The following is a 56,609-nucleotide window of genomic DNA, read 5'->3' as shown; positions in this document are numbered from 1 at the left end:
AGTGCGCGGTGCGCCGAAGCGGCTTCGGCCATCGGGACGACCTGGCCGACGATCGGCTTCACCGAACCCTGCTCCACCAACGGCCACAGCCGCTCGCGGACGTCGGCGACGATCGCCGCCTTCTGCTCCAGCGGCCGCGAGCGGAGCCCGGCGGCGTACACGCTCACGCGTTTGCCCAGCAGCTTGCCGATGTTCAGCTCGCCCTTGACCCCGCCCTGCATGCCGATGATCACCAGCCTGCCGTCCGCTTTCAGCGCGTCGATGTTGCGGTCGAGGTACTTGGCGCCCATGTTGTCGAGGATGACGTCCGCGCCGCCGGTCTCGGCGCGCAGGACCTCGACGAAGTCCTGCTCCTTGTAGTTGATCGCGATGTCGGCGCCGAGCTGGCGGCAGCTCTCCAGCCGTTCTTCCGAACCCGCCGTCACCGCGACCGTCGCGCCGAGCGCCTTCGCGACCTGGATCGCGTGCGTGCCGATGCCGCCCGCACCGCCGTGGACGAGCAGGACCTCGCCTTCGGACAGCTTGGCGTGCATCACCACATTCGCCCACACCGTGCACGCGACTTCGGGCAGTCCGGCGGCCGCGAGCAATTCGACTTCGGCGGGAAGCGGAAGCAGTTGTCCTGCCGGGACAGCGACCTTTTCCCCATAGCCGCCACCGGCGAGCAAAGCACAAACTTCATCACCGATTCGCCATCCCTCGACGCCTTCGCCGATTTCGGTGATCGTGCCCGAACATTCAAGTCCGAGAATTTCGCTCGCGCCCGGCGGGGGAGGGTAGTTGCCCTGGCGTTGCAGCAGGTCAGCGCGGTTGACGGCGCTCGCTGCGACTTCGATGACGACTTCGCCTTCGCCTGCCACGGGATCGGGGACCTCGGTCCATTCGAGAACATCGGGATCGCCGGGCTCACGGATGGTGATCGCGTACATACAAACGACCTTATCCCGGTGTCGTAAAGTCCGCCGAACGTCGGTTGACCTGTGGCGCGAACCACACAAAGGTGACGCCCATGTCATATTCGCGAAGAAGCATTGTTCCCTCGATCGTGGTGGCGGCCACCGCCGCGCTCACGGTCGGGATGGCTCCAGCTGCGACAGCCACCACGGGGATCGAAGGTCCCGCGCTGGCGAAGCAGCTCGTCAACAAGGTCAACGTGAACAACGTCAACCGGCACCTGGTCGCGTTCCAGCGGATCTCGGACGCGACCGGTGGCCGCCGCGCCGCCAGCACCGAGGGCCACAAGCGGTCCGCGGAGTACATCGCCACGAAGCTGGAACAGGCGGGCTTCGCGGTCACGCGGCAGGAGTTCCCCTTCACCTACGCGGAAACCCTCGCGGAGCGGCTGACGGTCGCGGGCACCGACGTCCCGGTGATCATCATGTCCTACAGCCCGTCGACGCCCGCGGGTGGAATCACCGCGCCGCTCGCGGTGGTCCCGGTCGACGACACCAGCGGCTGCGAAGCGGCCGACTACGCCGGTGGGGTCGCGGGCAAGATCGCGCTGATCCAGCGCGGTGGCTGCTCCTTCGCGCAGAAGCAGGCGACGGCCGCCGAGGCGGGCGCGCTCGGCGCGATCGTCTACAACAACGTCCCGGGCCCGGTCAACGGCACCCTGGGCGACCCGGCCGCGGGCAAGATCCCGACCGGTGGCATCACCCAGGCCGACGGCCAGGCGCTCGCCACCAAGGCAGGCGCTTCAGTCACCCTCGACCTGCGTGCCTTCCAGGAGGCGCGGACCAGCTACAACGTCCTCGCCGAGACCAAGACCGGTCGCAAGGACAACGTCGTGATGCTCGGCGCCCACCTCGACAGCGTCACCGAGGGCCCCGGCATCAACGACAACGGCACCGGTTCCGCCGCGCTGCTGGAGACCGCGCTGCAGCTGGGCAGCAAGCCGAAGGCCAACAACGCCGTCCGCTTCGGCTGGTGGAGTGCCGAGGAATTCGGGCTCGTTGGCTCGACGCACTACGTCAACTCGCTGAGCTTCGAGCAGCAGCTCGACATCGCGCTCTACTACAACTACGACATGATCGGTTCGCCGAACGCGGCGTACTTCGCGTACGACGGTGACAACTCCGACGGTGTCGGCGAGGGTGCGGGCCCGTACGGCTCGGCCCAGCTGGAGAAGACCCTGGTCGACTACCTGCAGCTCGGCAAGGGTGTCCCGGTCGAGGGCACGGACTTCACCGGTCGCTCGGACTACCAGGGCTTCATCCGCGCCGGCATCCCGGCCGGTGGGCTGTTCACCGGTGCCGAAGGCGTGAAGACCGCCGCACAGGCCGCCAAGTGGGGCGGTAGCGCCAACGTTCCTTACGACAAGTGCTACCACCAGGCCTGCGACAACCTCGGCAACGTCGACCGCGTCGCGCTCGACCGCAACTCCGACGCCGTCGCCTGGGCGCTGGGCGTGTACGCGATCAGCACCGAGAACATCAACGGTGTCTCGGGTGCCAAGGCCGCGAAGGCGCGGGAACTGCGCGCGGCCGAGCGGTCGCAGCAGCGGAGCCTGACGGCTTCGGTCCACGCTGACGACCACCACGTCGCCGCCTGATCCGAGTACCTGAAGCCCCCTTCCCCGCGTCTGGCGCGAGGAAGGGGGCTTCGGCGATGCTGTGGGCGTGGAGTACGTGTCCAGAGTGCCGCGGCCGCCGCTGGACGGGCTGATCGACGACCTCTACCACCTGGCCGGGGAGCCGCCGTACGCCCGGCTGACGTTGCCGCCGATGCCCGGGGCGTTCCTCATCGTCAACCTCGGACCGCCGTTCCGCATCCGCGCCGGCGGCGACATCGAGGCGGCCGAGTACACCGACGGCTGCGTGGTCACCACGCCCACTCGCGCGCTGGAGTTCGGCTACCCACCCGGAACCCGGTCCGTCGGCGTGCATTTCAAGCCATGGGGACCGTCGTCGTTCCTGCCGATGCCCGCGGCCGAACTGTGCGACCTGCCGGTGACCCTGGAGCAGGTTTGGGGCAGGCCCGCCGTCGCCGGACTGCGAGACCGGCTGGCCATGGCGGACGGACCGCACGAGATGCTGACGCTCCTCGAGGAGGAGTTGCTACGGCGGCTTCGCGAGACCGACGGCCTGGGGCTGGTCCGCCATACGAGCGGCGTTCTCGCGGCGACCCGCGGGGCGGCGGCGATCGGCGGCCTGAGCGTGGCGGCCGGGGTCAGCACCACTCATCTGGCGAAGCGGTTCAAAGAGCTCGTCGGTGTCACGCCGAAGCGGCTGGCCCGCGCCTACCGCCTCACCGCCACCGTGTTCGCGATCGACCCCGCCGGGCCGGTCGATTGGGGTGCCCTCGCCGGCGGGGCCGGTTACTTCGACCAGGCCCACTTCGGCCACGAGTTCCGGGAGTTCACCGGACTCACGCCGACCCGGTATCTCGAAGTCCGGCGGCGCTTCCTGCGCGAACATCCCGGCCACGCGCTGGACGGCTGGCCGCTGCCCGCCGATTGATTTCTTACAAGAGCGACGGCTCTCGACCCGCTACTTTCGGGGCATCCCAAGCAGAGGAGAGTCCGTGGGCAAGGTGGTCATGTACGGCTCGGTGTCGGTGGACGGGTTCATCGCGGACGACGGCGACCAGCCCGGACCGCTGTTCGACTGGCTGACCGGTGGTGACGTCCCCTTGGACGACAGCGGGGCGCTCAAGGTGTCACAGGCGTCCTACGACCACACCCGGCCGTACTGGGACGAGATCGGGGTGACGATCGCCGGCCGTCACGTCTTCGACCTGACCGACGGCTGGGACGGGAAGCCGCCGAGCGGGATCGACCACGTGGTCGTCGTGACGCACCGGCCCGCGCCCGAGGGCTGGGACCCGGAGGCGCCGTTCCACTTCGTCGACGGCGTCGAGGCGGCCGTCGCCAAGGCACAGGAACTCGCGGGTGACCGAGTGGTCGAGGTCGCCGCCGGCGACGTCGGCGGCCAGGCGCTGGCCGCTGGCCTGGTCGACGAGGTGCGCATGGACGTCGTACCCGTGGTGTTCGGGTCCGGCAAACGCTACTTCGGGTCGGTCCGGGCGCAGCACCTGCTGGAGGATCCCGACGTGGTGCTCCAGGGCGACCGGGTGCTTCACCTGCGTTGCCGGGTGCGCCGTTGAGGCCTCAGCCCAGGCTCTTGGCCGCGAAGGTGTCGCACCGGGCGGGCTCGCCGGTCTGGAAGCCGGTGGTGAACCACTTCTTCCGCTGCGCCGAAGTGCCGTGGCTGAACTGCGATTCGTCGACCCGGCCACCGCCGAGCTTCGACTGGATGTAGTCGTCACCGATTCGCGAAGCGGTGTCCAGCGCGGAGTCGATGTCCCCCTGGGTGACCTCGGTGATCAGCGGCCGCCCGGATTCGGTCGGGGTGGTCGTGGCGTGGTTCGCCCAGACGCCGGCATAGCAGTCGGCCTGCAGTTCCAGCCGCACGGAACCGGACGTCGGCCCGCTCCCGGTGCCCTTTTTGGACACTCCGGTGAGGTTCTGCACGTGGTGCCCGTATTCGTGGGCCAGCACGTACGCCTCCGCGAACGGCCCGCCCTGCGCGCCGAACCGGGTGCGGAGTTCGTTGAAGAAGGCCAGGTCGATGTAGACCTCGGAGTCGCCGGGGCAGTAGAACGGCCCGACGTCCGAAGTCGCGCTGCCGCAGGCGGTGTTCACACCGCCGTTGAAGAAGTTGGTGACGGCCTTGCGATAGGTCGACCCGGACCGCTGGAACTCCTGCCCCCAGTAGTCCTGGATCGAGTTGATGAAGCCGACGATCGCGCAGTCGTGGTTCCGGTTCGCGTCCGCGCCGGTCTTGCACTCCTGCGACAGCGACGTGTTGTCCATCTGCTGTCCGGTGCCCACACCGCCGAGGCTGCCCGAAGACGGGTTCAGGCTCACGCCACCGAACTGGGAGAACAGGAAGTAGATGACGAGGCCGACCACGCTGAGCCCGCCACCGCCGAGTGCCACCCGGCCGCCGATACCGCCACCACCGCCGCCGCGCAGGTCCTCGACCTCGGAGGTGTCCAGGCCCGCGCCTTCGTCGAATCGCACGGGGGAAAGCGTAGCCGGAAGACCCCGGATATGCCCGGGTGCGGCCACCCGGAGCGGCCGCACCCAGAACTACCGAGGTTGTCTTGTTCCGATCGCCGGTTGGCCGCGATCACCGGGCCGGCGCCGGGCACTGCCGAGGCGGTCGAAGAGGCCGCGAACCCGAAACAGGCCGGAGTGACGCCGAATGCGCGAGAATTGTCGAGCGCATCTTGAGATGCCCGCGCTCATCGCTGTTCACAGTCGCGACCGACCCGGTCCTTTCCGTTCCGGTCGCGGGGACACAGCAGGCGGTCAACCGCGAGAATCACCCGCCATACCACCACCTGACCCTTCCCGGCTGGGGAGCAGGTCGGCGACCCTTCGAGGAGATCGCCCGTTACTTGCCCGACCATCCGCTGACAAGCAGAATGCGCCTTTTCGCGCCGAGTCTCAACCTTTTCGTAACCCTCCTTCGGGCGAATGTTCCGCCGGGTTTTTCACGGGCCGAAAAGTGACCGGCGGGTATGCGCCTTGTGCGATCAACGCTCTACGCTGCGTGGATGGCGGTGGAGCAGAAGGAAGTGCGCTGGCTGTCCGAGTCCGAGATGGTGGCCTGGCGCTCGTACATCGTCGCCACCATGCGGCTGCGGCAGCGTCTGCATCGCGAACTCTCCGAGCGCCACGAAGTCACCCTCGCCGATTACGAGGTCCTGGTCTGCCTTTCGCTCCAGCCCGACCGGCGGATGCGGATGACGGAGCTGGCGAGCATGCTCGGCTCGACCAAGAGCAGGCTTTCGCACCAGATGGTCCGGCTGGAGGCCGACGGTCTCATCCGCCGCACACGTGACCCGGCCGACAAACGCGGTGTCGTCGCGGAGATGACCGGGCGCGGCGCGGAACTGCTGGAGGGGGCCGCGCCGACGCACGTCGAGGGGGTCCGGGAGCATCTGATCGACCTGCTGAGCCCCGAAGAACAGCAGGTGCTGGGGCAGGCCTTCGGGCGGGTGCTGGATCACCTGTCGGAGATCGACGGCCTTCCGCGCCTGCCGCCGATCACTTCTTGAGGGCGTTGAGCCGCGCGGCCTGACGGGTCAGGTGCGCGCGCTCGGCCAGGTTGACCGCCTTGGCGGCGGCCTCGCCGTACAGCCGCGCCGCCGTCGTCAGGTCGCCGTCGCGCTCGTGGAGGTACGCCGCCACCGCCGCGTACCGGGGCAGCGAGCCGTCCAGTTCCGCGAGCGCGGCCAGGCCCGCGCGCGGTCCGTCCGCCTCGCCGACGGCCACCGCGCGGTTGAGCCGGACGACCGGGCTGCGGGTCAGCCGCACGAGTTCGTCGTACCACTCGACGATCTGCGTCCAGTCGGTCTCCTCGGCGGTGGGCGCGTCGGCATGGAGTGCCGCGATGGCGGCCTGTGCCTGGAACTCGCCGAGCCGGTCGCGGGCCAGCGCCGCCTGCAGGATCTCGACGCCCTCGGCGATCAGGCGCGTGTCCCAGTTGCCGCGGTCCTGTTCGGCGAGTGGCACCAGTTCGCCGCCGGGAGCCGTCCGCGCGGCGCGCCGGGCGTGGTGGAGCAGCATGAGGGCCAGCAGCCCCGCGACCTCGGGATGGTCGATCAAGGCAGAGAGGCGGCGGGTGAGCCGGATGGCTTCGGCGGCGAGGTCGACGTCGCCGGAGTAGCCCTCGTTGAACACCAGGTAGAGCACGCGGAGCACGGTGGCGACGTCACCGGCCTGGTCGAAACGCACGTCGGAGACGGTGCGCTTGGCCCGGCTGATGCGCTGCGCCATGGTCGCTTCGGGGACCAGGTACGCCTCGGCGATCTGGCGGGTGGTGAGCCCGCCGACGGCGCGAAGGGTGAGCGCGACCGCCGAAGACGGCGTCAGCGACGGGTGGGCGCACAGGAAGTACAGCTGCAGCGTGTCGTCCACCGCGGGGACGGGCCCGGGGGCGGGCTCCTCGTCGACGAGGTCTTCGCGACGGCGACGGGCGGCGTCCGACCGGGCCATGTCGAGGAACTTGCGCCACGCGACGGTGACGAGCCAGCCTTTCGGATCCTTCGGCCGGTCGCCGGGCCAGACGCGGACGGCTTCGATCAGCGCTTCCTGCACGGCGTCCTCGGCGGCCGCGAAGTCGGCGCCTCGGCGGACGAGGATTCCGAGGACGTTCGGTGTGAGGCTCCGGAGCAGGGCCTCGTCCGGTTCGGCGCTCACTCCGTGATGACGAGCTGCTCGCTCAGGACCGGGCGCACTTCGAGCCACTCGTGGATCGGCTTTCCGCCCGCTCCCGGTGCGGCCGACAGCTCGGCCGCCAGTTCGAGTGCCCGCTCGTAGCCGTCGACGTCGATCACCATGAAGCCGGCGATGAGGTCCTTGGTCTCGGCGAAGGGGCCATCGGTGACCGGCGGCTTGCCCTCGCCGTCATACCGGACGAAGGTGCCTTCGGGGGCGAGAGCCTGCTCCTGGACGAACTCGCCGGTCTCCACGAGCCGGGCGGCGAAGTCCTTCATGTAGTTCATATGCGCGGTGATCTCGTCCGGGGCCCAGTGGTCCATCGGCACGTCGTTGACCGCCGCCGGAGCGCCGCGGTAGTGCTTGAGCAGCAGGTACTTGGGCATGCCGGAAGGGTAACGGCAGTCTGCCGGTCTTTCTGCCTGGTGGTCTATACCTCCGACCTCTAGCGTTCCTATCGCGTTCCTCTCTCGCGAAAGGAAGAGCCCTTGTTCCAGGCGAAACGGCTGCTGGTCATAGTCGGTCTCCTTGGTGGTTTGCTCGTCGGGGAGGCCGCGGCCTCCGACAAATTCGCGGTTTCCGTCGCCAAGGACCACAGTCATCCACTGCCACCCGGCGCCACCCCCGTGGCGCCGCTCGCTCCAGCCGTCGCTCAGGCGCAGGTCGCCGCCAATCCGGTGGTCTGCGAGGGCGACGGGGTATCCGGCAAACGCGTCGAGCTGGTCTACGTCCGTGAGGCCGGTCAGCCCGACCGGTACACGACCGTCGTGCCGTCCCTGCGCGCCTACGCGTCCGGGATCGACGACGCGTTCAACGACAGCGCCGCGGCGACAGGCGCCAGCAGGCATCTTCGGTACGTGACGACCGCGGGCGCGGGCTGTCAGGTCGCCGTCGCGAACCTCGTGGTGCCCGACGGCACGTATCTGTCCGGCGCCATCCGTGACCGCGCCATCCAGGCCGGTTTCTTCAACGCCGACCGCGACTACATGCTGTTCTCCGACAACCCGCACACCTGTGCCGGCACGTGGGGCGACAGCGACGATCAGCCCGGTCCCGCCAACGCCTTCAACAACGGCAGGCACTACACGGAGATCGCCGTCCCCTGCTGGGGTGTCAACGCCGCCGCCCACGAACTCGGCCACATGCTCGGCGCCGTCCTGCCGGGCGCTCCGCACTACCAGGGCGGCGGCCACTGCTCCCAGGAATGGGACCTGATGTGTTACGGCGACACCCAGTCCTTCGACTGCACGGAACGCGATTTCGATCGGCTGCTGGACTGCGGCAACGACGACTACTTCAGCACGAACCCGACCCCCGGCAGCTGGCTCGCCACCCATTGGAACGTCGCCAACAGCGCCTTCCTGATCAAGAAGGACACTCCCGACAACGACGACGGCCACGCGCGAGGCGGCAAGACCTACGTCATCACCGGCGCGAACGGCGACGCCATCGACGTCGTGGGTTCGTCGACCGGCGGCCTCGTCAACCTCAGCCACCGGCCGCGCGACGACTCCATGAGCCAGAAGTGGATCCTCGGGTACAACACGGGATTGCAGCTCGTCAACGCCAACAGCCAGCTGTGCGCCGACAGCGCGCAGAGCGGAACGGCGCCGGGTACGCAGATCCTCCAGTACAACTGCAACGGCCAGAACGGCATGCGGTGGGCGTTCCAGCCGCTCGGCAACGGCAAGGTGGCGATCTTCAACTACCTGACCGGCTACGCGATCACCGACGGCGGCGCGTATCCGGCCCCGTTGGTCCAGCAGCCCTACACCGGGGCGGCCAACCAGCAGTGGACGCTGAACCCCGTCGCCGACCCCGGCCCGAAGGTGGGCACGAAGTACTACCTGACGGTCGCCACCAACGGCAACAGCGCGGCGGTCGTCGACGGTTCGTCGTCGGCGGGCGCGAAGATCACCCACGTCGCGCGGCAGAACGACAACGGCCAGAAGTGGCGGCTCACCGACGCGGGCGGCGGGTACTGGAAGATCTCCAACGAGCGCAGCGGTCAGTGCCTGCGGCCGGTCTCCGGCAGTACCGCGGAGGGCGCGTTCCTGGAACAGACGCACTGCGGTTCGGCCACCAACCAGCAATGGAAGCTGCTCCGGAGCGCCGACATGCGCTACGGGCTGGTGAACCGGGCCAGCCAGCTGGCGGTGCGGCAGGTCAACAACGGGACGGCCTCGATCCTGGAGCAGCGGCCCTTCCACGGCGGCCGCAGCGATGAGACCGTCTGGGCTCTCGTGCCCGCGTGAACGCGAAGCTCCCCAGGTCCGCGGGCCTGGGGAGCTTCGGTTTCAAGACTGGCGGTAGCGGTGGGATTCGAACCCACGGAGGACAGAGCCCTCGCATGTTTTCAAGACATGTTCCTTCGGCCGCTCGGACACGCTACCGCTGTCGAGGGTATCCGACGGGGGAGTGCCGACATGCTTCGGATCTAGTCGAAGCGCAGCTTTCCGTTGAGGGTGGTGGCGGGGGCATGGATGGACTAGTCGAAGTCCCAGTCGGTCAGGATCCCCACGAAGATGAAGCCCGCCAAGAGCAGGACGATGATGGCGACGCCGATGTAGCCGATGATGATCGCCGCGAGCGCCATCCCCTGACCGCCCGCTTCGCCGCGTTTGGCCTTGGAATGCGCGATATGCCCCATGATGACGCCCGCGATCGACGGCAGGCCGCTGCAGGCGACCAGGCTGGCGATCGACACGACCAGCGCCGCGATCGCCAGGCCCTGCTCCTGCGGCGGTTGCGGCGGGCCGTACCCATAGCCCGGTTGCTGGTACGGCTGCCCGTACGGAGGTTGCTGGCCGTAGGGCTGCTGGTGACCGTAGGGGTCTTGCGGGTATGTCACCCGCTCACCGTAACCGCCCGAGTTCAGGAAGCCTGGGTCTTCGCGGCCTTCGCCGCGATTCGCGCCTGGACCTCGGGACGGCGCAACGGTGGCACCGTCGCCGGCGGCTGACGGCGTGCGGGCAGTTCGGTCAGCAGCCGCCGGGTGATCTCGGTGATCTCGGCGACGGCGGCCTCGAAGGGCTCGCGGGTGGCGTCGGACAGGCTCTGCACCCCGGACACCTTGCGGACGTACTGGCGGGCGGCGGCCTCGATCTCGTCCGGCGTCGCCGCCGGCTCAAGCCCTCGAAGCGTCGTGATGTTCCGGCACATGGCCCGATGGTACGTCCGCCCACCGACGTTTCCGAGTGCTTCGATCACACAGTCGGTTAGAAGCTGCCTTGGTTCGTTGACGCCGAAAAACGCGGTTGGGCACCCTCGGCGGAGTGCCCCTCAGACCCCGTTCTCTTCGCCGCGCGCCCGTCGAGCCGATCCCCGAACCGGCCGAACCCTCCCCGATCCCGGAACAGGTCTGGCAGCGCGTCCCGATCGACGCCCTGATCGACCTGGTCACCGAGATCTTCACCGCGCACGACCTGCCGTGGTCGCGCGCCAGGATGGCCGCCGAGGCGTTGTGCCACGGCGATCTCACCGGAACGCCGGAGTCCGGTGTCGCCGAACTGACCCGGCTGCATCTGCCGATGCTGGTCGACGGCACGGTGCGGCCGAGGGCCGAACCGCTGATGATCGCCGACCGCGGCGCCGCGGCCCTGATCGACTACCGCCGCGCGCCCGGGCTGTGGGCCGTCGGCGACGCGATGGACCGGGCGGTGTCCCGGGCGGGCCGGTACGGCGTCGGGCTCATGTCGGTCCGCGGTGTCGGTCCGTTCGGCCGTGCCGGGCATCATGCGGCGAGGGCGTTGCCGCACACCATGATCGGGCTCGTCATGGCGGCGGGCGGTGAGCTCGGGAAGGCCGCGAACCCGCTCGGCATGGCCGCCCCCGCGGGCGCGTACCCGGAGTTCGTCCTCGACCTGGACACCCTCGCGGATGTCGACAGCGCCGCCGTCGCCGGCTTCGCGCTGTTGGTGGAGATCTTCGCCGGGGTGCTGTCGGGCGTCGGCGACCACGATCACGACACCGGCCTGATGGTGATGGCCATCGCGCCGACGACGCTCCGCAGCGCCGACGGGTTCTACAAGGCGGCCAGCGCGCTGTTCGGCAGCCTGCTCGGCTGGGAGGGCGGCACCCCGGTCCGCTATCCGGGCTGGCGAGAGGCGCAGTACCTCGAACAGTGCCAGGCGCTCGGGGTCCCGTTGAACGAGCCGGTGCACCGCGAACTCGAAGAACTCGCGAGGGCGTTGCGCCTGGCGCCGTTGCAAGGCCGCTAGTTTCGCGTGCTCAGACGGCCGTGTCGTCCGTTCAATCACGCGTGTCGTCCGTCTGAGCACGCGAGTTGGCCGTTCGATCACGCGAGGCACGGGGCGCTAGGCCAGGACGACGCGGCCGCCTTCGCCGCCGACCTCCACGACGTCACCGTTCGTCAGCTGACGGCCGCGCCGGACCTCCACCTCGCCGTTGACCGTGACCTCTTCGGCGTCGAGGAGGTCTTTGGCGTGCGAACCGTCTTCGGCCAGGTTGGCCAGTTTGAGGAACTGGCCGAGGCGGATCGGCTCGCCGGTGATCGGGACGTCGCGGATGCTCATGGGGAGATCATCCCCGGGCGTCCATCTTCCGGTACAAGGTGGCGACGTCGGTGTCGAAGTAGCTGCTGTAGGACGTGTCCGGATCGTCCCCGCCATACAGATAGCCACCGATCACGCCGACGACGGTGCCGAGTTCGGTCTCGGGGTCGGCGCCGACCACCCACGGGCCGCCGCTGGTGCCGGTCGTGAAGCCGGGGCACGCGACGCGCATCTGGTAGGTGTCGGCCTGGGCGCTGGAGCCGTGGCAGACGACCGGCGCCTCCTGTTCGTCGGGATAGCCGGTCAGGGTGATGGTATGGGCGAATCCGCCGCCGGTCAGCAGGGTGTTGGCGCCGGTGACGCTTTCGAGGGTCTTCGTGGTGCCCGCCTGACGGGCGGTCGCGAAGCCGACGTCGAGGTCCGGATCGGAGGACTCGGCCCAGCCGTCGGGAACCTGCGGATCCGAGACGTCCCAATAGCCGTAGGGCGCGACGCCGTCGTGATAGCCGGGCGCGAACGTGATCCCCGTCGCGTATTCGCCGCCTTCGCCGTCGTGGAGGCAATGCGCCGCCGTGAGCAGAAGGTCTCCGGGGGCGCTGTGGACGACGCTGGCCGTGCAGAAATGCGTTCCGTCGAGGAAGAGCGCGCCGATCGCCGGATTGGTCCGAGGCGCGCCGGGGGTGGCCGCCACGGTCGCGCCGCCCGCGGTCGCGGCGGGATCCGGCGCGGCGGAACAACCGGACAGAACGACACAGAACACGAGCAACAGGGCGCGGCGCATCGCCTTCCTTTCGCTTGTCCACGGCTGTCGGAGTTCCAGATCACCATAAGTGGTACGCGAACACAGCCCGAATCGATCAACGCACAGCAAGCTCACAGCCGTAGTATGTGTTACCTCCGGTAACAGTCGAGCGGGTTGGAGCGGGTATGAAGTCGTTCACGGACAAGGTCGTGGTGATCACGGGCGCGGGCTCGGGGATCGGCAAGGCGCTCGCGATCGAACTGGCGGGGCGGGGCGCCAGGCTGGCGCTGTCCGATGTCGATGCCGTCCGTGCGGCGGGCACCGTGGCGGAGTGCGAGAAGGCGGGTGCGACCGCGAAGGCGTACGCGCTCGACGTCGCCGACCGTGACGCCGTCCTCGCGCACGCCGAGGAGGTCGCCGTGGATTTCGGCGGCGCCAACGTCGTGGTGAACAACGCCGGGGTGGCGCTCGGGGCCACGGTCGAGGAAATGACCTGGGACGACTACGACTGGTTGATGGGGATCAATCTCGGCGGCGTGGTCAACGGCACGAAAGCGTTTCTGCCGCAGGTGATCGCTTCGGGTGACGGGCATATCGTCAACCTTTCGAGTGTGTTCGGCTTCATCGGCGTGCCCACGCAGAGTGCTTACAACGCGGCGAAATTCGGGGTGCGGGGGTTCACCGAGGCGCTGCGGCAGGAAATGCTGATCGCCCGGCATCCGGTCAAGGTCAGCTGCGTGCATCCCGGCGGCATCAAGACGAATATCGCCCGTGACGCGCGGGGCGGCGTCGAGCGGGACATCGACAAAGCGGCCGAAGGATTCGAAAAGATCGCGAGGACGACGCCGGAGAAGGCCGCGCAGACCATCGTGCGCGGTATCGAACGGGGGACGGCGCGCATCCTGATCGGCCCGGACGCGTATGCCATCGACGCGATTCCCCGCGTGCTCGGCTCTTTTTACCAGCGGCCGCTCGCCCTGCTGGGGCGCATGGGAATGAAGCGGCTCTGAACGGAGTAACTCTCCGTGCTCCGGACGGCTCGGGATAACTCGATCGGGGTGCGTTACTTACGGCGGCGTCGGAAATGCACCACAATGCTCAAGTTCGTGATTCCGCTTCCGGAGGTCCCCATGCCGCGCGCCGCCCAGCGCCGTCCGTCGACTGACGCGTTCTCCGCGCCTGTCGAGACCGTCGAACTCCTGGACCGGACGGGGATCATCGCGGCGAGCCTGCCGAAGCGGCGGCGCAGCCCGGAGAACGAACCCGAGCCCGAGCCGATGCCGGTGCGCTCCCCGGTCTGCGAACCGGTGGTGGACAAGGACCTGCGGCCCAAGGCCGTCGTCATCCACCGTCGCGCCCGCTCCTGGCTCGTCGGCGGGGCCGGGGTGGCGCTGCTCGCCATCGGCTGGTTCGCCGGCACCTTCGCCGTCGAGCCGGTCGACGACACCGCCCTGCCCGAGCAGCCGCTGCCCGCCGTGGCGACCCAGCAGGCGGCGCCGCCCGCGCAGCCCGCGCCGCAGGCCGCCCCGGTGACCGTCTACGTCCCGGTCACCGTGAAACAGCAAGCGCCCGCGACGAAGAAGAAGCCCGTCAAGGAGCAGGTCGTCGCCCTGCCGCCCGCCGAGACCAAACCGCCGGAGCAGCCGCGTTCCGACACCGGATCGCGGGACAAGCCCGCCGACGGCCTCCGGAGCCTGATGGATCCCGTCGTGGCGAGTTCGCTGGCGATGGAGATGGCGCAGGGAATGATGAGTTACGGCCGCTGACCGGTCAGCGCGGCGGCCAGCGCGGAGCCCTCGCCGGGGTCGCCGTGCACGAGTTCGGTGCGGTGCACCACGCGCGGCGAGGACAGGGAAAGCGTGCTCGTCCCGGTGAGCACGTCCGCCGGGAGCAGTGCCAGTCCCTGACCGGCGGCGACCAGGCCGAGCAGGCCGCGGACGTCGGTCCCGGTGTAGCGCAGGCGACCTCGGAACCCGTCGGTCGAGGCGGCTTTCCTCAAGCGCTCCAACGGAATCGCGGTGTCCGGTGCGTCGATCCAGCCCGCGTCGGCGAGTTCGGCCAGCCGGACGGACCGTCCCGTCATCGGATGGCCCGCGGGGATCGCGACCGCGAGCGGGCGTTCGCCGACGACGGTGGTGGTGAGCGGACCGACGTCGGGCAGTGGCAGAGGATCGCTCGGCGCGGTCATCCCATCGACGAGACCGAGGTCGAGTGTGCCCGCCGCGACCTCCGTCAGGACGGCTTCGCGGCCCAGGACGCGTAATTCGGTGCCGCGCGGCACGGCGGCGGCGACCTCGGCGGTGAGTGACAGCGGGGTCAGCCCGAGCACGACCCGGCCGGTGGGCGCCGCGGTGAGCCTGGCGAGATCCGCGCGAGCGGCGTCGAGCCGGGTCAGCAGCGGACCGGCGTGTTCGAGGAGACGTTCCCCGGCCCGGGTCGGTGCGACGGGCCGCCGGGTCAGCAGCGTGGTGCCGAGATCCTGTTCGAGCGTGGCGATGTGCTGGGAAATCGCGGACTGCGTGTAGCCGAGGTCGCGGGCCGCCCGCGAGAACGAGCCGCCGCGTGCCACCGCCACGAAGGTGCGGAGCAGATGGGTCTCCATGGTCATCAGTATCGCTTATCGAACCAGCACGGATCATCGTTGGCGCTGAAGTCGGTTCGCGGGTCAGGATGGCCGCATGACACAGAAAGCCCGGGTCGCCCTGGTCGGCGACCGTTCGGACGGCGTCCGCTCCCATGTCCGGATCCCGACGCTCTTCGCGCGTCTCGCCGAGCGTGACGGCCTCGAAATCGACGCCTACTGGATCCCGACCGACGCCGCCGGCGACCTCACCGGTTTCGACGGCGTCTGGCTGGTGCCCGGCAGCCCGTACCGGTCCGAAGCCGGCGCGGTGGAGACCGTGCGCGCCGCCCGCGAGAACGGCATCCCGTTCCTCGGCACCTGCGCCGGTTTCCAGCACGCGCTGCTGGAATTCGCACGGAACGTCTGCGGCCTCGACGGGATCGGGCACGCGGAGAACGCGCCGGAATCGGACGACCGGCTGATCATCCCGCTGGCTTGTTCGCTCGTCGGGCACGAGGGCGCCGTCCACGTCACGCCGGATACCCTCGCGGCACGGGTCCTCGGGGTGGAACGTTCCGTTGAGCGGTACCACTGTTCGTACGGTCTCGACTCCCGGCATCTGGACACCTTGGCGGCGAACGGGGTCGTCTTCAGTGGATTCGACGACGAGGGCGACGCGCGGATCGCGGAACTGCCGGAGCACCCGTTCTTCCTGGCGACGCTGTTCCAGCCGGAACTCGCCGGCGACGGGACCCGGCCGCATCCGCTCGTCCAGGCCTTCGCCCGTGCCGCCGCGGAGCACGCGAAATTGTCCGTCCACAGTGGACTCTGAGGGGTGTGGTGGTCCGGATGGGCGCTGACACTGCGGAAGTGATCGACTACCGTGAGCCAAGGGGAGGGGCTCATGGAGAAGGGGGATTCCGCTCGGAGCACCACGTTCAAGGCCGCTTTCGCGGTCGGCGAGTTCCGGGCGTTGTGGGCGGCGGAGGCGCTTTCACAGGCCGGTGACCAGCTGGCCAGAGTCGCGTTGTCGGTGCTGGTCTGGGAAAGAACCGCGTCGGCGGGGCTGACCGGGCTCACCTACGGCCTGACGTACCTGCCGACGCTGATCGGGGGCACCCTGTTCGCCGGTCTGGCGGACCGGTATCCGCGGCGGACGGTGATGATCGTCTGCGACCTGCTGCGCGCGGCGCTCGCGGCGCTGATGGCCGTGCCGGGAATGCCGCTCGCGGTACTGGCCGGGCTGCTGGTGCTCCTGACGATGGCGGGCGGCCCGTTCCGGGCGGCCCAGCTCGCGTTGCTCCCGGACGTCCTCGAAGGCGACCGGTACATCGCCGGGCTCGCGGTCCGCACGATCACCATCCAAACGGCACAGCTCGCCGGATTCGGCGGTGGCGGGCTGGTGATCGGCTTCGTGACGCCCTACTGGGGGCTGGTGATCGACGCGGTGACCTTTGTGGTCTCGGCACTGCTGGTGTCCACAGGGGTTCGTCGCCGGACGCCCGTCGCCACGGAATCTTCGGTGAAAAGCCGGGTGGCACGGGCTTTCAGTGGTGAAGGCGCCAGAGAACTGTGGCAGGGCAAGGGAATCCGGGTGCTCTTCGGGCTGAAGATGCTCGCCGGGTTCGCCATCGCGCCGGAGGGGCTCGCGGCACCGCTCGCCGTCGGTCTCGGGGCGGGGACTTTCGCGGTCGGGCTTATTCTCGCGGCGGATCCGGTGGGTTCGGTAATAGGATCGTGGATCTTCACGAAATGGGTTCCGGCGCGACGGAAAACGCGAATGGTCGGCATTCTCGCCATCGCATCCGTCGTTCCTTTGGTCTTTCTCTTCTTTAGCCCGCCGCTGCCGGTGTGCCTGCTGTTGATCGGGCTCAGCGGGGCCTTCGCGGCGCCGTACCACCTGCAGGCCGTCGCGTTGATGGCCCGCGCGGTGCCCGACGGCGTCCGGGCACAGGTGATGGGCCTGACCTCGACGAGTTTGGTGACCGTGCAAGGAATCGGGATCATGCTCGCGGGCGGTCTTGCCCAGTTGACCGGTCCGTTCGTGGCCGTCGGGGTGGCCGCGACGGTGGCCGTGGCCTCGGCGGGGCCGATGGCGATGGCCTGGAAACGCACCATCGCCACCGGCCCCGATGTATGGCTCCCGGCCGGCAGCCGGGCCGGCTGAATTGATGGGATCAGTCCTCGCGACCGTTCATGATGATCCTCCCTCCACTGCTCCATCTGTGTGTTCCGGAATTGACTCGAGCCACCCTCAGTACTACCTCGGATACATTGAAATGTGTACGGAAGGGGGACCGGTGACGATGATTATGGGGGATACGGAACTCGCCGGAGAAGGGACAGGTACACGTCTGAGAGCCTGGGTCCGGCACTGGGAGTTATGGTCCGGACCACGTGGGGTTCCGGCGGTTTTCCTTGTGGTGGAAGGACTTGCGGCGGCAGTCGCCGTAATCGCCCTGCTCCGATCGAACTACGAGACTACGGAATTCGTCCGATTTGGATCACTGCTCGGCCTCGCCGTCCTGCAGGCCGAGCTTTCGCGTTCGGTGGAACGGCTACGGCGCACGCTGTGTGACCGGCCGCATATCAACATGACTTCGGTGTGGACGTTCGCGGGGGTGCTCGTCCTGCCGCAGGGGTTCGCGCTGGCCCTCGGACTGCTCATCTACCTGCATCTTTGGCTGCGGGTGTGGCGGGGGATGAGCCACCGCCCGGCGTACCGCGTGGTGTACTGCGCGGCGGCGATCGTGATCTCCTGCCTGGCGTCGGGGGCCATCGTCTCCGGGTGGAACGGCCTGCCCGTCGGGTTCGCCGGCTCGCTGAAGATCGTCGAGGCGGCGGCCGTGTTCACCGTGGTCAACGCGTTCGTCGTGGCGCTCTCGGTGTACCTGCACACCGGGGCAAAAGCACCGCGTGCGCTGTTCGGCACCGGCGACGACAACCTGCTCGAGATCACCACGCTGGTACTCGGGACCTCGACCGCGCTGGGCATCGTCCACGCGCCGGCGCTCGTCCCGTTCGTCCTGCTGCCGGTGCTGGTGCTGCACCGCAGTGTGCTGGTGCGGCAGCTGGAGATCGCGGCGAACATCGACGGCAAGACCGGCGTCCTGAACGCGCACGCGTGGCACGCGCTGAGCGAGCGGGAGCTCATGTCGGCGGCCAGGGCGAAGAGCAAACTCGGCGTGCTGATGCTCGATCTCGACCATTTCAAGCAGGTCAACGACGTCTACGGGCATCTCGCCGGCGACGTCGTGCTCAAGGCGGTCGCGGAGGCGATCTCCGAGCACGTACGCGATTACGACTCCGTCGGCCGCTTCGGTGGCGAGGAGTTCGTCGTGCTGCTTCCCGGCGCGACGGAGACCGACGTGCTTCCCGTGGCCGAGCGAGTGCGGCGGGCGGTGATGGCGCTCGAGGTCGAGGTCGCGACCGCTTCGGGGCCGCGCGTCGTGCAGGGTCTTTCGGTGTCGATCGGCGCCGCGGTCTACCCGTCCGGCGGAACCGTGCTGGAACGGCTGCTGCACGTCGCCGACTCCGCGCTCTACCAGGCGAAGAACAGCGGGCGGAACCGCGTCGTCGCCCTCGCCGCCGCCTGATCCCCCCTGCCGCAATTAGTCACCTACTTGCCTGAATGCCTGCCGGCGCCCGGCCGCGCTCCGGGGCAAGTAGGTGACTAATTGCGGAGGGGTCAGTCGACGTCCATCGCGTCCGGGTCCTTCTTGCCGTAATCCAGGTCGCCCCAGCCGCCCTCGCCGGTCTGGTACTTCGCCCGGTCGGCCGCGCTCGGCTCCGGGTAGTTGTCGTGGATCCGATCGACTTCCTGCTCGTAGGTCTCGCGGTTCTGCCGCTTCATCTCCTCGGGCCAGTCACCGTCCCGGATGGTGTCCCGGGTCATGTGCAGTTCCTTGACGTCGTGGCTGGACAGCGGCGGGGTGGTCGCGGTCGTACCGGGGCCGGTCGAGTAGGTGAGGCCCTTTCCGCTGGCGTGCGCGTCGTCGATCATCTTGTGGTACGAGTCGTCGGCGATCTTGCCGTCGAGGGTGCCGTCGGTGTTCTTGAACCCGTCCCGGAACGCGTAGTCGAGCTGGTTGAGCTGGATCGCGGTGTTCGGGTCGCCGCCTTCCAGCGCGTTGCGCTCGGAGTCGCGGTATTCCTGGCTGTTCTTGAAACCGCTCGGGTTCGCCGAACCTTCCGTCAGGTCCTGGTCGCCCTTGTTGCCGGTACCGATATGCGACTTGTGCGCGGGTTTGGCCTCCTGATACGCCCAAGCGTGGTTTTCCAGGTCCTTCTGGTCGTGGCTCGAACCCCGCGCGCCGCCACTGCCGCGGCCGATCGCCTCGTAGGGGATCGGGTGCTCGGACTCGTGGGACTGCCCGGACACCTTCTCCCGGCCGTCGGCCTTGAGTTCGTTGTCGTACTTGGCCGTGAGCCGGTTCTGCTCACGGTTCTTCGCGCCGTGCGTGCCGTCGAGATAACTCTGCGGTGGGCGCCGCGGCTTCTTCGGCCCCGGCGCCGGCTTCGGCTTGGTGACCCGGTTGCCCGGCGACTTCGTCTTGCCGCCGCCCCCACGGGAGCCCTTGCCGCAGGCGCCCGTCTTCGGCCTCGTCGGCGCCAGGCCGAGCGGGTCGATCATGTCCGTCGGGTTGCCGACGTAGGCCAGCGAGTCCGACGCCGGTTCGAGGCCGAGCGGGTCGTGCGAGAGGTACCGGCCGGTGGCCGGGTCGTAGTAGCGCTTGAAGTTGTAGTGCAGCCCGGTTTCCGGGTCGTGGTACTGGCCGGGGAAGCGCAACGGCGTGTACGCCCGCCCCGGCGGCGAGAGCACCTTGCCCCACAAGGACGTGTGCACATGCCAGGCGACATCGCCCGATTCGTCGAGCAGTTCGCTCGGTGAGCCGACGAGATCGGTGACGACGGCGTGGAACCGGGCGTCCTGTCCGGCGATCCGTTCGATCTGCGTGATCGGCCGGTCCGTGCCCGGCTCCAGGTCCCAGACGACGGCGGTGCCGCCGCGGATCTCTTCGGCGAGCTTCGAGCCGTCCCAGGTGAAATCGATCTGTTCGAGAATCCGGCCATGGAGGTCGAGGTGCTGCTTGGCGATCCGCCGTCCGAGCGCGTCGTAGTGGTAGAGCCAGCGCTCACCGTCGGGCGTGACGACGCCGGTCAGCCGGTCGTCGGAGTTCCACTGATAGGTCCAGGCACGGCCGGGTTCGCGGCGCGCGATCGTGCGGCCTTCGGTGTCGTGCAGGTACGACGTCGCCCCGGCGCCGGTCATCAGGGTGCCGTGGTAGCGCCGCGGTCCGACGGCCGGATCCGCGCCCGGCCAGCCCGCCTGCGTGATCGCGCCCGCGAGGTTGTAGCCGTAGCTCTCCCGCCAGCCCTGACCCTGGACGTCGACCACGCGGCCCGCCCGGTCGACCCTCAGTGATCGAGGCCCGGAAAGCGAATCCGAGATCGACGAGACGAGTCCGTCCAGCAGGTAGCCGTACTCGCGGTGCTGGACGACACCCCGGCCGGTGGACACGGTCTGCGAGGTCAGCCGATCGGCGGCGTCCCAGCCTTGGCGCAGCTCGACCGGGGTGCCGTCCAGCCGCCGCGCCACTTCCCGGCCTGCCGGGTCGTACTCGAAACGCAGGGTGCGCCCGGCCGTTCGCAGCGCGACGGGGCGGCTCGCCGCGTCGTAGGCGAAGAAGGACTCGGCGCCCGACGGGGTACGCCGCGCGACGCGACGGCCGATGGCGTCGTAGTCCGAAAGGACGGCCCGGCCATTGAGCGCTTCCGAGACGATCCGGCCCAGCGCGTCGTAGGTGACGGTGACCTCGGAATGCGCGTTGCGCGCCGAGGTCATCCGGTCCGCGCCGTCGTAAGTGAACGTGGCGACATCGTCGGCCGCCCGGCGGCCGACGACGCGGCCGAGCACGTCGTATTCGAGGATGACCGTCTGCCCGAGACTATTGGTGCGCGACACCAGTTGCCCGGCGGCGTCGTAGCCGTACCGGGTGCTGCGCCCGTTGAAATCGGTCTCGCTGACCAGGTTCCCGGCAGGGTCGTAGGCGTAGCGCCAGACGAGACCGTGCTCGTTGGTGACCGACACCAGCCGCAGCTCGGTGTCGTACACATAGGACAGTCGATCGCCGTCCGGGCCGATTTCGGCGGTGGGCAGGTCGAACTGCGAGTATTCGGTGCGCACCGCGAGCCCGCGGGCGTCCACGGCTTCGTCGGCCGAACCGGCCGTGGTGCGATTCCAGCGCCACACGGAACCGTCGGGGTCGATCTGCTCGGCGATCTCGCCGAAACCGTCCCACTTCGTCCGGGTGACACCGCCGAGCGGGTCGGTGACCGAGGTGGTCTGCCCGAACTCGTCGTAGGTGTACCGCGTGACCGCGCCGAGCGGGTCGGTGACGGAGACCGGCAGGCCCGCCGCGTTCGACTCGATCAGGGTGACGCCGCCGAGCGCGTCGGTCACGACCGCGACGTTGCCCGCGTCGTCGTAGCCGTAGGTGGTGGTGGCGCCGGTCGGATCCGTGGCACGCACGAGCTTTCCGCGCTCGTCGTACTCGCGGCGCCAGACGGCGCCGTCCGGCCCGGTCCTGCTGGTCCACCGGCCCGGTGCGGAGTACTCGGCGAGCGCGCGGCTTCCGTCGGGCTGCAGCACGGTGACGACGTTCCCGTCGTCGTCCATCTCCCACCGAGTGGTGCGGCCCAAGGCGTCGGTACGGCTGAGCAGCTTGCCGAAGCGGTCGATCTCGGACCGCGTCGTGTTGCCCAGCGGATCGGTCTCCGCGACGATCCGGTGCAGTTCGTCGAGCTGATACCGGGTGACGTGCCCGAGCGAGTTCGTGACCGAGGTGACCAGGTTTTCCCGGTCGTACTCGATGTCGACGTCGAGGAATCCGCCGGTGCCCTGCGCCCGCACGACACGGCCTTCGGAGTCGAAGCCGTATCCGTACCAGCGCCCGTTGACGTCCTCCCAGCGCACGATCCGGCCCTCGGCGTCGTAGGTGAACCGCAGGGGCTGACCGGCGACGTCGGTGATCTCGACCAGGCGGCGCCGCTCGTCGTACCGGTAGTTCCGCAGCGCGGTTTCCGCGCCGGGCAGCCGAAGTGCGGTGACGAGTCCGTCCTTCGACTCGACGAGCAGGCGGTAGCCCGCGGAGTGCTCCAGCTCCCGGGGGACACCGTTGTCGTCGTAGTGCACGGAGATCCGGTGGCCGTCGCCGTCCACGATCGCGCGCAGGGGAAGGGTGTCCCCGGGGCCGGAGAAGAACAGCATTCCGTCGGGAGTGGTCACCCCGTAGCCGTCGTCCACTTTGGACAAGGGAAGCCGCTGCCCGAATTCCGGGAGGACAGAGCCGGAAACCGGGACCGGGTAGGAAAGAAGTGTTCCGTCGGCGAGCGCGAGATGCAGGCCGTCGTCCTCGATCTCGATCCGCTGGTCCACAGTGGACGCCCACGACGTGCCGAAGAACCGGCCGAGGCGGTACGACGAGAGATGCGTCCGCGACATGGTCAGCGGGAGGACGCCGGCGAACACGACGTCGTCCTGGGTCAGCATCATCGAGCCGGTCGCGACGTCGATCGGGTCGCCGCAGCCGCCGCGGTCCTTGGGCGGGACGCGGTCACCCGGGGTGGTTTCGTTGTCCTTGATCCGGTTGTTCGTCTCGGGTTTCGGGGCGCCGCGGTCCTTCGGCGGTGGAGGCGGCGAGCCGGACGGCGTGGTCGATCCGTCCGGGGTCTCGTTCTTCGGCGGCGGAGGCGGATCCGACTTCACCGGCGGTGGATCGCTCTTGCCGGGGCCCGCGCCGGACGGTGAAGTCCCCCCGCCGTCGGGGCTGCTCTTGGGCGTTGTGCCCTCGTCCAGCTTGTTCGGCTTCGGCGCGGGCGCCCCCTTGCCCGGCTGGAGCTTCTTCAGTGCCTTCGCCGCGCTGTCGAACAGGTCGTCCGCTCGCTTCAGTAGCGGCATCAGCGCCTGGAGCGCCTTGACGGTCTTCTTCGTCAGGTTCGCGATCTTGCTCGCGGTCTTCGCCACGGCGTTGACCACCTGCGGGACCACCCAGGTCAGTCCGATCCCGAGGGTGAACAGCACCTGCAGCGCCCAGCTGATCAGATGCCCGATCAGCTCGGCGATGATGTCGCGCACCAGCGCGCGGACGGCGGCGACGACCTCGCCCGCCGTCTTCACCCCGCTGGAGGCGCCTTCGCAACCCGCCTTCGCCGACTCCAGCAGCGTGACCGTGTCCTTGGCCTGTGAGCGGTAAGCGTCGGCCGAAACCCCGGTCCAGCTCTGCAGATCGGCGGAGACCATCCCGGCGAGATCCGCGCCGACGTCGCCGAGCTCGGTCGCGATGTTCATCCAGGTCTCGGCGTTCGCCGCGATCTCGTCGGCGTTGCCGGTGAGCGCGTCGAGCGCCTCCTTGAGCGGGCCGACGTGTTCCATCAGCCAGCCGACGCCGTTCGCGAGGATCGCGCCGAAGGGATCCATCGCCATCGACAGCGCGTCGAGCGCGGTCCCGACCGCGCCCAGCGCCACCGAGGCCCAGTCGCCGCTTTCGATGGCCGATTTCAGCTCGAACGCCGACTCCAGCAGTGACGAGCCGGTGTACGCCTTCGTCGAGTCCTTCACCTCGGCGACAAGCGGGTTACCCACGGCGACCTTCCTCGTGATTCAGGGGCGAGGAGCTCACCAGGGCGAGTTTTCCTCGTCGTCCGGCGCTTCGTGACGCTTGTCGCGAGGCGCGGGCGGCGTGTCGGCGGACGGCGCGGGGGGAGCGGGCGGGTCCGAGGACTCTTCCTCTTCCATCTCGGGGAAGCGGCTGCGCAGGGTGCCGATCATCAGCGCCCTGGTCTCCTGGTCCTCGTCGCCGAGCGATTCCTGCATGACGTCGGCGACCTGGCTCGCGATCCCGGACTGCGCCTTGTGCATGGTCTGGAGGATCTGCCGGGAGAGTTCCTCCAGCGGATACGTCCTGGCCTTGTTCCCGAACTCGATGTCCGTCACGCCGCCGTCCGCCCCGACGGTGATCTTGACCGCGCCGTCGGAGCTGGTCGCGGTCAGCCGCAGCTGCTCCGTCCGCTCCTGCGCGGCCGCGTACCGCTGGGCCTTCTCCTCCAGCCCCGCGGCCCATCGGTCCATTTTGCGCTGGGCCTCGTCGGGGTCCAGCATGAGCTCGCCGAGCTCGTTCCCGCCGGTCACTGCTTTCCTCCGATGTCCAGGGCCTTGAAGTCCGCCTTGAACGGTTCCGCGTTGGTCTTGTCACCGTCTACATAGGACTTGGCCGCGGTGCGGACGTTGTCCGCCGTCGCCTGGATGCCTTCCGCGGCCGCCTTGATCGTCTCCGCCGCGCGTTCACCCGCCGGATTGACGATCGGCGGCAGGAACGCGCACAGCAGGCCGTACGCGTCCGAAGACATCGCCGAACCGGTCGCGCCGTGCGCGGTGTTCAGCCGGTCGACGAGTCCGTCGAGGTGGCTGGCGTGCGCGGTCAGGTCGTCCGGGTCGACCTCGAACGAAGCCGTCACTTCCAGTCCTTGTTCTTCCAGTCACCGATCACCGGTGGTGCCACGACCTCGTCGGGGGCGAAGAAGGACGGGTCGTCGGACTCGACGTAGTCGGCGACCTTGTGCTCCTTGTCCTCCTGGCCCTGCCCCTTGCCGGCACCGGGGGCCATACCGCCCATCGGTGCCATGCCGCCGGGCGTACCCGGCTTGCCACCGGAGCCTGCCGCACGGGCCGCGGCCGCTTCCGCGTCCATCGCGCCCGCGCCGACGGCGCCGCCCATGCCGAGCGAACCCGTCGCCCGTCCGGCCCCGCCGAGACCTCCGCCACCCGCGCCACCGGCACCGCCCGTACCGGCACCGCCGCCACCGAAGCCACTGGTGCCGCCGGTACCGCCACCGCCGGGGATGTTCGGCATACCGAGTTTGGGCGCGTTGTACGGCGTGCCCTTGTAGGAGTTGCCGTCCGGGAACGAGGGACCGGTGAGCCGCTCGCCGATACCGCCGGGACGCGGCATCGGCGGGATGTTCGGCATGACCGGCCTCGGGCCGTTGCTGTTGGGCCCGCCGCCGGTGGGGCCGTTCGGGATGGGGATGTTCGGCGGGGTGAACGGCAGACCGCCACCGGGCCGCGGGCCGCCGCTCTCCGGGATGGGGATGTTCGGCGGGGTGAACGACGGCGGCGTCACGGACGGCGGGGTGTAGCCCGTGGTCCGCGTGCTGTCGTCGATCTTGGGCAGGTTCGGGAGGTGGGGGCCCGTCGAGGCCGCGGGCTTGTAGGTCTCGCCGCCGCCCGGACCGTTCGGGACGCCGATGTTGGGCATGACCGGGCTGGTGCCGGGACCGCCGCCACCGGGACCGCCGCCAGGGCCGCCACCGCCGGGGAAGCCGCCGGGGCCCCCGCCCGGTCCGCCGGTCGGCGAGGTGAACGGAGACACACCGCCGGGACCACCGGCCCCGCCCTGCGGCGTGCCGTCCATCGAAGCGACGAGGCCGTCCGGGCGCGTACGTTCCGAGACGGCGGTGAAGGGGGTGCCTTCGGCGCCTTCGACCGCCATCCGGTCGCGAAGCGTGCCGGCGGGCGCACCCGCGCCACCGCCCGCGGGAGTGCCCTGCAACTGCCTGGTGGCCTGAGCCGTCGGCAGCTTCGGCGGGGCGGGGAACGCCGGGGTGGCGATCGCCGAGCCGACCGTGCTGTCGAAGTCGGTCATCACCTTCGCGGCCTGGTCCCGCGCGTCCTGCTGCTTCTTGAAGGTCGAGAGATCCTTCCCGAGCTGCGCCATGTACACGTGCGGGTCGGTGATCTTCTGCAGGTTGGCGTTGGCCTCCTGCACGCTGAACGCCACCGGCGGGTTCGCCGCCATCAGCTTCTGCGTTTCGTTGAGGGTCTGCGAGTGGATCTGCTGCTGCCGTCCGGCCAGCGTCGCGCCGTTCGCGGTCGAGCCGAGCCATTTGCCGACACCGGCGAGGTGTTCGCGGGCCGCGTCGCCGCCCTCGCCCTCCCAGTTGGCCGTGCTCGCGTTGATCGCCTTCGCCAGGTTGCGCTGGTGCGTGGCCAGGTCGTTGCCGGCCCGGATCCACTCTTCGGAGGTCTCGGCGACCGCGGCCGGATCCGCATTGTCCGCGATCGCGGCCTGCATCTGCTCGTGGGTGGCGTTGGCCCAGACCGTGGACGGCGGCTCGCCGGGCTTGCGGATCTCCAGGTTCTTGTCGAGGCCTTCGCGCGCCTTCTCCAGCTGCCCCTCGTACATCTTCTGCGTGAAGATGTCCTTGAAGCCGTTGAGGGCGGTGTCACCCCAGCCAAGGATGGTGAAGAGGAGGTCCGTCCCGGCCGAGGCCCCGGCCCGGATCTCGTCGCCGGACGCGGCCTCGTCCGCCAGCGGCCCGACGTAATAGGCCGACGACGAATCGGCCGTGACGTCGTAGAACGGGTCGTCCGGGTTGTAGTCCTCGGAAGCGGGATCGGAGACCTTCGCGGTCTTCTCCGCGGATTCCGTCACGGGTCTCTCCTCTTAGATCTCGGTGTCGATCCGCTTCAAGGTGCGCTGGTTCTCTTCGTCGCGCTCCCGGTAGTTCCGCTTGGCGAGTTCGATCGCCTCGACGTAGGTCGGGAATTCGGCGCGGGCGGCTTCGAGCTGCGTGAGCAGGCCCTGCGCGTCCGTCGCGGTGCCGTGCATGTGCTGGGACACCCAGCGCGCGGTCGCGGTGGAGCTCATCGGCGGCGTCTTCTGCAGCTTGGTCAGCGCGCTCCAGCGCTCTTCGAGACTGTCGATCACACCCTGGAGCGAGCGGATCATCTCCTGACCGGTGCTCTCGTCGACGGCGAAGCTGCCCTGCTTGGCCATCTCCTTCAGCCGCGCACTCGCGAATGCCACCTTGCGCGCCGCGATCACCGGCTCCAGTGCTTGTGCTTCCTCGGTCAACGGAGGATCCTCTCGCCCGGTTCAGAGGGTCAGTAGATGTCAGCGATGGCGTCCCGGATCGCGTTCGCCACGCCCGACTGACTCGCCGGGTCGTAGTGACCGATCACGGCACCGGAGGCTTCGTCGGTCTCGGTCCGGACCAGGTACCGGCCGTCTTCGGTGTCGAGCCAGCTCAGCGGCGTCGACCGGAGCCGTTCGCCGCGGCGGCCGATGCCGCTCACGATGATGTACCCGCCGCCGAGCCGGGTCCCGGACAGCACCTTCTCCAAGACCTCGACGTCGCTCTCGTCGGTGCGCCGGGCCGGGGCCTCCGGCCGGGCGCGGACGACGCCGGTGAACTGGAGGTTGCCGAACGCGTCGGTCTCTTCTTCGTCGAACTCGGCCTCGGCCTGACGGCGCGCGGTCATCGCGGAGACGGCGCGCTCCTCCTTCTGCACGATCGTGCGGCGGCCGGTCGACGCGGGGCGCATCCGCGGTAGCACGCCGGAAAGGACCTCGACCAGCTCTTCGTCGGAGAAGAGCGCGAACTGCAGGAGGTCTTCGCCGTGGGCCTGCGTGATGCCGAGCGCCTGCCTGCCGTCGGTGAGGGCGAGGACGGCGATGTCCTGGCCGATGCCGTCGATACCGTTGATCGAGACGGTGATCCGGTGGTTCCCCAGCAGCGCGAACGCGGTGCGGACGGCCTTGTTCAGCTCGCCGCTGATCGACAGGCGGCGCTGCTCGAGGTCGGTGTAGACCTTCCGGATGACCGTGGCGTAGCGCTCCGGGTCGATCGAAGTGTTGCGAACGCGCAAGGGAAACAGCCGGACGTCGACGCCCAGCGCCTGCCCGACCACGGTCGCCTCTACCGTCCCCAGCGCGAAATCGGCTCGCTCAGCCATGCTTCTGCGCTACTCCCTCGAGGGCGCCGGGCCCCGACTTTGTTAATGGCCCAAACAAACTAGCACAGCGCATGACACTACGGAACCATACGCGCACGGCTGGACCCGATGGAATGGATCACCATGCCCGATCGGGCACTTTTCTTGCCCCTAAAGGAATAGCGGGCCTGCTCAGCCGGTCACCCGGCGAGTGCCGGCGGGTCCGGGCCGGGGTGTCGCGAAAGCCACTTTCGCGGCGTCTGAGGTCCCGAAAGTGGCTTTCGCGACACCCTCTCCGGGGCTCGCCACGGTGGCCGACTGTCCACAAGGGACGTTTCCGGAGCGGAAGTGCTCGATGGGGGCGCCCCTGGCCCGGTCACACCTTGGTGACCGTCAGGTGCGCCCCACCTGCACCAGCAGTCACAACGGCTGCGCGTGAAGGCCCCCTTCCCTCGGCTCAGCCGTGGAAACTCGACCTTCACACCTCGGGTGGAGGCAGGACACCCCGGGGGGCCGAAGTCAGCGGTCGGCGGAAGCGGGCGCGTAGGTCGTCATCCGGCGGGCCACGTCCGTCCGCGACCGGGCCCCGAGTTTCCGCAGCACCTTGGCGACGTGCTGTTCGACCGTACGCGGGGAAAGGAACAGTCCGTCCGCTATCTCCCGATTCGTCCGTCCGTCGGAGAGCATGCGCGCGACCTCGAGTTCCCGGGGCGAAAGCTCCTGGCCGTAGCCGCGCCGCCCCCGCTGTGAGGGGGCCCACGCCCCGTGTTCCCGCAGCTGATGGCGGCAGCGGCCGGCGTCCCTGGTCGCGCCGAGCCGCTCGTAGGCCTCCGCGGCCGCCGCGAGCTCCTCGATCGCCTTGCGGTCGCCCGGGGTGTGACGGCCCGCGTTGAGCCGGGCCAGCGCCGCGCGCTCCCGGGCGCCGATCGCCTGATACGGCATCGGCAGCGCCTCGTAGCCCGCCGCGGCCTCGTCGAAAACCGTTGCCGCGGCGGGATGTTTGCCGCGCGCGTCGAGCAGGATCGCCCGGCCGGCGAGCAGCGCGACCCGGGAGACCGGCGAGTCCTTGCCTTCGACCCCGCGGGCGAATTCCTCGACCACGGCGTCCGCTTCCGACCAGCGCCCTGCCCGCGTGTAGGCCTCTGCAGCGGCCGGGACCAGCGCTGCCGCCCACACCCAGACACCCTTGCGCCGGGCCGCCGCGACGGCGTTGTCGGCCGCCGCGCACGCGCCGTCGACGTCGTCCGTCGCGAGGAGCACCCGGATCAGGACCCCGGCGGCCGAGAGGACGACGGGGATGGGCCCGTGTTCCGGGGCGTGGACGCTCGCCGCGGCCAGATGTCGTTGCGCGGCGGCGAATTCCCCGCGAACGGCGGACAACCCGCCGAGGACGAGCGAGCACTCCATGACGATCGGGCCCAGGTCGGGATAGGCGTCGCGCAGCTGTTCGGTGGCCTCCGCGAGGCCGGACCAGTCGCCGCGCACCCAGTCGAGCCGGACGCGGGTACCCTGCGCGAGCCCGGCGGCGTAGAGCGCGCCGGCGTCGGTCGCCCGGCGGATCCCTTCCGTGACCAGCTTTTCCGCCCTGGTCAGGTGGCCTGCCCAGGACTGCGCGTCGGCGAGGTTGCACCACAGCCGCGCCAGCTGGACCCGCTCGGCGACCCCGCTTCCCTGGTCCGGCAGTTCGGTGAACTCGGTCCAGGCCGACCCGTCGCCGATATGCGCCTGGGTGGAGATCCGGTCGCCGAGGAGCGCGAGCCGCAGTTCCGGGTCTTCGATCCGACCGAAGACCTCGCGGGCCCGCTCCATCCAGACCTCGTGCCAGGACAACGGGGTCAGCCCGTCGATCGGCTGGGCGAGCAGGTTGATCCCGCGGGCGGCCAGTTCCGGCTCGTCGACCAGCTCGGTGATCGCCTTCTCCACCTCGACCCGGCCACGGCCGAGGCGCCCGATCGTGCGGACCAGCAGCATCCCGAGGCTGAGCCGGATCGTCCCGCGCACGCTCGGGCGCAGGTCGGTGAGGTCTTCGAGGATCCGCTCCAGTGTCTCGATGACGTCCGGGCGGAACCCGCGCAGCGCGACCTGGCTGAGCTTCGTGGCCAGCCGGGCGATGTCGTCCTCGCCGAGCCCCGCCTCGGCGAGCACGGACTGGAGCAGGTCGATGGCCCGTGACGTGTCACCGTGGGCGATGGCCTCGTCGGCGGCGGCTTCGGCGTAGTGGCGCCACTGTTCCGTCCGCCCCGCCGCGCGCGAGTGGTTCGCCAGCAGGGTGAGCGGCGGGACCGGCTGACCGGCGAGCACCTGGATCGCGCGCGAATGCAGCAGGGTGCGCTCCGGGCCGCTCACCGTGTCATAGACCGCCTTGCGGGCCAACGGATGCCGGAAGCCGTAGCGGTCGCCGCCGAGTTCGCCGAGGACCCCGCCATCCAAAGTGGACAAAAGGGCCGAGCGGAGCGCGTCGCCGTCGAGGCAGGCGAGTTCGCCGATCACCGACGGCTCGGACGGGACGGCGAGCACCGCCGCCGCGCGGGCCAGCCGGACGGCGGGCTCCGGCAGTGCTTCGAGCCGTTCGGTGATGGCCTCACGCAGGGAGATCGGGACTTCGAGGCTCTCCAGCAGCCGGTCGCTCAGCACTTCCCCGATCGGCAGGCGTCCGGCCGCGTCCCGCAACGCCCGCAGGGTCTCCTCGACCACGAACGGGATCCCGGCGGTGCTTTCGTGGAGCTTCGCGACGAACGGTGCGGAAACCCGCGGCAGGTCCAGTAGTTCCTCGGCCAGCTTCCCGACGGCTTCGACGTCGAGCGGGCCCAGTGTCACGCGGGCGGTCTGGACGTTCGGCGGGGTGCGGAAGGGGATGCCCGCACCGCCGTGTCCCGACGGCGAGCCGGTCCGGTACGCCGCGACGACGGCCAGTTCGGCCGGCATGGCCGCGGCGAGGAACCGCATGAGGTCACGGGTGCCTTCGTCGGCCCACTGCAGGTCGTCGATCAGGACGAGCGCGGGCCCGCAGGCGATCAGCAGTTCGCGGACGGCGCGGAACTGGCGGTGCCGTTCGGCGCACGGGTCGGCGAGTGGTTCCGGTTGAGGCGGAAGGCTTTCGGCCAGTTCGGGCAGCAAGGGTCTCAGCACCCCGGCGACGGGGCTGAGCGAACCGAGCGGCCGGTCGCCCGCCGAACGCAGCGCTTCGAGCACCGGTCCGAACGGGAACGGCTCGCGCATCGGCTGGCAGGCACCCCGGAGCACCCGGGTGGCCGCGAATTCACGGCGTCCGGCCAGCTCGTCGAGCAGCCTGCTGCGGCCCATCCCGGGTTCGCCTTCGATCAGCACGGCGGCGGGACGGCGCAGCAGGATCTTCACGATCGCCGAGACCTCGACGTCGCGGCCCACGAGCGCCGTCGATCCGGCGCGGACCGAAACCGAGGTCGGGCGAGGGGTGGCAAGCCACATCATGCGCTCCTCGGTGGGGAGTTCCCGCTGAGCCCGACACGATCTTGTGCGTTGTCCTGCGGAGCCTAAGCACTGCCTACCTGGTCGTAAACCACCCAACACGGACACCATGGGCACCCCGTGAGGCCATCTGCGGACGCAGCGTCACCGGTTGGGCGACGGATCGTCGGTTGGAAAATCACTGGACACCCGAAACGTCGGCGACGAACCCGATTCAGCGATTCATCCCACGTTCAGGGGGTGGCCATGACTACGCAAGGTATTTGCTTCGAAACCCTACTTACGGACGTGCCCGTCCGGGTGCCTGCTCTAGGTGTCCGCCCGTGGAGCAGGGGATTCGGTTCCCGAAGAATGGGTATACCTATCCCGCGCCGACCCGGATTGCGGCCTTCGTCCGAGTCCAGAACGCTCACCCGTCAGGGGAGGGACATCGCATGGCGAACCGGAGCCGTGCGTGATGACGAGGGAGAAGCATGAAGATCACGAAGCTCCTCGGTGTGGCCGCCACGGCAGCACTGGCCACCGGTGCGCTCGTCACGGGTACCCCCGCGGCAGCGTCCTCGGAAACTCTGCTCAATCAGGAAATGGTTCCCGCCCTGCAACGGGACCTCGGCCTGACCGCCGGTCAGGCACTCGCCCGGATCCAGAGCGAGACCGCCGCCGGCAAGCTCGAACAGTCGCTCGCTTCGGCGCTCGCCGGCAGCTTCGGCGGCGCCAGCTACAACGAGGCCACCGGCAAGCTCCGCGTCGGCGTCACGGACGCGGCGAAGCTGGGGCAGGTCCTCGCCAGTGGCGCGGAAGCGGAACTCGTGCGCTTCTCGGCCGCCCAGCTCGATTCCACTGTGGACAAACTGAACGCGGGTGAGCGCGCGGCGGACGGCGCGATCACCGGCTGGGGTGTCGACACCAGGACCAACCGCGTGACGGTGAACGTCCTGCCGGGCAAGAGCGGTGTCGTCGACTCATACCTGGAGAAGACCAAGGTGGACAAGGCCGCCGTCGCGGTGGTCGAGACCACTTCGGTGCCGACGCTGAAGTACGACGTCCGCGGTGGCGACGCGTACTACATCAACAGCTCTTCGCGTTGCTCGATCGGCTTCTCGGTCAACGGCGGCTTCCTCACCGCCGGGCACTGCGGCCCGGGCACGGTGACCGGCTCCAACCGGGTCGCGATGGGCTCGTTCGCCCGCGTCAGCTTCCCGACCAACGACTACGGCCACGTCCGGGTCAACAGCAACTGGGTGCCGCGCGGCATCATCAACAACGGCACCCGCGTGAGTGGTTCGACCGTGGCGGCCACCGGCGCGTCGGTCTGCAAGTCCGGGTCGACCACCGGCTGGACCTGCGGCACCGTCGGCGCCAAGAACCAGACCGTCCGCTATGCCGAGGGCACGGTCTACGGCATGACCGCCACCAACGTCCGCTCGCAGGCCGGCGACTCCGGCGGCTCGTTCATCGCGGGCAACCAGGCGCAGGGCATGTTGTCCGGCGGAAACAGCTCGGTGACGTACTTCTTCCCGGTGCGGCCGGCGTTGTCCGCGACCGGGACCTCCCTGGTCCTCGGCTGACCCCGAACACAGGACGAAGGGCGGACCGAGTGCCTCCAGCGCACTCGGGCCGCCCTTCGTCTTCTCGCCGCGGGAAAGTCTCAGACGTTGCTGATCTCCTCGATCAGCGCCTCGACGTCGAAGTGCTCGCTCTCGGAGCCGAGCGGGACGAGCTCGTACGTGGACTCGAGGAACGTCTCGACGTCCTCACGCTCGAGCTCGAACGACGCGTAACCGTCGGGCGACTCGATCTCGAGCGTCAGCAGCGCCTCGTCCTCCGAGAGGTCGGGGCGGACGCGGACGTCACCGAGTCCGGCGGGGTCGGTGAGGCCGGTGACGAGCAGCTCACGCGCGAAGGTCCACTCGACCCACCGGCCGCGCTCCGTCCGGAACGACACGGTGACCGCGAACGGTTCACCGGCGTGGAACGACAGGCGGGAAAGAACGGGCGTGCTGCTGTTGTTCAGCAGAACGAACTGGCTCTGGTGAATTGCGTCGGTGTGCACGGCCACTCCTCGGTGCTCGTGGTTCGCGCGGCGCGAACTTTTCGTCTCGAGGAGGAGATGGCCGGACGTACGCCGGATGACGCGACTGCGGCGACGTTCACGCTATCGGCTGCATATGTCCATAGTGGTGTAACGCCGGGCACAGACCCCTTGCGTTCATGCGGATACCCGTGGTGACGAGGTCGTCTTGTCCTTTTTGGACCCTCAGGGCTCCAGCGGCAGCGCCAGTCCGGTCTTGACCCGGTCCATCGCCACCGACGTCGTGAAGTGCCGCACGTTCGGGTTGTCGAAGAACATCCGCCGCGTGAACGTCTCGAAATCCGCCATGTCCCGGCACGTCACCACGAGCACGAAATCCGCGTTGCCGGTGACGTAGTAACACTGCTGGACGTTGTCGTCCGCGAGCACCTGACGCCGGAACCCGTCGAGGACCGCGAGGTTCTCGCGTTCCATCTCGACCATCACCACGAACGTCATCGACAGCCCGAGCGCCCGCGGCGACAGCACCGCCACCTCGCGTTCGATCACCCCGGTCTCGCGCAGTCGCTTGATCCGCCGCTGAACGGCGGCCGCGGACAGGCCCACCTTCGCGCCGATGTGCTCGGCGATCGTGCGGGCGTCGGACTGGAGGCAGGCGAGGATGGCGATGTCCATGCGGTCGAGGTCGGGTGTGTGCACCAGGTCAGGCTAACCGGACGGCTGTCCAAGGCGCCTGTTCTTCGCTCGCGCCTCGACGCGGCGTGCGTCACCCGTTCGGGTGCGCGGCCCGTGTGCCCGGTCACTCCCAGGCGTAGATGAGAATTCTTTGAATTGTGACCCGGAACACAACTGACGGGTCTACTGAATGGTAGCGCTTACAAGTGAATGGCAGACCTCTCATTTGCCCCGCGAAAGGATTTCTTGGTGCCCTCATCTCAGGCCGCCGTTCTCGCCGGTCTCGGCTCATGGCTGCCTCCGCGCGTGGTGGGCAACGAGGAGATCGCCCAGCGGCTGGACACCTCCGATGAGTGGATCCGCTCGCGGACCGGCATCGCCGAACGCCGGGTCGTCGATCCCGGGACGTCCACTGTGGACCTCGCGGTCGAGGCGGGGCGCCGGGCGCTGGCGTCGGCGGGTGAGACCGCGGCGGACGCCGTCGTGCTCGCGACGTCCACCGCGGACCAGCTGTGCCCGGCCAGCGCGCCGCAGGTCGCGACCGAACTCGGGCTGAACGGTGTCGCCGCGTTCGACGTCAACGCCGTGTGCAGCGGGTTCGTCTACGGGCTCGCCACCGGCGCCGGGCTGATCGCCGCCGGGATCGCGCGGCGGGTGCTGGTGATCGGCGCCGACGTCTTCACCTCGCTCGTCGACCCCGAAGACCGCGGGACGGTGCCGATCTTCGGCGACGGCGCCGGCGCAGTCCTCCTGCGCGCGGGCGACCCGGACGAGCTCGGCGCGCTCGGCCCGTTCGACCTGCACAGCGAGGGCGCGCTCGCGGAACTGCTCTGGGTCGAAGCGGGCGGCGCGAAGAACCGCCGCTCGGAGGACCCGCGAGACCACTATCTGGTGATGCAGGGCCAGACCGTGTTCCGGCACGCCTGTGCCCGCATGGCCGAATCGGCGCGCGCGGTACTGGACTCCGCGGGCTGGGTGGTCGGCGACATCGACCGGTTCATCGGGCACCAGGCGAACATCCGCATCCTGCAGACCTGCGCGAAGCAGCTCGGGCTCGCGGAGGACGTGATGTACTCGAACATCGAGAAGGTCGGCAACACGAGCGCGGCGTCGATCCCGATCGCGTTGGCCGACGCGGCCAAGGAGGGGGTGCTCCAGCCGGGGCACCGAGTCGTGATGGGTGCCTTCGGCGCCGGGCTGACCTGGGGTTCGACGCTGCTGCGCTGGCCGGACCTCATTCCGGGCTGAGCGAGGTCGCCTCCCAGGCGTGCGTCGGCTCCTGTCGCCCGCGCAGTTCGAGTTCCGCGTACGGCTTCCAGTGCGAGCGCTCGCTCTCCAACGCCGCATCGAGCACCGCCTCGCTCGCCAGGATCCGGCCGTCGGCGGATTTCGCGTACTCCGTCAGGCGAGCGGCCTCGTTCACCGCGTCGCCGATGACGGTGTACTCGAACCGGCTGCTCGTCCCCAGCTGACCGGCGAAGACCCGCCCGCTCGCGACGCCGATGCCGAGGTCCAGCTCACCCGTCTCCTGGACGGCGTCCCGGATGGCCCGCGCGGCCGAAAGCGCCGCCGTCGGCGCGTCCGCGAGCCTGGTCGGGGCGCCGAAGATGCAGAGCGCGGCGTCACCCTGGAACTTGTTGACCAGCCCACCGCGTGCCCCGACCGCGTGCACCACGCTGGTGAAGAACCGGTTGAGCGTCTGCACGAGGTCTTCGGGCGGGGTGCGGCTCGCCAAGGCCGTCGAATCGACGACGTCGACGAACAGTGCCGTCACGTCGCGCACGTCACCCGAAAGGGAGGCGCCGTACTCCAGCGCGTGCCGCGCGACCTCGTCCCCGACGTGCCTGCCGAAGAGATCCCGCATCCGCTCCTGCTCGCGGAGCCCGGCGGCCAGGTCGTTGACCGAGGTCTGGAGCAGGCCGATCTCGCTGGAATCGTCGACGTCGACCACGATCTCCTTGTTGCCGCGCGCGATCTCGTCGAGAGCGACCCGCAGCCGGTGCAGCGGCGTCGCGACGGCCTTCGCGAGCAGGCCCGTCCCGATCGCGCCGACACCGAGGCCGATCGCCGAAAGCATGATCAGGCTCGCGACGTGGTCACCCTGGCCGAGGTCCGGCGGGGCGGCCACCAGCAGCACACCGAGGAACGGCACGCCGCTCGCCAGCGACCAGGTGACGACCACCCTGGTCCGCACGGTGACCCTGAGCGTCCCCTTCGGCGGGGTCACCTTGAGCGCGATCGTCATCACCGGCCGCGCGACCCATTCCGCGGCGAGATAGGTGAGGCCGACCGTGGTCAGCCCGCCGAGCCCGATCACCAGCGCCATCCCCAGCGCGTCCATCCAGGACCCGAGCACCCGCGCGAGCGCGCCGAGCACGATCGTGCCGATCAACCAGAGCGTCCCGCTGACGATCCCCATGTCGACCGGGAGCCGGAGTGCCAGCTCGGCCTCGGCCTTCGTCGGCGGACGGCCGAACACGAACCAGACCGCCGTGCGCCGCTGGAGCCATGCCGTCCACACGGTGCCGACGATCAGCGACAGCGTGACGATGCCGGCCGCGGTGACGCCGAGGATCCAGCCGCGATCGCCGACCTCGCTCGGCAGGCCCTGCAGGAGCAGCAGCAACGCGACCACGCCGGCGCCGCACACGCTGGATCCGACGCCGAGCGCGGCGAAGCCGAGACTGGTCCTGAGCACCAGCCGGAACCGGCTCGACATCGTCTTCCCGCGCACCCGGTGATCGTATGACCTCCGGCGAAAAACGGTTCGCCCGTTCTCGGGTGCGCTGGTTACCGTGCGGGTATGGAACCGCTGGGCCAGGACGAGATCAGAGCGTCCTTCGTGAACTGCACCCGAGGCGAGGCCAAGGGGGTCACGCTGCCCGCCCGGCCCGAAGAGATCCCTTGGGAGAAAAGGGAATTCCTCGGCTGGCGCGATCCGAAGGCCGCCTCCAGGGCGTATCTCGTGCTGCCGTACCGCGGGGAAACCGTCGGGCTGTCCCTGCGGGCCGCTCCCCGGCCGAAGGGCCGTGTCCTGCTGAGCAACATGTGCGGCCTGTGCACCACGACACATCCGCTGTCGGACATCGCGCTGTTCTCCGGCCGTCGCGCCGGGAAATCCGGGCGTGAGGGGAACACGCTCGGCATCTACGCGTGCGCGAATCTGGCGTGCAGCCAGTACATCCGCGGCGAGTTGCAGTCGGACGTGCCGCAGCCGTTCGAGTCCCTGACGCTGGAGGAGCGTGTCCTCCGGCTGGAGGACAAGCTGCACCGGTTCGTCGAGCGGGTGCTGGAGTCACGCTGACGGGCGGGCCGCCGGTTCGCCTCCCAGCACGCGAGTTACGGGTTCAATCACGCGAGTTACGCTGACTCACGAGCCGCACTCGCTTTCAGAACCGCATCCGCAGGATCCGCCCCATCTTCTTGAACGCCGGGAACAGCCCCGCGATCCACAACTGCGCCCGCATCGACGCCGAAATCCGCGCCTTCACCTCAGGCGTCGCGTAATCCGTCGAGTCCAGTTTCGACACCAGCGTCAAGCCGAGCCGTTCCAGTTCGGAGATCTCGTCGATGCCCCAGTACAGCGTCGCCTTGGCCTTGCGGACCACGGGATTCAGCTTCTGCAGTTTGATCCCCAGCCTGCTGAAGACGTCGAAGACCATTTCGCCGCCTTGCGGGAAATGCGCGATCAGCCGCCGCAGCAGTTCCTCGCCTTCGGACGGCCGTAGGTACATCGTCAGCCCCTCCGCGATCACCAGGCCGGGTTTGTCCGACGGGATCTCGTCGAGCCAGCCGAAGTCGGTCACGGACGAGCCGATGGTCCGGTAACCGTCCCGCGCGGGGTAGATCCGGGCGCGCAGGTCGACGACCTCGGGGTAGTCGACATCGAACCACCGCACCGAAGGCGGCGGGTCGACGCGGTACATGCGGCTGTCCATCCCGCAGCCGAGCTGGACGACGGTCGCGTCCGGGTGTTCCCGCAGGAACGCCGAAGCCCAGTCGTCCATCGGCTTGGCCCGCATCGCGACGGTCAGGCCCATGTCGGAGTTCACGCCGAGCGAAGCGAAGTCGTAGTCGATCCGCTTGACGGCCTCGTCGGCGGCCTTGTCGCCGAGGATCGGCCGGTCGCCGCGGGCGTCGAGCGCCCGGCCGTACAGCGTGGCGAGCATCGTCGCCTTCTCTTCGGTGAACCGGACCTTCTCCACCGCACACCCCCGTCAGAAGTTTCACAACCTTCTGAAAACTCTACCCGTGTGGATCCCCGGGCGCCATCGAGGAAACGTCAATCCCGGGTCGTGTAGTCGTGGACGTAGGTCTTGGCGTCGAGCAGATGCCGCAGGGTGATCTCGCGTGCGGCCGCCGCGTCCGAACCGCGGATCGCTTCGAGGATCGCGCGATGCTCGTCGACGGCCTTCCGGATCTGTCCCGGAAGCCGCAGCGCCGCCCGCCGTTCCTCGCCGACCAGGGACAGCACCGAACGCAGCAGATCGGTGACGTCGTCGTTGCCCGCGTTCTCCGCGATCACCCGGTGGAATTCGGCGTCGGCCGCGATCACGCGCAGCATGTCGCCGTCGGCCGCGGCCCGGTCCATCTCCTCGACGGTGCCTTCCAGCCGGGCGAGCACGCGCGGCGTGTGGTCGAGCGCGAGCCGCTCGGCGAGCGTCGGCTCGACGGTGGTCCGCAGGTCGAACAGCTTCTCGACCAGCTGCTCGTGCTCGGAGAACCAGCCGCGCAGGGGTTGCTCGTCGAGCTTCTCGCGGACGTACGTCCCCGAGCCCGGCCGCACCTGCACGTAGCCGATGGAGTCCAGCACCCGCAACGCCTGCCGCAGCGAACCGCGGCTGATCCCGAGCTGTTCGCAGAGCGCCCGTTCGGCGGGCAGCCTCGATCCGGCGGGGAGCCTGCCCGAATCGATCATCGTGCGCAGATGATCGACGGTCGCACTCCACACCTGTTCGCGCTCGTCGTCGGCCACCGGGCCATCCTCGCAGGTTCGCCCGCTCGTCCGGGACTGTCGGTGGCCGATGCCATCATCGAACGATGACTGGGGTGGCAGGGCTGATCAAGGCATGGGTGCACGGCTGGGCGCTCTCCCGCGGGGTCGGCGTCCCGGTGGCCGAACCGGACGGCTACCGGCTCGACGTCGGGCGTCCCGGGCATCGCGTGAGATACGTGCTGGCGGACGCCTCATCGGTCGCCCGGCGGGCCCGTTCGCTGACCGAGCCCGGAACGTGGCTCAAGGTGAGCGGTCCGAGGGACGAGGTGGCGAAGACGGTCCCGCCGGAATGGGAGGTCGGCCCGCCGGAATACCTGATGAGCGCCCCGATGGCGCTGCGGCCCGTGCTGGCCGCGCCCGAGCCGTACCGGGCGGAGCTGGTCGGCGACGGCGTCGTCACCGACGTGGTGGTGCGCGCGCCGGACGGGTCGCGCGCGGCCACCGGCCGGGTCGCGATCGCCGGCGGCACGGCGGTGATCGACCAGGTCGTGACGGAGCCCGAGCATCAGCGGCGAGGGCTGGGCAGATTCGTCATGCGACGGCTCGACGAGGTGGCGGTCGCCGCCGGGGCGGAGCGAGCGGTCCTGGTCGCCACGGAGGAGGGCCGCGCGTTGTACCTGGCACTCGGCTGGACGGTCGCCGCGGAGATCACCGCGGCTCATCTGCCGGAGGGGAACTGAAGGACGGCGGTGTTCAAGGACATCCGTCTGCACACCGAACGAGACATACCGGGCTCGTTGAATGTTCGACTAGACACATCCGGAGCGCGAAAGGAGGTAACGGTGCTTAGGGTGCGGACGTGAGCGCTTTATGACGTGGTGGCACGCGGTAGTGATCTTCGTCGCGGGGCTCTGGGCGGGCACCATCAACACGGTCGTCGGTTCGGGCACGCTGGTGACCTTCCCGGTTCTCGTCGCCCTCGGCTACTCGCCGCTGACGGCGACGACGTCCAACGCGATCGGCCTCGCTCCCGGCACGGTCAGCGGGGCGATCGGCTACCGGGAGGAACTCAAGGGCTACTGGCCCCAGGTCGCCAAACTCGCCGTGGCGTCGTTCTTCGGCGCGATCTGCGGGACGATCCTGTTGCTGTCGCTGCCGAAGGACGCTTTCGAGGCCGTCGTACCCGCGCTGGTCGGTCTCGCGGTGGTGCTCGTGATCGTCCAGCCGCGAGTGGGCGCCTGGGTCGCGAAGCGCCGCGAGGAGAACGGGAAGGTCCACAAGATCGGGCCGCTCCTGCTGTTCCTGATCTTCCTGATCGGCATCTACGGCGGATATTTCACGGCCGCGCAGGGCGTGATGATGATGGCCGTGATGGGGATGCTGATGTCGGAGTCGCTGCAACGGCTCAACGGCGTCAAGAACGCCCTGTCGGCGGTCGTGAACATCGTCGCGGGCGCGATCTACGCCTTCATCGCGCCGGTCAGCTGGCCCGTGGTCGCGCTGCTCGCGGTCGGGTCGACGATCGGCGGCCAGATCGGCGCGAAGATCGGCCGCAAGCTCTCGCCGAAGGTGCTGCGCGGCGTGATCGTCGTGATCGGCCTCGCCGCGATGGTGCAGCTGCTCCTCAAATAGGAACGGTCCGCGCTCCATCGACGAAATGCGGGTGGACGAAGCGCGGACCGGCCGAAAGTGTGCTCAGCGCGGGAAATCCCCGGCCGCTTCGAGGAAGAGGTCGTTCTCCTCAGGCGTTCCGATGGTCACTCGCGCGCCTTCGCCCGCGAAGGGACGCACGATCAGCTTGCGCTCCAGCGCGTGCTCCGCGAACTCGGTCGTCCGCTCGCCCAGCGGCAGCCAGACGAAGTTCGCCTGCGTCTCCGGCACTTCGTAACCCTTGGCCACCAAGGCGTCCCGGACCCGAGTGCGTTCCGAGACGATCTCCTTGCAGCGTTCCAGCAGCTCGTCGGCCGCGTCGAGCGAGGCGATGGCCGCCGCCTGGGCGATCATGTTCACCGAGAACGCGACGTAGACCTGCTTCAGTGCGACGATGATCGCTTCCGGGGCCACCGCGTAACCCACGCGAAGACCGGCGAGGCCGTACGCCTTCGAGAAAGTCCGCAGTACGGCGACGTTGTCCCTGCCGCGCGCCAGTTCGACGCCGTCCGGCACCTCGGCGTCGGTCACGAACTCCTTGTACGCCTCGTCGAGCACGACGAGCACACCCGCCGGCACGGCGTCGAGGAATCGCTCCAGTTCCGCCCGCCGCACGACCGTCCCGGTCGGGTTGTTGGGGTTGCACACGAAGACCAGCCGCGTCTTCGGCGTGATCGCGGCCAGCATGGCGTCCAAATCCAACCCATGTCCCGCTGTCAGCGGCACCTTCACGCTGACGGCGTTCGCCACCTGCGTGACGATCGGATACGCCTCGAACGAACGCCACGGGAAGACGACCTCGTCGCCCGGGCCGCACAGGGCCTGGATCATCTGCTGGCAAAGGGAAACCGAACCGCAGCCGACGGCGATCCGCTCGGCAGGCTCGCCCAGTTCGCGGGCCAGCCGCTCGACGAGCCCGGACGCGGTGATGTCCGGGTACCGGTTGATGCCCTGTGCCGTCTCGGCTATGGCCTGCGCCACACTCGGCAGCGGCCCACCGGGGACCTCGTTGCTCGCCAGCTTGATCGCGCCCTGGATTGTCCGGCCAGGGACGTACTTCGGCAACGATTCGAGATCCGCACGCGGCGAAACAGGTGACATCTTCGGCGCTCCTACGTCTGGGGGACGGCTCCGACACCGTATCCTCCCGCGCCGGCGCAAGCTCCGAATATTTACCTAAGAGTGGTCTGATGGAGGAATGACCCTGACGACCACCGTGGAACACCAGCACGCCGATGGCCACACGCTGCGCCTGACCTTCGCCGAACCGGATGGTGTCGTCCGCGGCGGGCTCGTGGTGCTGCACGAGGAGGCCGAAGAGGTCGAAGAGGGTTTGGGCCTGCTCCTGGCCGGTCTCGCCGGAGAAGGTTGGCTCACCGTCACCCCGCATCTCGACCGGGACGACCTCACGCAGCAGGACCTCCTCGAAGCGACCGACGCGACGCTCGCATGGCTCGGCGAGCGCGGTATCCAGGCGGATCTCGTCGGTGTCGTCGGTTTCGACCTCGGCGGGACGGCCGCGCTGGTCGTGGCGTCGAACCGCAGGCTGGGCGCGGCGGTCAGCGTCGGCGGGCAGGGGGTCACCGGGCTGCCGGTCCTGGTCGAGATCGCGGGACGGCTCACCAGCCCCTGGCTCGGCATGTACGGCGACGCGGGCGACGAGGCCGGAGGCGCCGAGGTCGAACAGCTGCGTGACGCGGCGGCGACGGCGGGCGTCGCGACGAACGTCGTCCACTACCCGGGCGCCAACCACCGTTTCGACGCCGACCCGGACGCGGCCGCGGAGGCCTGGCAGCGCACGTTGAATTGGTTCGACGCCCACCTGCGATGACCCCGTTCGCGCTAGCATTCCCCTCAGATGTGACAGGGGAGGGGTCCGATGGCACAGTCACCCAAGGTACCTGCGACGCCACAGGCCGCGTTCGGAGCTTCGGCTCCGGCGCTGGCGCCGGTGGCGGGTCAGATCCGGGACTCCAAGACCGATGCCAAGAAGGGGACCGTCAAGGTCTCCGAGGACGCCGCTAAGAAGCTCGTCGACGCGCTGCTGAAAGCACGCCATGAGCTCAACGCGCTGATCAAGGACTCGACGGAGTTCAACGCGCCGTTGAAGCTCGGCGCCAACTTCGTCGGTCACACCATGAGCGAACGCTTCCAGGGTGCCGCGAACAAGGGGACCGAAGCGGCCGTGCCCGTTCTCAAGGACTTCGCCGTGGTGCTCAAGGATTTCCAGCTCACCGTGATGGCGGCGCGGAAGATGTACGTCGCCGCGGACGAGGAGGGCCAGGAGCAGCTCGAACGGGTCGCCCGCCGGTTCGACATGGAGGACATCGTCGATCGCGAGCGGAAGGACGAGCACTGATGCGCATCCTGCCCATGCCGTGGCCGCCGCGGGAGCCCGAACCGCGACCGGGCCCCGAACACCTCAACGCCGACATCGACTGGATGAGCTACTCGCATCGGGAGCTCTACGAGATGGTCCACGACGAGCTGGACCTCGCGAGCGCGGAGGCCGTCGCCGCGCAGTGGACGAAGATCAGCGCGTTCCTGGACCGGGTCGGTTCCGAACTCCGGGCGGCGCTCGTCGCCACCGCCGACGGCTGGACGGGCGAGGGCGCGGACAGGGCCCGTGACGCCGCGATCAAGCTCGTCGACTGGGCGGGCGAGACGGGCTGGCGTGCGGAGAACGTCGCGAACTGCGTGCGCCGCCAGGCGGACATCGCCGACACCGCGCGGCGCACGATGCCCGAGCCGCCGGGATACGCCCCGCGGCCCAAGCCGCCGGAGGCGCCGAAACGCCGTCCGATCCCGGTCGCGGATCAGGATTCGACGCAGGCCATGTCGGCCTCGCCGCCGTCGGGAGGCGGTTTCGCCGAGGCGGGGCGGATCGTCGCCGAACCCACCGACGAGAGTTCGCAGGATCTGCACCGGCAGGCGGCCGACGTGATGACGCGGATGCAGCGGAGCTCCGGCGAGGTCTACGAGAACGTTCCGACCTTCACCTCGTACGGCAAGCAGCCGAGGATTCTCGAGACACCCGAAGAACCGACGCCGAAACCCGAACCGACGCCGGAACCGGTGCCGCCGCCGGACGACACCACGAGCAGCAGCGGCGTCGACGACACCGCCGCCCCGATCCAGGTGCGGGAGCCGGTCGAGGCGCCGCGTCAGCCCGGCGCGAGCAGCGGCGCCTATGCCCCGCCGCCACCCGGCACCTCCGGTGGGACCCAGGAGCAGCTCGGGCAGGGTGGCCGATCCGGAGCCGGCGGGTTCGGGCCGTCCGGGCCGCAGCCGGGTCAGGTCGCCGGGACCCGGGCCGCGGCCGCGGGGATCGGCGGCGTCGGCGGGATGCCGATGGGGATGATGCCGCCGCAAGGGCAGCAGGACGGCCAAAACCGCAAGACTCCGGACTACCTCGTCGAGGATTCCGACGTCTGGGGTCTCACCGGGCACGTCACCCCGCCGGTCATCGGCGAAGACCCGAGGACCGACCGCTGATGGACTGGATCCGGTTGCACGTCGGCGAGCTGTTCCTCCTCTGGTCGGCGCATGGACGCGACGAACTGCCCGCGGTGCTGGAGATCCCGCACGTCGGGCGGACACCGGAGTTCCGCGCGGAACTGGTGGCCACGGCGAGCGCGACGCTGTCCGAACGCGGCCTCGGCACGGTCGACTCGCCCGCGCCCGAGCTGGTGCGGCTGCTGCACACCGTCGCGAACAGCGAACTCACGCTGGACCTGAGGCTCGACGGTGACCCGGCGTACCGGGCCGTCGGATGCGTGTCCGACCGCGGCGCGGTCGCGATCGGCGTTGCGGGCACCGACGTCGAACTGTCCGCGCTGCGGGAGCCGCTCGTCGCCGCGACGCTGCTGCAGGCGCTGCCGCCATGCGAGCAGGGGCGGGGCCTCTCGGTCAACCTGCGCGTCGACGACTACACGGCCGCTTGCGAGGCAGGGGAGCGTGGCGGGCAGCCGGCGTTCTCCGACGTCCTTCGTGACGCCGGGCTGCGGGAACCCGAGGTCATCGTGATGGTGCGGATCGCGACACAGCGGATCGGCGGCGGGCGGCTCGGGGCGGCCAGGAAGTCGTGGGAGGGCCGCTGGGTGCGTGGCGAGGGCACGTTGACCTGGGTGGACACCCCCGACGGGCGGTATGGGCTTCGTCGCGATCGAGGGTGGCTGACCGTCACCCCGCTCGACGCCTCGCGGCTCAAGACGATGGCGTACGAGCTGTTCACGGGGGCTCGCCAGTTCGGTTAACGAGGGTTAACATCGCGGGGTGACGCACACCGCCGACGCCCCAGAAGTGCTCTGGCGCCCTGAGCCGAGCCGCCTGCCCGACACCAAGATCGACGCGTTCCGCCAGTGGCTGCGCACCGAACGCGGCGTGGAGGCCGACGACTACAACGCGTTGTGGGAGTTCTCCGTCCAGCGCGGGCCGGAGTTCTGGTCCGCCGTCGCCGACTTCCTCGGCGTGCGCTGGCACGACGAGCCCGGTGCGGTGCTCACCGGCGAGATGCCGCACGCGCGCTGGTTCGAAGGCGGCACGCTGAACTACGCCGAGCACTCGCTCATGCCCGGTGTCGCGGGCGCCGCGAAGGCCGACGACGAGGTCGCCGTGATCTTCCACCGCGAAGACGGCCTCTCGTCGCAGCTGACGTACGGCGCTCTGCGGTCCGCCGTCGCCTCCGCGCGGGAAGGGCTGCGCAAGCTGGGAGTGTCCAAAGGGGACAGGGTCGTCGCGCTGGCGCCGAACTGCCCGCAGACGCTGATCGCCTTCCTCGCCACCGCGAGCCTCGGCGCGATCTGGTCGTCGTGCTCGCCGGACTTCGGCGTCCGCGCGATCACCGACCGCTTCGCGCAGATCGAGCCGAAGGTGCTGATCGCGGTCAACGGCTACGTCTACAATGGACGGTGGTTCGACAGCCGGTCGACGGTGAACGCCCTGCGGGACGAGATCCCCACGCTCGAAGCGACCGTGCTCGTCGACTACGCCGGCGGCCGCCTCGACGGCACCCTCGACTGGGACACACTGCTCGCCGACAACGCGGGCGCGGAACTGGCCTTCGAACCCGTCGAATTCGGCCACCCGCTGTGGGTCCTGTACTCCTCGGGGACCACCGGCCTGCCGAAGGGCATCGTCCATGGCCACGGCGGCATCACCCTCGAACACCTCAAAGCCCTTGCCCTGCAAAGCGATCTCGGCCCCGGCGATCGGTTCTTCTGGTTCACCACCACCGGCTGGATGATGTGGAACTTCCTCATCTCCGGCCTGCTGACCGGCACCACGATCGTGCTCTTCGACGGCAGCCCGGGCCACCCGGACCTGAACGTGTTGTGGCACCTGGCCGAGCAGCACCGCGTCACCTTCTTCGGCACGTCGGCGCCGTATATCCAAAGCTGCCTGAAGGCCGGGATCAAACCGGCCGAGCGGTACGACCTCACCGCGTTGCGCGCCTTGGGATCCACCGGCGCGCCGCTGAGCGTCGAGGGCTTCCGGTGGATCGTCGACGAGGTCGGCAAACGCGTCCAGATCTGCTCGGTGTCCGGTGGCACGGATCTCTGCGCGGCGTTCGTCGCGTCCGCCCCGGACGTCCCGGTCTGGCTGGGCGAACTCTCCGTCCGCGCGCTCGGCGCCGCCGTCGCCGCGTTCGACGAGGCAGGGAAACCCGTGGTGGAGACGGTCGGCGAACTGGTGATCACCGAGCCGATGCCGTCGATGCCGGTGTTCTTCTGGAACGACCCGGACGGCTCGCGGCTGCGCGAGGCGTACTTCGAGATGTACCCGGGGATCTGGCGGCACGGCGACTGGATCCGGATCACCGGACGCGGCTCCGCCGTCATCTACGGGCGCAGCGACTCGACGCTGAACCGCGGCGGCGTCCGGATGGGCACGGCCGAGTTCTACCGCGTCGTGGAGTCGTTCGACCAGGTCGCGGACTCGCTGGTGATCGACACGTCGGCGGCGGGGAACGAGGACGGGCAGCTGCTGTGTTTCCTCGTGCTGGCCGAAGGCGTGTCACTCGACGAGGTCGAGCCCGCCCTGCGCAAGGAACTGCGCGGCGCCCTCTCGCCGCGGCACGTGCCCGACCGGTTCGTCCAGGTGCGTGAGGTGCCCCGGACGCTCAACGGCAAGAAGTGCGAGGTTCCGGTCAAGAAGATCCTTTCGGGGGTTTCACCTGACCGCGCCGTCAGCCGGGATGCCCTGCTGAACCCCGACGCCCTTGTACCGTTCGTGGAGCTGGCAAGGAGCTGAACGTAGGGGCGGAACTTGGCGGGCGCTTGGCGGGTGGCGGGTGCCACCTCGGTGGCGGTGATCACCTGGGTGACGCGGCTGGCCGGACTGCTGGCCCTGGTCTCGGTGCTGGTGCCGGCCGGGCGGCGCACTCTGCGCGGACGCGTCGCCGAATGGCTGGAACTGCCGCACGAGGCCACGGTCGGCGCGGCCACGGTCGCGCTGGTGACCGGTGTGCTGCTGATGCTGCTCGCCACCGGTCTCAAACGGCGTAAGCGCCGGGCCTGGCAGCTGGCGGTCGCCACCGCCGCGCTGTTGACGGTGTCGCACCTCGGGCTGCGGCACGCCCTCGGCGCCGGTCTCGTGTCGCTCGCGCTGCTGATCGCCCTGATCGCGACGCGGCGCCATTTCATCGCGCTGCCCGATCCGGTCACCGGCCGGTGGCGCGCCATCCGGGTCTTCCTGCAACTGACGGTGGCCGGGGTCGCGATCAACTTCGTGCTGCTGTCGGTCGCGCCCGGCGCTTGGAGTGTCGGCGACCGCTTGGCGCAGTCGACGCTGGCACTGGTCGGTGTGAGCGGCCCGGTGACATTCCCCGCGCTGTGGCTGGAAGACCTGTCGGCCGCGGTCGGCCTGCTGTTCGGGATCGGCGCGGTGCTGCTGGCGGCGTACTTCCTGCTCCGCTCGGCCGAACCCGCGCCTGAGCTGACCGACGACGAGGTCGAACGGCTCCGCGGGCTGCTGGGGGAGCGGGACTCGCTGGGGTACTTCGCCCTGCGCCGGGACAAGTTCGTGGTCTTCTCGAAGTCGGGGAAGGCCGCGGTGACCTATCGGGTGATCGCCGGGGTCGCGCTGTGCTCGGCGGACCCCCTCGGTGACCCGGAAGCGTGGCCCGGCGCGATCGAGGAGTACCTGGACGTCTGCCGACGGTATGCCTGGACTCCGGCGGCCATGGGCTGCTCGGAACTGGGCGCAACCGTCTGGGCGCGCTTCGGGCTCGAAGTGCTGGAGATCGGCGACGAAGCCGTGGTCGACACCGACACCTTCACCCTCGAAGGCCGCGTCATGCGCGGAGTCCGCCAAGCCGTCTCACGCACGAAACGCGCCGGCTACAGCGCGCGCATCCGGAAAGCCGAAGACCTTCGCGACCAGGAGTTGGACGAACTCCGCACCCTCGCCGCCACCTGGCGCGGCACCGACACGGAACGTGGCTTCTCGATGGCGCTCGGCCGCATGGGCGATCCCGGCTCGATCCTGGTGACCGCGGAACACGACGGACGGGTGCGCGGAATCCTCCAGTTCGTCCCGTGGGGCGAGAAGGGTCTCTCGCTGGACGTCATGCGCCGCGACCGGACGGCGGACAACGGCGTCAACGAACTGATGATCTCCGAACTCCTCCTGACCACTCCCGCCCAACACGTCTCCCTGAACTTCGCCGCCTTCCGGGCCGTCCTGGAACAAGGGCAGCGCATCGGCGCCGGCCCCCTCGCCCGCCTGTCCGCCCGGACATTGCGATTCTTCTCACGCTGGATCCAGATCGAGACCCTCTACCGCTTCAACGCGAAGTTCCAGCCGCGCTGGGTCCCGCGCTACCTCGCCTACCCCGCGGCCCGCGACCTCCCCCGAGTCGGCGTCGCCGTCTTCGAAGCCGAAGGACTCGGCGGGCGCCCATATCGCCTGCTCAGAGCCCTGCAACGCGTCTAAGGGGGGTGCCTTCCAAGGGGGTCCGCGGGGTGTGTAACCTATTTGAGCAGTGGTCGTTGGGCCTGGGAGGCTTCGCCTAGTCTGGTCTATGGCGCCGCACTGCTAATGCGGTTGGGGGTAACCCCCCCTCCCGGGTTCAAATCCCGGAGCCTCCGCTGGTACCTGTTCCGGCAGGTGCTAGATTGATAACTGAACAAGCGCCCGTAGCTCAGCTGGATAGAGCATCTGACTACGGATCAGAAGGTCAGGGGTTCGAATCCCTTCGGGCGCACGTCTGGTTGAGACAGCACTAAGGCCCTCCCGTTCGCGGGAGGGCCTTTTTGTCTGTCCTGTGTGGTGAACGGACAGATCCGGTCATGCGCCTGAATCAGGTTCGCTCAGCGTCCCCATGGGACCAGCTTCGCTCTTGTGGCTCCCAGATGTCGACGGTGCAACCGCTCGGCTGGCGCAAGGGCGGACGCTGAGTCTTCGGGCTGGTAACGGAGCGTGTTAGCGTGGATGCCGATGAATGTCTCGCCCGCACGGGTGGGGATTCAGCAAGTTTACTGAGGCAACTTGGCTACGACCTTGGGCTCAGGATGCCTCGGCTCGGGTACTGTTAGCACTCCGGCTCAAGTCCACTACGGCTAGGCTCCAGCTATCAATGCACTGCGAATGCCGCTTCGTACTAATTTGCGAAGACTAGGGATTCCTGGCACTAGGGCGGCTTCTGGTACTTCCAGTCGGCACGATTCCCATCTGCCAAAATTGTTGCTATCGATAGGTGTCTGCGTGGATATCCAGTCCTTGGATAGTGTGGCTACGGACGCGATCTCCAAGGAGGGCTCAATTTGCAATGTTACGAGCTGCCAATGCGCATCTCGAAGCATTGTCTCGTACTCATTTCGAGAGAGGTATAAAGTTTGCCGACGGCGCCGAGTTGTTGTCTTTACTTCAATGTGCACAGTGCAAGCTTCCCCTATTACCGATATGTCGTACCCGAATCCATCAGAAGCTAGTGATGTGTGCTCTACGTTTGCATTTAAGGTATCATTAAGCAGCTGAAAAAGTGCAAGTTCACCGGCGGCGCCTATCCGTTCGCGTTCTGCGGTGTCCACCTTGCCCCAGATTGATTTAATCTGAGCATATGCCTCGGGCTCGCCAATTCCAAGCGTATCTGCGGCACGTCTGGCGTCCTCAGGTAGCTCAGCAGGACTGCAAATAAGAATGTCTGCATCGCGGAACCATGGAGTATTCCCAGTCGCTGCGGCGGCGGAAAATACGCGTTGAGGTGCAGGGATGGGGTTATTTAGATCCTCCAAGAGGCCAACGACGTGAAGCCAAACGTATGCGGCTTCATATTGTGTTGGTGTTATGTCACTATAGTCGTTGTGAGTGGTAAAAAGAGCGCGGCAGCGGCTTACGCCGGAAACTGGTAGTCTTTCCAGCCAGCGCGTTGCGGCTCGTAATATTGGGTCAGGTGGAATAGGCATTGAGGTGGCCGATCAGAGCCTGAAGATCACGCTGGTCCAGCATGCCGCCAATCTCTGGTTCTTCAGTGAGGTCGGCTAGCTCTCGGACCGCAGGGTCGTCGAGTACGCTGCCCATGAACTGCAACTTGTCGCCTAGTCGTTGGTCAACAACTTCGTCGATTGTACCCTCAGCGGCCAAAACAGTAATCCTTGTTTCTGTTCCGGGGGCGAGGCCGAGGCGGTGAATCCGATCCAAACTTTGCAAAAATTTTCCAGCGGCAAAGTCTCGGTCGACATAAACTGCGTCGTGGCAATGGTGGTGGAGGCTGATTCCTTCTCCGAGTGTTGCAGGATTCGATAGAAGTACCATGCAGGCAGCATCATTGCGAAATCTGCCGATCTGTTCTTCTCGGTCTTCTGTCCCGCCGTGGATAATGGCGGGCTGAAACTGGTGAAGTAGTCGATTCATGGTGTTTAGGCTGCGAATAAAAGTTGACCAAACAAGAGTCTTGCGCCCTTGTGCTGCATTTTTGGCAACAATTGCTAAAACTTCTCGGTACTTCGGAGACATTTCGTAGCTTGGTAGATCCTGCATTAGATCGAACAAGCGTGTACGTTCTGGCACGGCTAAAGGCGGGACCCTATACGGCAGTGGTTCGTACCGAGTCGTGCCGACCGAGAGTAAAGCGGGGCTCGTCGCAGCCATCAACATGTATACGACCACGCGGCCCAAGGCGTGAAAGTCTTCTTCTGACCCGATAGCACGGATAGAAAGTCGTCCGGCGAGCGCGTCATAGATCTCGCGGTGCAGTGGTGGCATTGGCAATGGGCGGAGGGTTACGGTCGGCGGGGTTAAGCCAAGCTCATTCTTGGTAGTGCGGGTGAACAAGGGGCGGAGCACAGCGCTCGCTTTCGCAAGATTTCCCCCCGCGACTGCTTGGATGACCTTTTGGCGTCCGTATCCAGGCCAGACGAAGCCGAAAAGGTTTTCAAGGTCTTTGACCCCATTCGGTGCCGGTGTTCCAGTAAGGATAAGTCGATGGCGAGCCCGAGGTCCAAGTGCGAGACATGCGGTACCATACGTGCCGTTGGCGCCGAGCTTCATGCGGTGAGCTTCGTCTAGCAGCAGCATGGATGGCCGGGCTGACAGCCATTTTCCCAGCTCGTTAACAGAGCCGCTGAGTCGCTCATAGTTCACTATCAAGGCATCTGCGGCAGGATCGGTGTCACGGGCAAACACAGACATACGTAGCTGATCATTCAGACACTGCTGATTCTCGTAAAGCCAGGACTCGTAGCACGACTTAGGGCCAACAATAAGAATCCGCTCAATTTTCTGGGTTTGGCGTAGGGCTTGAAAAACGGCAAGCCCTACCCGAGTCTTGCCGGCGCCAGGAACCGAGAAATTCGCGCCATGTCGCAGAGATAGCAACTTGGCAATATCTCTACGCTGGAACCCTGTCAAGTCGCCTATCCAGCCAGGACCGACCAGACGGGCTACGTCGTCGGAAGTTGGTCCGCTCGTGGTGTCTTCTTCTGCCGTGAGCCGCTTAGCGACAGCTTGGGCATCCTGGGCCGAACCGGTCGCCAGGTCCGCGAGCTGCGGTTCCCATGTGACAGTGGCTGGCTCTCTCCAGCTTCCGAGAGCTACCAAGTTTGTGAGGAGGTCGTCTATCTCGACCTCCATCGAACCTGGGGCCTTCTGGACGGCGCTACGGAAACGCAGAGCAAGGCGGCGCAGATCTTCCGCAAAGCCTTCACCTGACCGCAGGCGAGCCGTCGCGACAGTATCTCCAAAACCGAGGTGCAGGCTTGGTTCCACGGGGCGCGCCATCGTCAGCGTTCCCTGGAAGCGTCCAGGAGCCAGGCGACTCCGTCGCTGGGCGTGCTGAATGCCCGGCCCGCTAGCCTGGCCAAACGTGCAAGGCTGGCTCGGACTGTAAGTAGCGCATCGTCGAACGCGTCCTCATCAAGAGCGCGCTTTGCCTTAGCGTCGGCAAACTCGGCTACACACTGGTCAATGTGTTCAGCTGCATCCGTGAGTCGTTCCGGAACCGCTATCTGCCGTTTTTGCAGCTCGGCGTTCTGACCAGCCATTTTAACGGCGATGTCGAAAACGTTGCGACCATCTTTAAGAAGTTCATCTGCTGACTTGGCAGATGATAGGGGCACCTTGTCTCCGGCTTGCACCCGAGCTTTTGCCTGGAGCAACGAGTCGGTGACAGCTCGGGAAGCCTTCACTGCCGCTGTGGCATCGGGCATTACCACGTCGGTCAGGCCGGGTATCGACACCTCGGACTCCGACTGGGTGGCTGGACGCAGGCTCGCCGGTAGGCGCTTACTCAGGTATCGATTGTGGAAGTCAGCCTCAGCGAGGCGAACAGAGGTCTTCGAGTAGTTGAGCACAACCATCGCCAGCCGAGATTCCTTCAGCTGCTCCGCGGCGTCGGGGTCAGTTTGTGCGAGGTTGGTGTAGTCGCGATGCAACTCACGAAGCTTTTCTTGATGATCTTCAAAATCGATGAGTCTCAGAATCGCTCCGTCTGCTGTGGTGCTTCGCTCGATGGCTTCATTGATTAGTTGAAATACCCATCGATCCTTGGTGAGGGTTGTGCTCTTGATGTTGAAGTCACGTGCGACATCTTCCGGCCTTCGGCCGTTGGCTAGCTCTTCCTCGATCGCGATGAGTCGATTGATGTACGAGTAATCTCGGCGCTTGTCTCGCCTCAACTGCAGGGCAAGCTCAACGCTGTTGATATCGCGTCGGGACGTATCCGAGGGGAGTACTCCGACACGAATGTCTTTAACTCCTAGCTCTCGGAGTGCTGCGCAGCGAGTATTCCCGTCGACAAGAATGCCGTCCGGGCTGATTATTCCTGGCTCTTTCTGTCCAAAGTCGTCGAGTTCTTCGGTGAGCTGTGTGTAATCTGGATCAGTTACTTCTAGATTCGATGGCTTGCGGCTCAAGAGGTAGCGCAGGTATTCTTGTGCGGGTTCGCTCCAGGGATCCTCGTCGAGGACCTTGTTGCGCTCTGGGTCTAGGCTGCGTTGGGCGCGGATGCGATGGGTGTCTGGGTTGAGGTACAGCATGTCGACCGGCATAGCAATCACGTGCAGGTGCTTCTGCTCGCCACGCCAGTCGACAGTTGTCTTCGCGCCGTTGTCTTTCATGGCCTCCTGAAGGCGGTCTTCGACCATCGAGCGGATCCTGGCACCCTCAGGCGGGATATCAAACCTCAACTGGCCCCTCCACGTAATCTGTGTGACCTCAACGTTCGCGCACCGCGGCAGCGGCGCTGATAGACATGCTCTGCTGAAGCTGATCTCCAGGTACAACGGTAGACGGAGGCGAAGTGTTACTTCCAGACTGGGACGACCCAGCGCTCAAAGCAGGAACGATGATCCGGGGTGCCCTCTGGCTGGTGCAGGTGGTAGGCCTTGGTAACACGTTTACAAAGGAGCAGGTCCGGACTGCGTTTCCTGGCATCTCGCAGGCTGACCGTCGGCTACGTGACCTGCGCAAATACGGTTGGGTCATCCTGACAAATATCGAGGATGCGACGCTGGGCGCGGAGGATCAGCGTTTCGCGCAGGTCGGCGTTTCTGTATGGGATCCAGAAGCGCGTCGTGCCGCTGACCTTCTGGCCGGGCCGACAGCGAAGGAAGTACAGGCTGTGATGGCGCGTGACGGCTACCTATGCACGGTATGTGGTATTTCTGCGGCGGAGCCGTACGCAGACGACACCAATCAGACCGCCGTCCTTTCTGTTACACGTCATCAAACTGTTATGCCCGATGGAACGCGGGGCTTTGAGCTGATCACGGAGTGTAAGCGCTGTCGCGCTGGAGCGGCGAGTGGTTCAGTCAGCGTCAATGAGGTTCTGTCGGAAATCCAAGCCCTCGAGCCTGATGATCGAGACCGCTTGGCTCGTTGGGTCAAACGAGGCCGACGCGGAGCAACCCCCCTGGATCGCGCATGGAACTCCTATCGTCGCCTAGCTGAAAGCGGGCGCGATACAGTGCGTTCATCGCTGGAGTTATAACGCTGAGTAACGGTTGCTGGTGGGATTTGGGCGCCTGCGTGGCCTGGAAGACGGGGTTGCCGAGTTTGGCGTCTGCGGCGCATCGAGGCAGGCGTCGATGCGCCGTGCAGACTCTAACCGTACTGACTTGGGTTCGCTTCGGCTCAGCTGATCTTTGCGCGGTACTTCAGAAAGAGGTCGTGCCGGCCGTGGTCTTCCTGTCCTACGAAGGCCTTGAAGTTGCCGAGCTTGTAGGCGGTTTTCGTGCCGCTAATAGCGATTTCGACCTCGAAGTCGCGGCTGAGTAGGCTGATCCGGCGCTCGAGTTCGGCTTGGTCATCGAGGCCAGCCTTCTTCATGAGGCGCTCTGGGGTGATGAAGTCGCTGGTTGACCGAAGGGCTGTGTACACCGGATCGTGTCCCGTTGCTTCCACTTGCTTTTCCGGCGCATCGTGCTCGAGAGCATTAAAGATCGCTTCACCGACTGCCTGTGCGACGGGAGGAGGGAAGGCGTTCCCGATTTGCCGGTACCTGGATGTCTTTCGGCCAGTGAACTCCCAAGGGTAGTGCTCGGTCCACCCCTGGATGCGCGCCACCATTTCGGTAGTCAGTTTTGGAATGAAGTTGACGGGATGATCAGACGTCGGGGGAGCGTCCGCGACGCCTAGAGCGTCTACTCCCATCTCGCCCCATGCGCGCTTTGCCCTGGTGGGACCCAAGTCGGCCCCGCCATGCTTCTTGGAGCCACCGACAATCGTCGGGGCGATCTTGTTTGCCTTCTTGGACCAAGCTTCGGCGCCATTCCAGCCATCGGAACCCATGAGGTCGACCAAGGTTTCGCCGACAGTCGGCGGGGGCCCCACACGCTCCGGCCAATGGAAGTAAGGGGCGTCGTCGGCCTTGAGTGCGACGAGAATGAAGCGAGGCCGGAGCTGTGCGACGCCGAAATCTGACGCGTGAAGTAGTCGCCATTCAGCGATGTACTTGAGCTCGGCGAGGCGGTCGAGAACGTGCTGACGGTAGCCGGCGAACCGAGGCATGCTTAGCCCACGGACGTTCTCAAGCATGAGTGCACGAGGTCGAACGACGGCGACTTGCTCTACAGCCCAGGCGAAAAGATCGCGCTCATCGTTCGCTCCGAGTTGCTTGCCGGCGATCGAGAACGGCGGGCAAGGTACACCGCCAGCCAGGAGGGATACGCCTTCGTAGTGTTCAGGGCGCCACTTCGAGAGGTCCGCTACGTCGCCTTCCGCGACCTTCCAGCCGGGCCTGTTGGCTCGTAGTGTGTTGCAGGCGTGCGTGTCGAGTTCGACGGCAAGGGCATGCTCGAACCCGGCCTTCTCAAGACCCAGCGCTTGCCCGCCGGCACCTGCGCAGATCTCGACCACATCGTATGTGCTCATCGATGCTCCTCTCTATATCTGCGCGGGCGGGTGTGTCTGCCGGTATCTTGCCTCACGCGGGGCGCAGAGCTGTGATTGGTCTGGTGGTTGGTAAACGTGTCGGAGAGTGATCGTGTCGAGTCCGTTCGGGGAAAGACTGGGAAGCGGCGGTCTCCTGCGCCGCTGAACGCGGGGCGCTCGCGCAACATGAGTGCGAACCGGCGATCTGACACCAAACCCGAGATCGCGCTGCGCAAGGCGTTGCATCAGCTTGGCTTCCGTTACCGCAAGGACCATCGGCTCGATCTGCCGACCGGTGTCCGTGTGCGGCCCGACATAGTCTTCATTCGGCGTAAGATCGCGGTCTTCGTCGATGGGTGCTTCTGGCACGTCTGCCCGGAACATGGCCGTGAGCCCACGCGGAACGAGTGGTACTGGACTCCGAAATTACGGCGGAATATTGAGCGTGACCGCCTGGCAGACACGGCTCTCGCCGATGCTGGATGGCGGGTCGTGCGCATCTGGGAGCACGAAGACGTGCAGATCGCGGTGGACAAGGTTCGGAAGGTTGTCGAACATGGGTTCGAGGCTACGGGTGAGGTCTGACACTTTCGTTACTGATCGAACACGCTGGTCAGCGCCTCCCGGATCAACCCCGCCAGATCCGCCTCCCCGTCCGTCTCCGCCCACCGGACCAGCGCCACATGCGCCGCCCCCAGGCACGCCATAGCCGTTGCCCGCACCTGAAACTCTTCGTCCGCCGAGGGCGAAGAGCCGCAGAGGGCGGCCACGATCGCATCGGCAGTCGCGTACTGGCTGTCCAGATGTCGCGCCCGCAGCGCCGGCACCGAGATCATCAGCCGTAGCCGCGCCAACAGGAACGCCTTTTCCTGCGATGACCCCAATGCGGCGGTCGCTTCCAAAGCGCGACCGATCCGCAAAGGCAAGGGGCCCGCAGGCTGCTCAAGTACGGCGGAAGCGGTCACAGGGTCGTACTCGTCGTAGAGGACCAGGTCCTCCTTCGTCGGGAAGTGCCGGTAGACCGTCATCGCCGAGACGCCGGCGGCCGCGGCGACGTCGGCGACGGTGGTCGCGTCGTAGCCGGCCTCGGTGAAGAGGCGGATCGCGTGCTCTTGCACAAGAAGCCGGGTTTCGGCGCGCTGGCGGTCTCGGAGGCTCACGTGGTAGACACTATCAAAGTGCTAGTCACTAACATCTGGGGTGCGCATGAAGACGGCATTGGTGACCGGGGCGTCG

52 protein-coding genes and 3 tRNA genes (2 of these 55 only partly in view) are annotated in these 56,609 nt (G+C 67.9%); 27 read left to right on the top strand and 28 right to left on the bottom strand.

Annotation, left to right across the window (positions count from 1 at the left end):
- Positions 1-929: the 5' portion of an NAD(P)H-quinone oxidoreductase gene (locus tag CVV72_RS27880; protein ID WP_219146504.1), read on the bottom strand. It extends 49 nt beyond the left edge of the window; the window shows 929 of its 978 coding nt (coding positions 1-929); the start codon lies at positions 927-929; its stop codon lies off the left edge, out of view.
- Between the two features lie 80 nt (positions 930-1,009).
- Between CVV72_RS27880 and CVV72_RS27875 the strand changes: the two genes are divergently transcribed.
- The 3 genes from CVV72_RS27875 (at position 1,010) to CVV72_RS27865 (ending at position 4,104) form a co-directional block, all read left to right on the top strand.
- Positions 1,010-2,551 carry a M28 family peptidase gene (locus CVV72_RS27875; RefSeq protein ID WP_219146502.1) on the top strand — a complete coding sequence of 514 codons (1,542 nt, stop codon included), beginning with the start codon at positions 1,010-1,012 and terminating at the stop codon, positions 2,549-2,551.
- An 85-nt stretch (positions 2,552-2,636) separates the two neighbouring features.
- Positions 2,637-3,458: a helix-turn-helix domain-containing protein gene (locus CVV72_RS27870; protein ID WP_219154172.1), complete on the top strand. Its 822-nt coding sequence runs from the start codon at positions 2,637-2,639 to the stop codon at positions 3,456-3,458.
- Between the two features lie 64 nt (positions 3,459-3,522).
- Positions 3,523-4,104: a dihydrofolate reductase family protein gene (locus tag CVV72_RS27865; protein WP_219146500.1), complete on the top strand. Its 582-nt coding sequence runs from the start codon at positions 3,523-3,525 to the stop codon at positions 4,102-4,104.
- A 4-nt stretch (positions 4,105-4,108) separates the two neighbouring features.
- Here CVV72_RS27865 and CVV72_RS27860 read toward each other — a convergent pair whose 3' ends face one another.
- Entirely contained in the window at positions 4,109-5,023 is a 915-nt protein-coding gene (locus tag CVV72_RS27860; protein ID WP_219146498.1) for a neutral zinc metallopeptidase, read from the bottom strand.
- Between the two features lie 539 nt (positions 5,024-5,562).
- Here CVV72_RS27860 and CVV72_RS27855 point away from each other — a divergent pair.
- A complete protein-coding gene (locus CVV72_RS27855; RefSeq protein WP_219146495.1) occupies positions 5,563-6,066 on the top strand; it encodes a MarR family winged helix-turn-helix transcriptional regulator in 504 nt (167 codons plus the stop codon).
- On the opposite strand, the gene CVV72_RS27850 is transcribed toward CVV72_RS27855, so the two are convergent.
- Both CVV72_RS27850 and CVV72_RS27845 read right to left on the bottom strand, forming a co-directional pair.
- On the bottom strand, positions 6,056-7,210 hold the full coding sequence (locus tag CVV72_RS27850; protein ID WP_219146493.1) for an RNA polymerase sigma factor: 1,155 nt from the start codon (positions 7,208-7,210) through the stop codon (positions 6,056-6,058). The genes CVV72_RS27855 and CVV72_RS27850 overlap by 11 nt on opposite strands.
- Positions 7,207-7,614, bottom strand: a complete 408-nt coding sequence (locus CVV72_RS27845) for a YciI family protein (protein WP_219146491.1) — start codon at positions 7,612-7,614, stop codon at positions 7,207-7,209. The genes CVV72_RS27850 and CVV72_RS27845 overlap by 4 nt, the downstream gene beginning before the upstream one ends.
- A gap of 102 nt (positions 7,615-7,716) precedes the next feature.
- On the opposite strand from CVV72_RS27845, the gene CVV72_RS27840 reads away from it, so the two are divergent.
- Positions 7,717-9,483: an RICIN domain-containing protein gene (locus tag CVV72_RS27840; protein ID WP_219146489.1), complete on the top strand. Its 1,767-nt coding sequence runs from the start codon at positions 7,717-7,719 to the stop codon at positions 9,481-9,483.
- A 49-nt stretch (positions 9,484-9,532) separates the two neighbouring features.
- Here CVV72_RS27840 and CVV72_RS27835 read toward each other — a convergent pair.
- The 3 genes from CVV72_RS27835 to CVV72_RS27825 all read right to left on the bottom strand — a co-directional run bounded on the left by CVV72_RS27835 (position 9,533) and on the right by CVV72_RS27825 (position 10,390).
- Positions 9,533-9,621: transfer RNA gene (locus tag CVV72_RS27835), tRNA-Ser, on the bottom strand.
- Between the two features lie 95 nt (positions 9,622-9,716).
- Complete coding sequence (locus tag CVV72_RS27830) at positions 9,717-10,079, bottom strand: DUF4190 domain-containing protein (protein WP_034309829.1); 363 nt, start codon at positions 10,077-10,079, stop codon at positions 9,717-9,719.
- Between the two features lie 23 nt (positions 10,080-10,102).
- Complete coding sequence (locus CVV72_RS27825) at positions 10,103-10,390, bottom strand: DUF2277 domain-containing protein (RefSeq protein ID WP_219146487.1); 288 nt, start codon at positions 10,388-10,390, stop codon at positions 10,103-10,105.
- A 113-nt stretch (positions 10,391-10,503) separates the two neighbouring features.
- On the opposite strand from CVV72_RS27825, the gene CVV72_RS27820 reads away from it, so the two are divergent.
- Positions 10,504-11,448: an Ldh family oxidoreductase gene (locus CVV72_RS27820; RefSeq protein WP_255632287.1), complete on the top strand. Its 945-nt coding sequence runs from the start codon at positions 10,504-10,506 to the stop codon at positions 11,446-11,448.
- A gap of 96 nt (positions 11,449-11,544) precedes the next feature.
- On the opposite strand, the gene CVV72_RS27815 is transcribed toward CVV72_RS27820, so the two are convergent.
- Entirely contained in the window at positions 11,545-11,763 is a 219-nt protein-coding gene (locus tag CVV72_RS27815; protein WP_219146483.1) for an RNA-binding S4 domain-containing protein, read from the bottom strand.
- A 7-nt stretch (positions 11,764-11,770) separates the two neighbouring features.
- Complete coding sequence (locus tag CVV72_RS27810; protein WP_219146481.1) at positions 11,771-12,523, bottom strand: serine protease; 753 nt, start codon at positions 12,521-12,523, stop codon at positions 11,771-11,773.
- 146 nt (positions 12,524-12,669) lie between these two features.
- Here CVV72_RS27810 and CVV72_RS27805 point away from each other — a divergent pair, with 146 nt between their 5' ends.
- Complete coding sequence (locus CVV72_RS27805; protein WP_219146479.1) at positions 12,670-13,494, top strand: SDR family oxidoreductase; 825 nt, start codon at positions 12,670-12,672, stop codon at positions 13,492-13,494.
- Positions 13,495-13,590: 96 nt separating this feature from the next.
- The gene (locus CVV72_RS27800) at positions 13,591-14,250 is read left to right on the top strand and encodes a hypothetical protein (protein ID WP_255632286.1); all 660 of its coding nucleotides are present in this window, start codon (positions 13,591-13,593) and stop codon (positions 14,248-14,250) included.
- Here the strand turns inward: CVV72_RS27800 and CVV72_RS27795 are convergent.
- On the bottom strand, positions 14,238-15,086 hold the full coding sequence (locus CVV72_RS27795) for a LysR family transcriptional regulator (RefSeq protein WP_255632285.1): 849 nt from the start codon (positions 15,084-15,086) through the stop codon (positions 14,238-14,240). The genes CVV72_RS27800 and CVV72_RS27795 overlap by 13 nt on opposite strands.
- 76 nt (positions 15,087-15,162) lie before the next feature.
- On the opposite strand from CVV72_RS27795, the gene CVV72_RS27790 reads away from it, so the two are divergent.
- The 3 genes from CVV72_RS27790 to CVV72_RS27780 all read left to right on the top strand — a co-directional run bounded on the left by CVV72_RS27790 (position 15,163) and on the right by CVV72_RS27780 (position 18,643).
- Complete coding sequence (locus CVV72_RS27790) at positions 15,163-15,879, top strand: hypothetical protein (protein ID WP_219146472.1); 717 nt, start codon at positions 15,163-15,165, stop codon at positions 15,877-15,879.
- A gap of 72 nt (positions 15,880-15,951) precedes the next feature.
- Positions 15,952-17,214, top strand: coding sequence for an MFS transporter (locus CVV72_RS27785; RefSeq protein ID WP_219146470.1), 1,263 nt, complete (start codon positions 15,952-15,954; stop codon positions 17,212-17,214).
- A 253-nt stretch (positions 17,215-17,467) separates the two neighbouring features.
- Positions 17,468-18,643 carry a diguanylate cyclase gene (locus CVV72_RS27780; RefSeq protein WP_219146468.1) on the top strand — a complete coding sequence of 392 codons (1,176 nt, stop codon included), beginning with the start codon at positions 17,468-17,470 and terminating at the stop codon, positions 18,641-18,643.
- 92 nt (positions 18,644-18,735) lie between these two features.
- Here the strand turns inward: CVV72_RS27780 and CVV72_RS27775 are convergent, their stop codons facing one another.
- From CVV72_RS27775 to CVV72_RS27745, 7 genes are all read right to left on the bottom strand, one after another.
- Positions 18,736-23,691, bottom strand: coding sequence for an RHS repeat-associated core domain-containing protein (locus CVV72_RS27775; RefSeq protein WP_219146466.1), 4,956 nt, complete (start codon positions 23,689-23,691; stop codon positions 18,736-18,738).
- A 33-nt stretch (positions 23,692-23,724) separates the two neighbouring features.
- Entirely contained in the window at positions 23,725-24,237 is a 513-nt protein-coding gene (locus tag CVV72_RS27770; protein WP_219146464.1) for a YbaB/EbfC family nucleoid-associated protein, read from the bottom strand.
- Complete coding sequence (locus CVV72_RS27765; protein WP_219146462.1) at positions 24,234-24,563, bottom strand: type VII secretion target; 330 nt, start codon at positions 24,561-24,563, stop codon at positions 24,234-24,236. The genes CVV72_RS27770 and CVV72_RS27765 overlap by 4 nt, the downstream gene beginning before the upstream one ends.
- Positions 24,560-26,539: a hypothetical protein gene (locus CVV72_RS27760; protein WP_219146460.1), complete on the bottom strand. Its 1,980-nt coding sequence runs from the start codon at positions 26,537-26,539 to the stop codon at positions 24,560-24,562. The genes CVV72_RS27765 and CVV72_RS27760 overlap by 4 nt, the downstream gene beginning before the upstream one ends.
- 12 nt (positions 26,540-26,551) lie before the next feature.
- Entirely contained in the window at positions 26,552-26,962 is a 411-nt protein-coding gene (locus tag CVV72_RS27755) for a hypothetical protein (RefSeq protein WP_255632284.1), read from the bottom strand.
- 29 nt (positions 26,963-26,991) lie between these two features.
- Positions 26,992-27,843 carry an ESX secretion-associated protein EspG gene (locus CVV72_RS27750; RefSeq protein ID WP_219146458.1) on the bottom strand — a complete coding sequence of 284 codons (852 nt, stop codon included), beginning with the start codon at positions 27,841-27,843 and terminating at the stop codon, positions 26,992-26,994.
- Between the two features lie 498 nt (positions 27,844-28,341).
- Entirely contained in the window at positions 28,342-31,269 is a 2,928-nt protein-coding gene (locus CVV72_RS27745; protein WP_219154171.1) for a LuxR family transcriptional regulator, read from the bottom strand.
- Between the two features lie 473 nt (positions 31,270-31,742).
- On the opposite strand from CVV72_RS27745, the gene CVV72_RS27740 reads away from it, so the two are divergent.
- Entirely contained in the window at positions 31,743-32,837 is a 1,095-nt protein-coding gene (locus tag CVV72_RS27740) for a S1 family peptidase (protein ID WP_219146456.1), read from the top strand.
- A gap of 80 nt (positions 32,838-32,917) precedes the next feature.
- On the opposite strand, the gene CVV72_RS27735 is transcribed toward CVV72_RS27740, so the two are convergent.
- Positions 32,918-33,322 (bottom strand): SsgA family sporulation/cell division regulator, encoded by a 405-nt coding sequence (locus CVV72_RS27735; RefSeq protein ID WP_034319994.1) that lies wholly within the window; start codon positions 33,320-33,322, stop codon positions 32,918-32,920.
- Between the two features lie 204 nt (positions 33,323-33,526).
- Positions 33,527-34,000: an Lrp/AsnC family transcriptional regulator gene (locus tag CVV72_RS27730; protein ID WP_219146454.1), complete on the bottom strand. Its 474-nt coding sequence runs from the start codon at positions 33,998-34,000 to the stop codon at positions 33,527-33,529.
- 225 nt (positions 34,001-34,225) lie between these two features.
- Here CVV72_RS27730 and CVV72_RS27725 point away from each other — a divergent pair, with 225 nt between their 5' ends.
- Complete coding sequence (locus CVV72_RS27725; protein WP_255632283.1) at positions 34,226-35,224, top strand: beta-ketoacyl-ACP synthase III; 999 nt, start codon at positions 34,226-34,228, stop codon at positions 35,222-35,224.
- On the opposite strand, the gene CVV72_RS27720 is transcribed toward CVV72_RS27725, so the two are convergent.
- On the bottom strand, positions 35,211-36,695 hold the full coding sequence (locus CVV72_RS27720; protein WP_219154170.1) for an adenylate/guanylate cyclase domain-containing protein: 1,485 nt from the start codon (positions 36,693-36,695) through the stop codon (positions 35,211-35,213). The genes CVV72_RS27725 and CVV72_RS27720 overlap by 14 nt on opposite strands.
- Before the next feature lie 84 nt (positions 36,696-36,779).
- Between CVV72_RS27720 and CVV72_RS27715 the strand changes: the two genes are divergently transcribed.
- The gene (locus tag CVV72_RS27715; RefSeq protein ID WP_219146450.1) at positions 36,780-37,280 is read left to right on the top strand and encodes an FBP domain-containing protein; all 501 of its coding nucleotides are present in this window, start codon (positions 36,780-36,782) and stop codon (positions 37,278-37,280) included.
- A gap of 85 nt (positions 37,281-37,365) precedes the next feature.
- On the opposite strand, the gene CVV72_RS27710 is transcribed toward CVV72_RS27715, so the two are convergent.
- Together CVV72_RS27710 and CVV72_RS27705 are read right to left on the bottom strand one after the other, a co-directional pair.
- Complete coding sequence (locus CVV72_RS27710) at positions 37,366-38,181, bottom strand: class I SAM-dependent methyltransferase (protein WP_219146448.1); 816 nt, start codon at positions 38,179-38,181, stop codon at positions 37,366-37,368.
- A 77-nt stretch (positions 38,182-38,258) separates the two neighbouring features.
- On the bottom strand, positions 38,259-38,951 hold the full coding sequence (locus CVV72_RS27705; protein ID WP_219146446.1) for a FadR/GntR family transcriptional regulator: 693 nt from the start codon (positions 38,949-38,951) through the stop codon (positions 38,259-38,261).
- A 74-nt stretch (positions 38,952-39,025) separates the two neighbouring features.
- On the opposite strand from CVV72_RS27705, the gene CVV72_RS27700 reads away from it, so the two are divergent.
- Positions 39,026-39,652 carry a GNAT family N-acetyltransferase gene (locus tag CVV72_RS27700; protein WP_219154168.1) on the top strand — a complete coding sequence of 209 codons (627 nt, stop codon included), beginning with the start codon at positions 39,026-39,028 and terminating at the stop codon, positions 39,650-39,652.
- A gap of 130 nt (positions 39,653-39,782) precedes the next feature.
- Entirely contained in the window at positions 39,783-40,544 is a 762-nt protein-coding gene (locus CVV72_RS27695; RefSeq protein ID WP_219146444.1) for a sulfite exporter TauE/SafE family protein, read from the top strand.
- Between the two features lie 63 nt (positions 40,545-40,607).
- Here the strand turns inward: CVV72_RS27695 and hisC are convergent, their stop codons facing one another.
- On the bottom strand, positions 40,608-41,663 hold the full coding sequence (hisC, locus tag CVV72_RS27690; protein ID WP_219146442.1) for a histidinol-phosphate transaminase: 1,056 nt from the start codon (positions 41,661-41,663) through the stop codon (positions 40,608-40,610).
- 97 nt (positions 41,664-41,760) lie between these two features.
- On the opposite strand from hisC, the gene CVV72_RS27685 reads away from it, so the two are divergent.
- The 8 genes from CVV72_RS27685 (at position 41,761) to CVV72_RS27650 (ending at position 48,768) form a co-directional block, all read left to right on the top strand.
- Positions 41,761-42,393, top strand: coding sequence for a dienelactone hydrolase family protein (locus CVV72_RS27685; protein ID WP_219146439.1), 633 nt, complete (start codon positions 41,761-41,763; stop codon positions 42,391-42,393).
- A 48-nt stretch (positions 42,394-42,441) separates the two neighbouring features.
- Positions 42,442-42,921: a hypothetical protein gene (locus tag CVV72_RS27680; RefSeq protein WP_255632282.1), complete on the top strand. Its 480-nt coding sequence runs from the start codon at positions 42,442-42,444 to the stop codon at positions 42,919-42,921.
- Complete coding sequence (locus tag CVV72_RS27675) at positions 42,921-44,057, top strand: PPE domain-containing protein (RefSeq protein WP_219146437.1); 1,137 nt, start codon at positions 42,921-42,923, stop codon at positions 44,055-44,057. The genes CVV72_RS27680 and CVV72_RS27675 overlap by 1 nt, the downstream gene beginning before the upstream one ends.
- Positions 44,057-44,818 carry an ESX secretion-associated protein EspG gene (locus tag CVV72_RS27670; protein WP_219146435.1) on the top strand — a complete coding sequence of 254 codons (762 nt, stop codon included), beginning with the start codon at positions 44,057-44,059 and terminating at the stop codon, positions 44,816-44,818. The genes CVV72_RS27675 and CVV72_RS27670 overlap by 1 nt, the downstream gene beginning before the upstream one ends.
- Positions 44,819-44,837: 19 nt before the next feature.
- Complete coding sequence (locus tag CVV72_RS27665; protein ID WP_219146433.1) at positions 44,838-46,814, top strand: acetoacetate--CoA ligase; 1,977 nt, start codon at positions 44,838-44,840, stop codon at positions 46,812-46,814.
- Positions 46,815-46,847: 33 nt separating this feature from the next.
- Complete coding sequence (locus CVV72_RS27660) at positions 46,848-48,497, top strand: phosphatidylglycerol lysyltransferase domain-containing protein (RefSeq protein ID WP_219154165.1); 1,650 nt, start codon at positions 46,848-46,850, stop codon at positions 48,495-48,497.
- 65 nt (positions 48,498-48,562) lie between these two features.
- Positions 48,563-48,652, top strand: a tRNA-Ser gene (locus CVV72_RS27655).
- Between the two features lie 42 nt (positions 48,653-48,694).
- Positions 48,695-48,768: transfer RNA gene (locus tag CVV72_RS27650), tRNA-Arg, on the top strand.
- A 355-nt stretch (positions 48,769-49,123) separates the two neighbouring features.
- On the opposite strand, the gene CVV72_RS42015 is transcribed toward CVV72_RS27650, so the two are convergent.
- Genes CVV72_RS42015 through CVV72_RS27635 form a run of 3 tightly spaced genes read right to left on the bottom strand, consistent with a single transcriptional unit; the run spans position 49,124 to position 53,146 of the window.
- Positions 49,124-49,969, bottom strand: a complete 846-nt coding sequence (locus CVV72_RS42015; RefSeq protein ID WP_370641820.1) for a protein NO VEIN domain-containing protein — start codon at positions 49,967-49,969, stop codon at positions 49,124-49,126.
- Complete coding sequence (locus CVV72_RS27640; protein ID WP_219146429.1) at positions 49,953-51,782, bottom strand: DEAD/DEAH box helicase; 1,830 nt, start codon at positions 51,780-51,782, stop codon at positions 49,953-49,955. The genes CVV72_RS42015 and CVV72_RS27640 overlap by 17 nt, the downstream gene beginning before the upstream one ends.
- Positions 51,783-51,784: 2 nt before the next feature.
- Positions 51,785-53,146 (bottom strand): ParB/RepB/Spo0J family partition protein, encoded by a 1,362-nt coding sequence (locus CVV72_RS27635; protein ID WP_219146427.1) that lies wholly within the window; start codon positions 53,144-53,146, stop codon positions 51,785-51,787.
- Between the two features lie 200 nt (positions 53,147-53,346).
- Here CVV72_RS27635 and CVV72_RS27630 point away from each other — a divergent pair, with 200 nt between their 5' ends.
- On the top strand, positions 53,347-53,991 hold the full coding sequence (locus CVV72_RS27630; RefSeq protein ID WP_219146426.1) for a hypothetical protein: 645 nt from the start codon (positions 53,347-53,349) through the stop codon (positions 53,989-53,991).
- Positions 53,992-54,134: 143 nt separating this feature from the next.
- Here the strand turns inward: CVV72_RS27630 and CVV72_RS27625 are convergent, their stop codons facing one another.
- A complete protein-coding gene (locus CVV72_RS27625) occupies positions 54,135-55,373 on the bottom strand; it encodes a DNA cytosine methyltransferase (protein ID WP_219146425.1) in 1,239 nt (412 codons plus the stop codon).
- Positions 55,374-55,559: 186 nt separating this feature from the next.
- On the opposite strand from CVV72_RS27625, the gene CVV72_RS27620 reads away from it, so the two are divergent.
- A complete protein-coding gene (locus CVV72_RS27620) occupies positions 55,560-55,958 on the top strand; it encodes a very short patch repair endonuclease (RefSeq protein ID WP_255632281.1) in 399 nt (132 codons plus the stop codon).
- Between the two features lie 8 nt (positions 55,959-55,966).
- Here CVV72_RS27620 and CVV72_RS27615 read toward each other — a convergent pair whose 3' ends face one another.
- A complete protein-coding gene (locus CVV72_RS27615; RefSeq protein WP_219146424.1) occupies positions 55,967-56,533 on the bottom strand; it encodes a TetR/AcrR family transcriptional regulator in 567 nt (188 codons plus the stop codon).
- Between the two features lie 46 nt (positions 56,534-56,579).
- On the opposite strand from CVV72_RS27615, the gene CVV72_RS27610 reads away from it, so the two are divergent.
- Positions 56,580-56,609, top strand: the beginning of a protein-coding gene (locus CVV72_RS27610) for an SDR family oxidoreductase (protein WP_219146423.1). Its footprint extends 639 nt past the window's final position; 30 of the gene's 669 nt are visible here — the first part of the coding sequence; it begins with the start codon at positions 56,580-56,582; its stop codon lies off the right edge, out of view.

The sequence above is a fragment of the Amycolatopsis sp. TNS106 genome (assembly GCF_019330265.1).
GTDB lineage: Bacteria > Actinomycetota > Actinomycetes > Mycobacteriales > Pseudonocardiaceae > Amycolatopsis > Amycolatopsis lurida.
Note: the sequence above shows the minus strand (reverse complement) of the source record. Positions and strands in the feature narration are given on the sequence as shown.

Excerpts from the sequence above, each read along its gene's own strand:
- CVV72_RS27620 (WP_255632281.1), top strand. The coding sequence starts at position 55,560 with ATGAGTGCGAACCGGCGATCTGACACCAAACCCGAGATCGCGCTGCGC.
- CVV72_RS27815 (WP_219146483.1), bottom strand. The coding sequence starts at position 11,763 with ATGAGCATCCGCGACGTCCCGATCACCGGCGAGCCGATCCGCCTCGGC.
- CVV72_RS27675 (WP_219146437.1), top strand. The coding sequence starts at position 42,921 with ATGCGCATCCTGCCCATGCCGTGGCCGCCGCGGGAGCCCGAACCGCGA.
- CVV72_RS27855 (WP_219146495.1), top strand. The coding sequence starts at position 5,563 with ATGGCGGTGGAGCAGAAGGAAGTGCGCTGGCTGTCCGAGTCCGAGATG.
- CVV72_RS27720 (WP_219154170.1), bottom strand. The coding sequence starts at position 36,695 with ATGTCGAGCCGGTTCCGGCTGGTGCTCAGGACCAGTCTCGGCTTCGCC.
- CVV72_RS27695 (WP_219146444.1), top strand. The coding sequence starts at position 39,783 with ATGACGTGGTGGCACGCGGTAGTGATCTTCGTCGCGGGGCTCTGGGCG.
- CVV72_RS27635 (WP_219146427.1), bottom strand. The coding sequence starts at position 53,146 with ATGGTCGAAGACCGCCTTCAGGAGGCCATGAAAGACAACGGCGCGAAG.
- CVV72_RS27750 (WP_219146458.1), bottom strand. The coding sequence starts at position 27,843 with ATGGCTGAGCGAGCCGATTTCGCGCTGGGGACGGTAGAGGCGACCGTG.
- CVV72_RS27790 (WP_219146472.1), top strand. The coding sequence starts at position 15,163 with ATGACACAGAAAGCCCGGGTCGCCCTGGTCGGCGACCGTTCGGACGGC.
- CVV72_RS27685 (WP_219146439.1), top strand. The coding sequence starts at position 41,761 with ATGACCCTGACGACCACCGTGGAACACCAGCACGCCGATGGCCACACG.
- CVV72_RS27845 (WP_219146491.1), bottom strand. The coding sequence starts at position 7,614 with ATGCCCAAGTACCTGCTGCTCAAGCACTACCGCGGCGCTCCGGCGGCG.
- CVV72_RS27785 (WP_219146470.1), top strand. The coding sequence starts at position 15,952 with ATGGAGAAGGGGGATTCCGCTCGGAGCACCACGTTCAAGGCCGCTTTC.
- CVV72_RS27640 (WP_219146429.1), bottom strand. The coding sequence starts at position 51,782 with ATGGCGCGCCCCGTGGAACCAAGCCTGCACCTCGGTTTTGGAGATACT.
- CVV72_RS27795 (WP_255632285.1), bottom strand. The coding sequence starts at position 15,086 with ATGGAGACCCATCTGCTCCGCACCTTCGTGGCGGTGGCACGCGGCGGC.
- CVV72_RS27715 (WP_219146450.1), top strand. The coding sequence starts at position 36,780 with ATGGAACCGCTGGGCCAGGACGAGATCAGAGCGTCCTTCGTGAACTGC.
- CVV72_RS27875 (WP_219146502.1), top strand. The coding sequence starts at position 1,010 with ATGTCATATTCGCGAAGAAGCATTGTTCCCTCGATCGTGGTGGCGGCC.
- CVV72_RS27680 (WP_255632282.1), top strand. The coding sequence starts at position 42,442 with ATGGCACAGTCACCCAAGGTACCTGCGACGCCACAGGCCGCGTTCGGA.
- CVV72_RS27745 (WP_219154171.1), bottom strand. The coding sequence starts at position 31,269 with ATGTGGCTTGCCACCCCTCGCCCGACCTCGGTTTCGGTCCGCGCCGGA.
- CVV72_RS42015 (WP_370641820.1), bottom strand. The coding sequence starts at position 49,969 with ATGCCTATTCCACCTGACCCAATATTACGAGCCGCAACGCGCTGGCTG.
- CVV72_RS27805 (WP_219146479.1), top strand. The coding sequence starts at position 12,670 with ATGAAGTCGTTCACGGACAAGGTCGTGGTGATCACGGGCGCGGGCTCG.
- CVV72_RS27810 (WP_219146481.1), bottom strand. The coding sequence starts at position 12,523 with ATGCGCCGCGCCCTGTTGCTCGTGTTCTGTGTCGTTCTGTCCGGTTGT.
- hisC (WP_219146442.1), bottom strand. The coding sequence starts at position 41,663 with ATGTCACCTGTTTCGCCGCGTGCGGATCTCGAATCGTTGCCGAAGTAC.
- CVV72_RS27740 (WP_219146456.1), top strand. The coding sequence starts at position 31,743 with ATGAAGATCACGAAGCTCCTCGGTGTGGCCGCCACGGCAGCACTGGCC.
- CVV72_RS27625 (WP_219146425.1), bottom strand. The coding sequence starts at position 55,373 with ATGAGCACATACGATGTGGTCGAGATCTGCGCAGGTGCCGGCGGGCAA.
- CVV72_RS27630 (WP_219146426.1), top strand. The coding sequence starts at position 53,347 with ATGATCCGGGGTGCCCTCTGGCTGGTGCAGGTGGTAGGCCTTGGTAAC.
- CVV72_RS27670 (WP_219146435.1), top strand. The coding sequence starts at position 44,057 with ATGGACTGGATCCGGTTGCACGTCGGCGAGCTGTTCCTCCTCTGGTCG.
- CVV72_RS27825 (WP_219146487.1), bottom strand. The coding sequence starts at position 10,390 with ATGTGCCGGAACATCACGACGCTTCGAGGGCTTGAGCCGGCGGCGACG.